A 57,169-nucleotide genomic window follows, 5' to 3' on the forward strand; every position below is an offset into this window, starting at 1 on the left:
CGCGGCCGTGCTCGTGCAGCTTTTCGTACGCCACGAACGTCGGGACGAGGAAGGTGCCGCGCGCGGCCATCAACGCAGCGGTCGGCTCGTCGAGGAAGTTGCCGTGCTCGATCGAACGGACGCCGGCCTCGACGGCGACCCGGATCGCCTCGGCGGAGTAGGCGTGAGCAAGGACGTACGTCCCCGCGTGCGCCGCCTCCTCGACGGCCGCGGCAAGTTCGGCATCCGTGTACTGCAGGCTCTCGAGCTTGTCCGTCGGCGAGGCCACCCCACCGCTCGCCATCACCTTGATCGCGTCGGCACCGCGACGCAGCTGCTCCCGCACGGCCCGGCGGACGCCGTCCACGCCGTCGGCGACGTTGTCGACCATGCCGAGGTGCGCGCCACACAGGCAGCCCACGCTGTCCTGCGCGCGCGACCGGCTGTCCCCGTGCCCGCCGGTCTGCGACAGCGGCCGCCCGCTCACGAACATCCGCGGCCCGGGAATCAGGCCGCGGTCGACGGCCTCCTTCATCCCCCAGTCGGCGCCTCCCGCGTCCCGGACGGTCGTGTAGCCCTGGTCGAGCGTCTGCCCGATCACCCGCCCGATCGCGTACGCCAACAGGCTGGTCGGATAGTCCCGCTGCTCCCGCCCGACCTCGACGTCCAACGAACAGACATGAACGTGCGCGTCGATCAGTCCGGGCATCAACGTGCGGCCACGGCAGTCGACCGTGTCGTCCGCGCGCACCCTGGAGACGCCCGCCACGACGTCCTTGATCACACCGTCCTCGACCACCACGGTCGCGTCGTCGAGCGGATCGGCCCCGGTGCACGGCAGAACCCGCGCGTGGCGGAACGCCAGAATCCCTGTGCGCGTCGCCTTGGTTTCCACCCGCCCCATGGTGCCTCATCCGCCGTCGCGGTTCCTACGATGCCTCGCCTTCGCGAATGAAGTACTGCGCCATGGTGGTCGGGCCGGGCGTCTGCCAGGGCCAGTCGTCGATCATCGGATTCTGAACGTTGTGAAGGCGACTGCTGACCACGCCGTAGTTGCCCTTCGGCAGGCTGATCCCGATGTACCAGAACTGTTCCTGGGCGATCGCGATGATGCGCTTCATCAGGTCGGTTTGTTCTTCGCCGTTGGCCGTGCTCTTGAGCTGTTCGTAGAGCGACATCTGCTCCCGCGCCGCGGGCGGCGGCTCCTCGAATGGGCCGACCGCGTCCTGCGGGATCGCACCGCGAAGCCCGCCGGCGTCGTACCAGTTGGCCCACGGGATGGCCGTGATCGCGAGCGGCACCATGAAGTCGTGCTGGTAGACCGGGTCGAGGCCGCCGCCGGAGCCGAAGACGCAGGCATCGTGGAAGTTCGCGTCCACGCGTTCCCAGAAGAGCGTGCTCGACTCGGACTTGATCCGCATGTCGATGCCGACGGCCTTGAAGTGCTCGCGCATCATCTCCAGGCAGGCGATGTCCCTGGCCCTGATGTCGGACATGGCATCGACGTTGAACCTGAATGGCTGGCCGTCCGGGCCGAGGCGCGCGCCGTCACCGTCCTTGTCCGGGAGGACCCGATCGAGGTAACGGTTGGCCGTCTCGACGGAGTACTCCGTGTACTGCGTGGCGAGCTTCTCGTTGTAGTAGGCGGTATCGGGATGGGGCGCGATCTGATGGAGCTCGCCCTGCCGGAGGAACACCGTGTCGATGATCTCCTGCCGGTTCATCGCATGAGACAGCCCGATCCGGAAGTTGATGTCGCGGAAGACCTTGCGCATCTGCCGATCGCGGTGCGTGAGGTTGACCGCGAAGGCCATCGTGTTGGAGTCCTCGTAGGTCAGGTCGAGGATCTGGTACTTCCCCTCCTGTCGGCCTCGGGCGATCAATGGCTTGTCGCGGATGTCCATGGTGATGGTGGAGTAGACCAGATCGACGTCGCCACCGAGCGTCTTCAGCTTGGCGACCTCGTTGTCGGCCACGAGCTGGGTGGACACCTCGTCGATGTAGGGCAGCTGCCTCCCTGCCGTGTCCACCTTCCAGTAGTACGGATTGCGCCTGGCGACCACCCGGTCGGTGACATCGCCGACCGCCTTCGTCACCTGCCATGCGGTGAGCACCGGCAGCTCAGGGTTCTCCCACGGCGTCGCCTTCTGGAGGAAGAAGTCCGCCCAACTGTCGAAACCGGCGTCCTTGGTCTTCTCCTCGGCATCCGGGGCGTACTTCTTGTGGAAGTCACGCAGATAGTGCGCCGGGTGGCGCGTCGGTCCCAGTCCGTTGGCCGTGGCGAGGTTGCCGAGCAGCAGACCGTTCGGGCCTGCGAAGCGGAACACGACGGTGTGGTCGTCCCGCTTCTCGACCGTGAAGGGTTCGTCGCCGGCAACGAGCCACGTCGGCATGGCCGGTGTGATCTCGGTGTTCAGAGCAACGTCCTCGCACCAGAAGACGATGTCGTCCGCCGTGAACGGTTCACCATCGGACCACTTCATGCCCGAACGCAGCTTGAAGACGTACTCGGTGGCATCGTCGTTGACCGAATAGCTCTCCGCGATGTCGGGAATGACGTCCTCAGCGGTCCACGTGGTCATCTGCGGCTTCCAGCGGACCAGGTGGTCATAGGCCAGGGTGCGATCGAGGTTCCCCCCGACGTTGCTCGGCCCACCGACACTGATCAGTCTCAGCTCTCCACCATAGACACCGGCCTCGTCCACTGGCTTCACCACGAGCGGAGACCGGGGGAGGCGTTCCTTCAACGGTGGAAGATCGCCGCGCTTGACCATGTCGGTCAGCATCGGTGACTCCTTGGCGCCGGTTCCACCGCCTTGCCGCGACTCCTGCTGGCCTGGATCGGTGGAGAGCAGGTCGCATCCGGACATGGCGATGCCGCTGAGGACCGCCATTCCTCCTGTCCCCAGCAGCTGCCGCCTGTTCATACCTCGTGGATCTGGTCTTCTCGCCATCGTCTTTCCTCTTCGAAAGTGGGCGTGGACGCCTGCCGGACAGCTGCTGGACAGCTCGGTCCGTCGGGCAGTGGGCTGGGTCCTCGAGGTGGGTCAGATCCTCAATCGGACGTACTCCATCGAGACGTCCATCGCGTGGACGAGTCCCGTGCTGGTCTCCTCGTCGACGCACAGCCATCCGCGGTAGTCGATGCTTCCCAGAGTCGCGAACAGCCGGTCGAGGTCGATCACTCCTTCGCCGAGGAGCCGCCACTCCCCGTCGGCGAAGTCCTTCAGATGAACGTTGTCGATCACCGAAGCGAAGTCGGAGACGAGCCCCGCGACATCGGTCACACCGGACTTCACCAGGTGAGCGGTGTCGACGGTGAGGTGGACGGCAGAGTGGTCCGCGGCGCCGAAGAAGACATCGAAGTCCCGTCGGTGCATGACGGGCTGGTTGTAGTGATGGTGCAACGAAAGGGCGATGCCCTGGTCGGCCGCCTCCCGGCCCACCTCGGACAGCACCCGCGCGAAGCCGGCGATGTCAGTGTCGCTGAGCCCTTCGCGCGGAACGCCGTGGCAGAAGACGATCCGCTCCGAACCCACCGCGCTGGCGAATTCGATCGTCGAACGCAAGCGCGCCAGACCGTCCGGGTCGAGTGTGCCGCCGGTGATCAGCCCGGTCGTGCATGCCGAGTCGCGACTCCACTCGTTGCGGAACGCTTCGGGATCATCAAGGTAGGAGCCGTACTGCCCACCCTTGAGTTGCAGGCCCGCATATCCGGCCTCCCGGAACCTGTCGAAGAGCAACCGCTGTTCTTCGGGCCCTGCGGTCGGCTTGGAAAAGGCGATCTTCATGTGGGAAGGCCTCCCGTCAAGGTGACTGGATCCCCCGCACGCGCGGACTCGTAGGCCGCGTCGAGCAATGCGATGGTTCGCAGGTTGTCCTTACCGCTGTTAGAGGGCTCACCGCCGTCGTCGAGAGCGTCCAGCAGCCGGTTGAGGCTGAGGTACGTGGACTCCGGCTTTCCCCGCCCGGCGTACGGATTCTCCCACTCCGTGCTGCCGTCCTTGTCGCGCAGGCTCACGGTGTCGTAGCCGAACTCCAGGGTGCCCAGCTGGCCGAGGACCACCGTGTCTGTCCGCCGCAACCGGCTGGAGAAACTCTGCACGTACGACACCGGAATGTGATCGAAGAGCAGTTGGGTGAATGCGTCGGTCTCACCGGCACAGTCGACCTCCGGCGAGGACGATGTGCGGCACCACACCCACGCCGCCTCCCGTCCGAGCATGTGCCGAAAGCCGTCGAACCAGTGCACGCCCATCACCGACATTGCATGCCGTTGGATCTGAGTGCGCCACCCGCGGTCCTGCCGGAACATCAGGTTGGTGTGAACCACTCCGTGGACCTCGCCGACTCTGCCGTCGGAGATGAGTCGTCGGGCGATGTCGAATGCGTAGTGGTCACGGAAGTTCTGGTTAACGGCGAGGTGGACACCGGCGTCCGCGCAGACGTCGACGATCAGACTGGCTTCCGTGAAAGTGTCCGAGAGCGGCTTCTCGACGAGTATGTGTTTGCCCGCGGCGGCCAATGTCCTGACCATGTCCTGACGCACGTTGGTAGGCGTGCAGAGCACCGCGGCGGTCCACTCGCTGCCGTCGATCATCTCCTCCAGGCTGGCGTACACCTGCTCCACCCCGTAGGTCTGCTGGGCCCACTCACGCCGCTCAGGTCGCGGATCGCACGCAGCGGCGATACGGATCCGCTCAGGATGGACCTGATAACCATCGAAATGCATCGCGGACACACCACCGCAACCGACCATCGCAATATCGTGAACAGCCATCAAGCCCCTATCTTTTGCCTGTGGGTTCAACGTCCAGACGTCGACATTCAGATCAACCTCAGGCGTCCAGGTCCGAACGCACGGTCAACGTCGCGGAGCCATCCTGGCATGGCCACATTCGGGGATGCCATAGCCAATTGGGCGTTCAATGGTTTGCATTCTGGCCGAATCTGCCAGCCAGTATGTCGAGCAGGCAGGTCAGCCGAGTCGCGCAGAGACAGTGAGGAACGAATGGTCGGGCACGTCGACGACATCTCGAAGACGTGAAAGGTCGGCGTCTTCAGCAGTCGGTCACCGTCGGTCAGCACCATCGCCTGGAGAACATTGACCGTTTGGGCGATGTTGGCCATCACCAGCCGGTCGGCGTGCCGATGGAAGATATCGAAATGCAGACTCGCCACGAGCGCGTCACGAAGAGCGTTCTGTTGGAACAGGAAACGCGGATTGGTGTGATCAGGGGGCCGGGGACGTCGGCGTTGACGACGGCGGTCACGGCCGGCGATGTCGATGACAAGGTTGGCTCACCCTCAATCCACGGTGACGACCTGGCGGTCCGCTGTGGAGAACGTGATCAGCAGCACTGCCCGGTCGTTCCCGATGTTCTCGGCGTTGTGGACTTCTCCCGTCGGAATCGAGATCGTGTCGCCCTCGGCCATCTCGACGTACTCGTCGCCGAGGCGGTGCCGGATCCTGCCGCGCAGGACGTGCAGCACCTCGTCGCAGTTCGGGTGGTAGTGCGGCGCGTTGGCCTGGCCGGGGTCGATCTGGCAGCGGCCGACGGTGAGCTTCCGCGAGTTGCCGAGCGCCTTGGACACGAACCAGTCGAGGCGTCCCCACGGATAGTCCTCGCTGGCGACGTCTCCTGCCCGGGTGATGCTGGCTTCCGTCATCGGCTCCTCTTTCGTCGTTCCGCTCGTTCGATCCGGTTCCGGCGGCTCAGCCGGTCGAGGGGTCGATGTCGACGAACGCCTTGATCTGCGCGGTGATCGCACGTTCGGTCGGCAACCGCTCCATCGACGAGGCGCCGTAGAAGCCGTCGACACCGGACGCCCGACGCAGGACGTACGCGGCGTCGTCGGGTTCTGCGACCGGTCCACCGTGGCACAGGACCAGCACGTCGTCCCGGACGTCGCGGGCGGCCTTCGCCCAGGCGGTGGCGAGCTCGACACAGTCGTCGAGGCTGCGCGCGGTCTCGGCACCGATAGCGCCGCCGGTGGTCAGGCCGAAGTGGCAGACCACGAGGTCCGCCCCGGCCTCGGCCATCGCGGCCGCGTCCTCGACGGAGAAGACGTACGGCGTGGTCAGCAGGTCGAAGCCACGCGCCCGGCGGATCATGTCGACCTCGAGCGCGTAGCTCATCCCGGTCTCTTCGAGGTTGGCGCGGAACACGCCGTCGATCAGCCCGACCGTCGGGAAGTTCTGGACGCCGGCGAAACCGAGCCGTGCCAGTTCGGGCAGGAACACGTCCGGGTCGTAGAACGGGTCGGTCCCGTTGACCCCCGCCAGCACCGGCGTGTGCCTAACGACCGGCAGTACCTCACGGGCCATCTCGACCACGACGTCGTTGGCATTGCCGTACGCCATCAACCCGGCGAGGGATCCGCGCCCTGCCATCCGGTAGCGGCCCGAGTTGTATATGACGATCAGGTCGATCCCACCGGCCTCCTCGCACTTGGCGGACAGGCCGGTGCCGGCGCCGCCGCCGATGATCGGCTGGCCGGCCGCGACCTTGGCACGCAGGCGGGTGAGGATGGACTCCCTGGTCAGCCGGCTCATGCCATTCCCCTCTTGCTCCCCGTGATGTAGGCGTCGAGCTTCTCGACCATCGCCGCCGCGAACGCCGGGTCGTTGACGTCGAGGTCCAGCTCGATCAGCTCGACCCGCGTACGGTCCAGCGTCGACCGGATCGCGTCGAAGAGTGCAGCATCGGCGTCGGCGTCGTGGAACGGCCCGCCCTCGCCGGCGATGGCCGAGATCCCCTTCAGCGGAAGGAAGACCGCGGCCGGTCCGGTGGTCGCGGACACCCGCGTCGCCAGCCGGGTCCCCAGCTCGGCACACTCCTGCGGCGTCGTACGCATCAACGTCACGCTCGGGTTGTGGACATAGAGGTTCCGGTCGGCGAACTTCTCCGGCACCGTCTCCTTCGGGCCGAAGTTCACCATGTCGAGCGCCCCGACCGACACCACCTGCGGCACCCCCGCGGCGCCGGCGGCGGTGAGCCGACCCAGACCCGCGGAGAACACCCCGCCCACGAGTTCGTCCGCGAGTTCGGTGGACGTGACGTCGAGGACGCCGGCCAGCCAGCCGTCGGCGGCGAGCCCTTCGAGCGTACGACCGCCGACGCCGGTCATGTGGAACACCAGCACCTCGTAGCCGCCCTTCTCGAGCAGCTCACGGGCGGCGGTGACGCACGGCGTCGTCACGCCGAACATGCTCGCCGCCACCAGTGGCCGCTCCGCGGCGACCGCGGGTTCCGGCGCGGTCACCATGCCGGCCAGGGCGGCCGCCGCGTTGGCGAGGATCCGCGCCGACAGTCGGTTGACGCCGGCGACGTCGGTCACGCTGGGGAAGAGCACGAGGTCGCTCTCGGCGACGTACGCCCGGGTGTCGCCGGAGGCGGCCGTCGAGACGATCACCTTCGGTACGCCGAGGGGTAGTCCGCGGAACGCCTGCGCGGCGATCGACGTCCCTCCGGTCCCGCCGAGGGCGAGCGCCCCCGCACAGGATCCCTGCTGGTGCAGGCGCCCCAGCACCTCGGCGGCGCCCCGCGCCATCGCGGTGACGGCCGCGCCGCGGTCCCGGGCTGCGGCGAGAGCGGCAAGATCCGCGCCACCCGCCGCGGCCACCTCGCTCGCCGGCACGTCCGCCGCGATCAGGTCGTCGGCCGAGCCTTCGCCGGCCGCCGGGCTCGCGAGCACTCCCGCGTCGACGACCACCACGTCGACACCGGCCTCGACAAGCCGGTCGCGGACGAAGGCGTACTCCGCACCTTTGGTGTCCAGAGTGCCCAGAAGTACGACGGTTGGCACCGGTCATCCCTCCTGCCTACCCGCTGGGGAGTGCAATTCCGTTCCGACTTGGCGATGATCGGGCGATGGCTACCAGCAGCACCAGATCCAATCCGGCGCCAGTGGTTTACTTCGGCGCGCCGCGGCTGATCCGGCTGCTGGACGGGTGGGCCGACCAGCCAGGCGGGCTGAGCACCAGACTCGCCGAGGCGCTGCGCCAACTGGTCCGCGCCGGCCAGCTGCCGGCCGGCACCCGCCTGCCGTCCGAACGCATCCTCGCGTCGGCCCTCGGACTCGGGCGGACGACGGTGGGTCAGGCGTTCGACACCCTACGCGCCGAGGGCATCCTGGTCAGCCGCACCGGCACGGGCACCTTCGTGTCGACCGCGGCCGGACACGCGAACGCCCGCGGGGACGACCGGCTCCGGTCGTTCGTCACCGACACGCTGGTCGCCGGCCCGCGGGGAACCCGACAGCTGAACGCCCGGATCGACCTCCGCAGCGCAGCACTCCCAGGGATCCCGATGGTCGCCGACGAGCTCGACCGGCTCTCCGCCGCGGACTTCGCCGGGACCCTGCCGTCGCACGGCTACGTCCCCCGTGGCCTTCCGGTCCTGCGTACCGCCGTCGCCAGCTACTACACCGCCCTCGGCCTGCGGACGGACCCCGGTCAGGTCCTCGTCACCTCGGGCGCCCAGCAGGCGATGCGGATCGTCGCCGAGACGCTCGTCGAGCCGGGCGGCACCGTCATCGTGGAGGAGCCGACGTTCCGCGGCGCGATCGAGGTTCTGCGCAGCGTCGGCGCCCACCTCGTCGGCGTACCCAGCGGGCGCGAAGGGGTCGACATCGACGCCCTCGCCGCCGCCGTACGCCGCCATCGGCCGGTGTTCGCCCTCCTGCAGTCGACCGTGCACAACCCCACCGGCTCGGTCCTGCCCGAACGGGCGCGGGCGGCAGTGGCCAGGCTGTCCGCCGAGGCCGGTCTCACGATCGTCGACGACGCGGCACCCACCGACGCCATCATCGACGGTCCACCGCCTCCCCCACTCGCGTCGTACGGCGGAGACGTGCTGACACTCGGCTCGGCGAGTAAGGGCTTCTGGGGCGGCCTGCGGGTCGGTTGGCTGCGTGCCGGCCGCGACCTCGTGGAACGCCTGGCGATCGTCAAGGGTGCCGAGGATCTCGGCACGTCCATCCCCGCGCAGATCGTGACCGCCCGGCTGCTCGACCGCGCCGCCGAGGCCCGCGCCCACCGCCGGGCCACCCTCGGATCCGCGCGGGACTTCGCCCTGCAGATCCTCGCGGAGGAACTGCCGGACTGGCGGTCGTACGTACCTGCCGGCGGCGCGTCGCTGTGGATCGAACTGCCCGCGGGCCACTCCGCGACGACGTTCGCCGAACGCGCGGGTCGGGCTGGTGTCGACGTCCTGGCCGGTCCGACGTTCAGCTGCGAGGACGCGCTCGACGGCTGGCTGCGGGTGGCGTTCGCCGCGCCGGAGGACGTCATCGCCGACGGACTACTCCGTCTCGCGGAGCTGTGGCACACCGGCAAGGACGAGGACCGCATGACATGACACCGCGACCGCGATTCCAGCTACGCCCGCTCGACCTCGGCGACGCGGGAGAACTGTTGACCCTCCAGCGCGCCGCGTTCGTCGGTGAGGCGCAACTCTACGACGACCCTCGGCTGCCTCCGCTGACCCAGACGCTCGCCGAACTGGAGGACGAGATCGTCAGCAGTAGCGGGATCGCAGCGACAGCGGGCACCCGCCTCGTCGGTGCCGTCCGCATGCGGCTACACATGGACGTCCTGTACATCAACCGGCTCGCCGTCGCGCCAGATCTGCAAGGGCAGGGAATCGGGACGGCGCTGCTGCGGGCGGCCGAGACCAGTGCGCCGGCGCACCGGGCGAGTCTGTTCACGGGCCACCTCAGTGCGGCGAACCTGCGCCTCTACCGCCGGCTCGGCTACGTCGAGACCAGGCGGGAGCGTGAGCCTGCGGTACCCGATCTCATTCACCTGACCAAGGACCTCGGTCCGGCCCCGTGACGACGACCCGGTGACGCCCGCCGACTGACGTCGGCCAGCTGACGTCAGTCGGCGGGGAGCTCGGCCCCGCAGCGGACGCAGTGGTCCGGGGGAGGCTGGTCCTCGATCATCGCGCCGCATTCCGGACACAACAGGTGAAGCCAGCACACCGGGTCCCCGCCCTCGCCGACGCCGGCGCGGCTCGTTCCGTCCGCAGGTTCGGAGGTCACAGGTTGATCCTCCCAGGTGGTCCAGCTGAGTCAGGGCAGCCGACGTAGCCAGCGGCGCTGCCACGGCGTCTCGACGGCGCGGCGGTGGTAGTGGGCGCGGACCCAGAAGACGGCCTGTGGTGCCGGGAGTCCGTCGAGGATGGCGAGGGCGGCCAAGGCGGTTCCGGTGCGGCCGACGCCGCCTCGGCAGGCGACCTCGACGCGTTCGCCGGCGTGTGCCCGTCGGAGAGCTTCGCGCAGGGCGTCGAGCGCGTCGGTACGGTCGGTGGGGATCCAGAAGTCGGGCCAGCGGATACGCCGATGTGGCCAGGCCGGCGCCGGTCCCCCGACCAGCAGCAGGGCGAAGTCGGCGGGTGTGATGGTGACGTCTCCCGCCCGCCGCCCGCGGACCTGACTACCGGTGGGGAGGGTCACCAGCCCGGTGTCGTCCAGCCAAGCGGAACTCGCGCGGTTGCCCACGCCCCATTCTGGCACCGGCGAGTGTGCGCAAACTGCAGGTCCGAGGGGTCCGACACCTACAGTTTGCGCACTTTGATCATGAAGCCAGCCTCGACAGCGGCGTGTGCCCGGCCTCCCGCGACTGGTCTGCCAGGATGGCTGGTCGTGATCAGCCTTCCGCCGTCGTTCTTCTCCTACACCCGCGTCTCGCGGGAGGGGGCGGCCGGCCGGGCATGGGCGGAGTCGCTCCCCGCGCTCGTCGACGAACTCTGCGTACGGTGGTCGCTGACGATCGACGGCGCGCCTATGCACGGCGCCAACGGGATCGCCGTGCCGGTGGTCCGACGCGACGGTGGGGCCGCCTGCGTCCTCAAGGTGGCCTGGCTCGACCAGGAGCTGCGGAACCAGGTCGTGGCGCTGGCACTGTGGGACGGCCACGGCATGGTCCGACTGCTCGACGCCTCCGTCGAGGACGGCGCGCTCCTGCTGGAACGACTCGACGCCTCCCGCTCGCTTCGTTCGCTGCCGCTCGAGGACTCGCTCACGGTGGCGGGCGAATTGCTCCGGCGACAAGCGGTTCCCGCCCCGGCCGACGCGGACCTGCCGCCCGTCGTCGGCGTCGCCGAGGCCTTCGTCGCATCGGCGGTCGAGCGTTCGGCAAAGTTGGGTGATCCGGTCCCGTCGGACGACCTCACCATGGCGGTCGGGCTGGCCCGCGAGCTGGCCTCCGCCACCGGGGACCTGCTGGTCAACCACGACCTGCATGACGAGAACATCCTGGCCGCCGAACGCGAACCCTGGTTGGCGATCGACCCGAGAGTCCTGGTCGGCGTGCCGGAGTACGGCATCGCCCAGCTGCTCTGGTGGCGACTCGACGACATGCCCGGCGACAAGGGCGTGCGGGACTGTCTCGACCTGATCGTGTCGGCCGCGGGGCTGGACGGCGAGCTCGCCCGGACGTGGACCCTCGTCCGGTCGGTCGACTACTGGCTGTGGGGGCTGGAAAATGGGCTCACCATCGACCCGGCCCGGTGCGCCCGCGTCGTCGAGACCCTGACGTCACCGTAGTCCTGGCGTCGCGCAAACCCCTGCCGAGGAGGAACGCATGACGAGCTTTGCCGACCAGGTGCACCGCTTCCTCGCCGAAGCCGTGGTGGACCGGGAGGAGGTCGACCGGTTCCTCGATCCGGACGAACCCAAGTGGGCGAGGTTCGACAGCGAACTGGGATATCTGCCGCATCCGTCCGAGGTGCAGGACGGCGTCGACGGTGCGGTGAGCACCTACCGGTACGGCGGGTTCGGCGAACGCCGGGTCATCAACGGCGCGGACCGACCCTGCCGGATCAACACCTACGGCGACAGTTTCACCCAGTGCCACCAGGTCAGTGACGGCGAGACCTGGCAGGAGTATCTCGCCGGGCACTTCGGTGAGCCGATCCGCAACTTCGGGGTCGGCGGGTTCGGCGTCCACCAGGCCTACCGTCGGCTGCGGCGGACAGAGGCCACGGACGCGGGTGCCGAGTACGTCGTGTTCAACATCTTCCTCGACGACCACTACCGCAGCCTGGACGCCTACCGGCGGCTGCGCGTCGGCCACGGCTGGTGGGAGATGCACCGCTCGCAGCGGACCAGCATGTTCCACGCGAACCCCTGGGTGCATGTGCGGTTCGACGGAGCGGGCCAGCTCGTCGAGCGGCCGAACTCCTGCCCTACGCCCGAATCCCTTTACCAGCTGTGCGATCGGGACTTCCTCATCGATTCGTACGACAACGACCTTGTGGTGCAGTTGCTCGTCGGGCAGCGGACCAGGGACTTCGACTTCCTCGCCCAGCACACCGAGACCGCCGCCGCCCTCGGGCTCTCCCTCGATCTCACCAGCGAGGCGGACCGGGAACGGGCGGCAACCGAGTTCTACGACCGCTGCGCGTTCCGTGCCTCGATCATCCTGCTCGACCGGATGCGGAGCGCGTTGGCCGAGCAGGGCAAGAAACTGCTTGTTCTGTTGAGCTATCCCGGTGATGCCGTCGCCGACGCGTGCGCGGGAAAGCCACGTCCCGACGCGGAGTTCGTCACCCTCCTCGACGACCTCGGGATCGCGTACGTCGACTCGCTGACCATGCACGTCGCGGACTATGCGGCGTACACGACAACGCCGGAGGAGTACATCGACCGGCACTACATCGACGGCGGCCACTACAGCCCCGCGGGCAACCACTACTTCGCCTTCGCGGTCAAGCCCGCCTTCGTGCGCTGGCTCCAGCCGCGGCCGCCTTCGTACGCGACCGATGCCTCCGCTCCCCCCGTCCGCGCCGAACACCTCGCGTGAACCCGATGAGCGACGACGTGCAGGCGAGCATCGAGATGGCCGCGGACCCTCGGGCCGTCTACGACATCGTGACCGACGTCGCCCAGCTCCCCCGGTGGGCGGCGGAGACGGTCTCCTGCCGGTGGCTCGACGGAGCTGACGGCCCGGTCGTCGGTGCGAGGTTCCGCGGTGTGAACCGGCATGGACCGCTGCGCTGGTGGACCACCTCGACCGTGACCGAGGCCCGACCGGGACGATGTTTCGCCTGGAAGGTGACTGCCCTGAGGTGGCCGATCGCCGAGTGGCGGTACGAGATCGAGCCGGCCGACGGTGGGTGCCGCGTCACCGAGCGGACGAGGAACCTCACCAATCCGTTCTTCCGGAGGATCGTCGGACCACTGGGCACAGGCGTCGCCAACCGTGCCGAGCACAACCGCCGCAACATGGAGAAGACGCTGCTGGCGTTGAAGGAGTACGTCGCGGCGTCGCCCTAGCCCGGACCTAGCCCGGTGTTCCGCGACCGGCGTCGGGCCGCACCCGGGGCCACGTCAGTCGGCGTAGGAACGAACGTGCCGCGTATGCGCCACCCGACCGGCGGCGCGTGCGCCTATCGGTGGGCGATGCCGAGGAAGTGCGAGCCCGAGCCGATGATGGTCGGCTCCTCCTCCGTCGTACGCAGGAACTCCAGGATCAACGCCCGCTTGCCGGCATCGGCCCAGTCGGCGTCGAAGGACCCCGTCCACATCGCGGGCCCCTCGACGGCGGCAATCTTGGTGTCGGCGAATCCGGCCGCCACCATCTCCGCCCTCAACTCGTCCGGATGGTGGAAGAAGCTGGTCGTGAAGTACCGCTTCTCGGTCGGGTTGCGGTGCTGCCCGTCGCGCAGGTCCTGCCGGATGATCTCCACGAAATCCGGGTCGTCGAGCAGGTCGGGAATCGCCAGGCCGCTCATCATCGACGCGAACCGGGAGATCGCCGCCGCGAAGACGACGCCGCCGGGCCGCAGGACCCGGTAGGCCTCCTCCAGCGCCCGCATCCGGTCTGCGCGTTCGGTCAGGTGGTAGAGCGGGCCGAGGATCAGGACGGCGTCGACGCTCGTGTCGGCGTGCCACAGCTCGCGCGCGTCACCGGTCGTCGCGCTGCCCAACCGATGGCTGGGCTGGGCGTCGGAGGCCGCGCGAGCCTGCTCGACATGGCCGGGCACAGGGTCGATCAGGTGCACGTCGTAGTCCCGCTTGGCCAGCCACAACGCGTGGACGCCGGCCGCACCCCCGACGTCGAGTACCAGCAACGGCGGCGGTGGCAGGTGCCGCAGGATCAGGTCCTGCGTACGAAGCCGTTCGAGCTCGCCGGCACCACCGGAGAGCCGGCCGGCCTCGCCACCCTTGTCGTAATACTGGAACATCTCCTGCGGTAGTCCGCTGTCCACTGCCTCTCCCTGTCTCAGGCCCCGACCCCACGCGAACCCTGGATTGTTCCGCAGCGCCCATGAACCCGCACCTGACTTGTCCGTGGTCGGCGTTCCGGGCGTGTTCCGGGACTGGGCGGGTGGGAAAGCTCTCAGATGTTCGTCCGTACGTACGGAGGTGAATCGCATGCCGGTGCTCGGCCAGAGCCAGGCGGACACGCCCGCCCGGCCCAAGCTGCGTACCCGACTGCGCCGCGCGGCCGGCGCCGTGCTCAGCCGGGAGGACCCCACTGACCAGCCCCCGCGACGTTCGCCGTACGTCGTGCGGATGCCGGACGGAGACTGCGGGCCCGACCTGCGACGGGCCCTCGACTTCCTGCTCCGGCTCGGCGAGCTGCTGCTGCGCAGCGGTGCGGGAGCGGTCGACGTCGAGGCGTCGATCGTCGCCTGCGCGTCCGCACTGGGGCTCCGCGGCGCCGAGGCCTCCGTCACCCACACCGAGGTGCTGGTCTCCGTCGCCTTCGGCGAGTCCGAGCTGCCGGTCACCGACTTGCGCAACGTCCGGGTCCGCGCCGTCGACCACAACCGCCTCGCCGCCCTGCACGAGATGGTGTTGGGACTGACCGAGGGCACGCTGACACCCGCGGAGGCGTACGTACGCCTGGACACCATCGTCCGGTCCGCGAAGCGTTATCCCCGATGGGTCGTCACCTGCGCATGGGGCGTGCTGGCGAGCGCGGTCGCGGTGCAGCTGGGCGGGGGTTGGCTCCTCGCGTTGATCACGTTCTGCGCGACGGTGGTCATCGACCGGATCGGCCGGCGTCTCGCCCGCCGCAACGTCCCCGACTTCTACCTGAACTTCGTCGGCGCCGCCATCGCGACCGCGGTGGCGGCCATCCTGACCGCCACCGGCGTCTCGGTGCAGCCGGCCCTGGTGGTCGCGGCCGGCGTGGTCCTGTTGCTGCCCGGCCTCGCGCTGTTGTCGTGCGTCCAGGACGCGTTGACGGGGTACGTCGTCACCGCCGCCGGCCGGGCGATGGAGGTGCTGATCCTCGCGGCAGGCATCACTGGCGGGGTGGCGATGGCGCTCGTCGTCGCCCGGGAGCTGGGCATCATCATGCCGGTACAGCCGCCTGCGCCGTTCACGGTGAGCGGGCTGCCGTACCGGTTCGCCTCGGCCGGGATCGTCGCGGCGGCCATGGCGGTCGGGGTGTACGCACCGCTCCGGCTGCTCCCCACCGCCTTCGGACTCGGCGGCGCCGGGTACACCGCGTTCCTGGCGCTCAACCAGGTCCTCACGTCGCCGTCGATGGCGCGGGCGCTCGTCGCCGTCGGGATCGGCGCGTGTGGCTACACGTTCGCGACGCGGCGGCGACTGCCGGCCCTCACCGTCGTACTCCCCGCGATCATCCCGATGCTGCCGGGCCTCACGATCTACAGCGCGATGCTGCAACTGACCCACGGTGACAGCATCAGCGGCGTCACGGGTCTCCTGCACGCGGCGACCGATGCGCTGGCGCTGGCGGCGGGCGTGATCCTCGGTGAGTTCCTCGGCCAGCCGCTGCGTCGAGAGCTCTCCCGGAGAGAACGCCGCTACGCCGGCCCCCGCATGGTGGGACCGCTCCGGGTGAGCTCACGCCGGGTGGGCTCACGCCGGATGAGCTCACGCCGGGTGCGCCGCGATCGGCCAGCCGGAGCCCGGTACGGGAGCTAGCTGACCAGTTCCAAGGGGGTAGGAAAGGATGGGAGTCCCCGACCTCGCAGGAGTATGACGATGACGAGCACCACCCGCACCCTCGGACGCAGCGGTCTCGCGGTCAGCCCGATCGGCTTCGGCTGTTGGGCGATCGGCGGTCCGGCGTTCCGCGACGGCAACCCGATCGGCTGGGGCAAGGTCGATGACGACGAGTCGGTCGCGGCGATCCATGCCGCGCTCGACGCGGGGGTGACGTTCTTCGACACCGCCAACATCTACGGCGCCGGGCACAGCGAGCGCGTGGTGGGGCGGGCGCTGGCCGGCAGGCGGGACGAGGTGGTCATCGCGACGAAGTTCGGCAACCTCTTCGACGAGGAGGCCAAGCGGGCCATCGGCCGGGACGCCTCGCCCGCCTCGATCCGCGAGCAGTGCGACGCGAGCCTGGCCCGGCTCGGAGTCGACGTGATCGACCTCTACCAGTTCCACATCGGTGACTACGACCCGGTGCAGGCCGAGACGGTGGTGGCGACGCTGGAGGAGCTGGTCGACGCGGGCAAGATCCGGTCGTTCGGGTGGAGTACGGACGACCCCGAGCGGGCGGGGGTCTTCGCCCGCAGCCAGCACTGTGCCGCGATCCAGCTGCACGCCAACGTGATCGACGACAACCCCGCCATGGTCGACTTGCTCGAGTCCGCCGGGCTCGCCGGCATCAACCGCGGTCCCCTCGCGATGGGCGCGCTCACCGGGAAGTTCTCCCGCGAGACGACGTTCGCCGCCGACGACGTACGCCGGCGCTTCGACTTCTCCGGCAAGGAGGGGCGCACGCTCGACGCCCTCGACCGCATCCGCGACATCCTCACCTCCGGTGGCCGCACCCTCGCGCAGGGCGCGCTCGGCTGGCTCCTCGCCCGCAGTCCGGCGTTCGTGCCCATCCCCGGGATCCGGACGGTGGCGCAGGCCCAGGACAACGCCGGCGCGATCGCACACGGTCCGCTGGGTGCGCAGGAGATAGCCGAGATCGACCAGATCCTGAAGCAGCTCGGCCTGCGGTGACAGCGCCAGTGCTCGGGGAGTCCGCGCGCGACGTCCTCGTCTCGCACGCCAGCTTCGACGGCCACTGGCCCTGGGTGGCCGAGGCGTTCCGCCTCCAGTGGCCGCCCGGCCAGTGCCCGTTGGAGTGCGTACGCCTGGATGTCGACGACGCCCGGCCGGTGCACGAGGCCATCCGCGATCCCGCGTCCGTGCACCGGTTGGTCGTCCTGGGGGCGCCGTTCACGCCGGAGTCGGTCGAGGCGTTCGCGGGCCTACGCGAGGCCGCCCTGCTCGATGCGTACGGCGAGAACGCCGAACCGGCCGAGCTGCTGCGCGCCCGTGGAGTCGAGGTCCACCGCCACGAGAGCGAAGGCTTCTGGGGCCAGTCGGTCGCGGAGTTCGGGCTCGCGCTGACGCTGTGCGGGCTGCGGCGGATACCGCAGCTGCACCACGAGATGCTCACCGACCTGGCGCCGTGGGACTACTCGCCCGCCGACGGCGTGCCGCGGCCGGGTGGGCGCGGTGGCCAGTACGGCGACGACCCGCGGTTCACAGCCGGCACCGTGGCGGGCGCGCGGGTGCGGGTCGTGGGTGCGGGCAACATCGCGAGCCGCTACGCCGGCTTCGTGTCGACGCTGGGTGCCGACGTCGCCGCGTGGGATCCGTACGCCAGCGAGCCCTGTTTCCACCGCTCCGGCGCCCGCCGCGAGCACCACCTCGACCGGCTCGTGCGGGACGCGGAGATCTTCGTGCCGATGGTGCCGTTGCTGCCGTCGACCGAGGGGCTCGTCACCGCCGACCACATCGACGCCCTGCCGGCGGGCTGTCTCGTCGTGCTCGTGACGCGCGCGCTGATCTGTGACATGGCGGCCATCCGCCGGCGGGTCCTCGCGGACGAGATCGCCCTGGCGGCCGACGTGTGGGACGTCGAGCCGCTGCCGCTGTCCGATCCGCTGCTCGGCCGGCACAACGTCGTCCACACGCCCCACAACGCCGGCCGGACGAAGCAGGCAAACGAGGCGTTCGCCCGCGCGATCCTCGCCAAGTTCCGCTGACCCGCCCGCGATCCGGCCATCCAGAAGTACGACGTCGACACCCTGCCGGTGTGACGAAGGCCGCCGCGCCGAAAGCCGATTGCCGGGACGCCTGCCGGACCCTTAGGTTGCCAGGCGTGCGAGATAGCGGCTGATCCGTACCCCCGTGGCTCTGGCCCTGTGCCGCCACGTGGGGGCAGCCGCATGCCCGTCGGCCCCTGTGCGTGACCGCTCCGCGCTCGCCGATCCCCTCGCACATATCTCCACCAGAACAGGTGATCACCCATGGAACCGTACGAACAACTCGTGGCCGAAGCACTCGCCGCGCCCTTCGAGGGCTGGGACTTCAGCTGGCTGCGGGACCGCACGACGGGCGAGGACCTGTCGTGGTCCTACCCGGATCTCGCTCGCGCCGCCGTCGCCGACGCGGCTCGGCTGCTCGACATCGACACCGGCGGCGGGGAGCAGTTGGCCGGGCTGCGCCCCCTGCCGGCGTTCACGGTCGCCCTCGAAGGGTGGGCGCCCAACCTCGCCGTCGCGCGGCGACGGTTGGAACCGCTCGGCGTCGAGGTACGCCAGACCACCGACGACGGCCGGCTTCCCGTCGCCGACGGCGAGTTCGACCTCGTACTCAACCGGCACGGCTGGCTCGACGCCGCCGAGACGTGGCGCGCTCTCGCACCAGGTGGTGTGTTCCTCACCCAGCAGGTCGGCAGCCGCAACGGCGCCGAGATCAACGCCGCGCTCGGCGCGCCGCCCTCGATCGACTTAGACGCGGAAACCTGCGACCTCGCCGTCGCTGCGCTGCGCGCACAGGGCTTCAGGGTGGACGAGGCGCGGGAGGAGATGCCGGCCTACGTCTTCGGCGACATCGGGGCCGTCGTCTACCAGCTGCGGGCGGTGCCGTGGACGATCGACGACTTCGACGTACGCACGTATGACGTGGCACTACGCCGGCTCGACGCACGCATCCGCGAGACGGGTGAATTCGTCACGCACGACCACCGGTACCTCATCCGGGCGACGAAGCCCCGCGCGGGAGACAGCGTCGACTGACGTGCCGCGACCATGATCATGCGCGGAAACCTGGGCGTCTCGATGCCGGCAAACGCCCGGTTTGTCGCGCATGATCATGCACCTCCGGCCGGACCAGGACGGAATTGACACCCCGGAGCCAGGCTGCCACCATCAGCGACGGCGCGAGCGTCCCCCTCAGCGGACACCGCTCGCGCCACGCTGTGACGACGGGGGATGCGGACCGCAAAGGACGCTTGCATGACCCGAGTAACTTCATGATCGGTGCAACCAGGCGGTACGCCGCCGTCCTGCTGGCCTGCGCCCTCCCCCTGACCGCCATGGCCGGCTCGACCAGCGCCGCGGGAGCGGCCGAGGCCCCCACGACGACCAAGGCAGCCACGGCTGCTGAGGGCGCCGAACAGGTCGAGAACGGCGGTTTCGACGACGGCACCGACCCGTGGTGGTGGACCGGAAACGCCTCGGCGGAGATCGTCGACGGCCGCCTGTGCACCACCGTCCCCGGCGGCACCGCCAACCCGTGGGACGTCATCGTCGGGCAGAACGGCATCGCCCTGGAGGACGGCGCGTCGTACGCCCTGTCGTTCACCGCGTCCGCCAGCTCGCCCGTCACCGTGCGGACCAATGTCCAGCTCGCCGACCCGCCCTACACCGCCGAACTCTCCGAACCGGTGGAGCTGACCGGCGAGGCCGGGTCGTACACCTACGAGTTCACGTCCGGGACCGAGACCACGGCCGGTAGCGTCCAACTACAGGTCGGCGGAGCGGCTGAGCCGTGGACGTTCTGCCTGGACGACGTTTCGCTGCGGGGTGGGGGAGAACCGCCGGTGTATGTGCCTGACACGGGCCCGCGGGTGCGGGTGAACCAGGTCGGATATCTGCCGCACGGCCCTAAGAACGCCACGGTGGTGACCGACGCGACGGACGCACTCCCCTGGCAGCTTCGCGACGCCGGCGGCCGCACTGTCGCCGAGGGATCGTCCACCCCGCGCGGTGTCGACGCGGCGTCCGAGCAGAACGTCGCGACGATCGACTTCAGCTCCTACCGCGGCCGCGGCTCCGGCTACACGCTGACCGTGGACGGCGAGACGAGCTATCCGTTCGTCATCACTGATTCGGCGTACGAAAAACTGCGGTCGGACTCCCTGCAGTTCTTCTACATCCAGCGCAGCGGCATCCCGATTGACGGCGCGCTCGTCGGCGAGGAGTACACCCGGCCGGCGGGCCACGTCGGCATCCCACCCAACCAGGGCGACACCGACGTGCCCTGCCAGGACGGGGTCTGCGACTACACGCTCGACGTGCACGGCGGGTGGTACGACGCGGGCGATCACGGCAAGTACGTCGTCAACGGCGGGATCGCCGCCCACCAGCTGCTCAGCACCTGGGAACGCGCCACGCACGCGGCCACCGGCAGGACCGAGCCGCTCGACGACGGCCGGCTGCGGGTGCCGGAACGCGGCAACGGTGTGCCCGACATCCTCGACGAGGCGCGGTGGGAGGTGGAGTTCCTGCTGCGGATGCAGGTCCCGTCCGGGCAGCCGCTGGCCGGCATGGCCCACCACAAGATGCACGACCAGAACTGGACCGGCCTGCCGATGCAGCCCGAAGCCGACCCGCAGCTGCGTGAGCTGCACCCGCCGTCGACGGCCGCCACGCTGAACCTCGCCGCCGCGGCCGCGCAGTGTGCCCGGGTGTTCAAGCCGTACGACCGGGAGTTCGCGGGTCGCTGCCTCGGCGCCGCGAAGGCGGCGTGGGCGGCCGCGAAGGCGCACCCGGACGTCTACGCCGATGACGCCGACACCAACGGCGGCGGTGCGTACGGCGACCCGAACGTGGACGACGAGTTCTACTGGGCGGCGGTGGAGCTGTACCTCACCACCGGTGAGCCGTCCTTCCACAAGGCCGTGCTGTCCTCGCCGATGCACGACGCCGACGTGTTCTCGGCCGGCGGTTTCAGCTGGGGGTCGGTGGGGGCGCTCGGGCGCCTCGAGCTGGCGACGGTGCCCAGCCGGCTGCCCACCGACCAGCGGCGCGAGGTCCACGACTCCGTCGTCGCGGCCGCCGACCGCTACCTCGACACGCTGCACGGGCAGGCGTACGGGCTGCCGTTGCCGGGCCGCGCCGAGTTCTACAACTGGGGCTCGAACAGCGGCATCCTCAACAACGTCGTCGTGTTGGCGACGGCGTACGACCTCACCGGCCGGACGGACTACCGCGACGGTGCGGTGCAGGGCGTCGACTACATCTTCGGCCGGAACGCGCTGAACCACTCCTACGTCACCGACTACGGCACAAAGTCTCCGCAGAACCAGCACTCCCGGATCTTCGGCCATCAGCTCGACCCGAACACACCGAAGCCACCGGCCGGATCGCTCGCGGGCGGGGCGAACGCGGCGTTGCAGGACCCGTTCGCGGCGGAGCTGCTCGCCGGCTGTGCACCACAGTTCTGCTACGTGGACCACATCGAGTCCTACGCCACCAACGAGGTGGCGATCAACTGGAACTCCGCACTCGCGTGGGTGGCGTCGTTCCTCGCCGACCAGAGCGGTACCTAGCCCTAGCCCTAGCCGCTCTGCCGCGGGACGTCGAGTGTCAGCCCTGGGCGCGCGACGTCGATCGGACCGCCGAACCCGTCGCGGGCCGCTCGGAGGGCAGCGTCCGGGTCCGTTTCGGGCACCAGATGAGTCAGGACGAGCCGCCCGACGCCCGCCTCCGCCGCCTGGAGCGCCGCCTGCCGCGCACTGGTGAGGTAGGCGGCGGAGTCCTCCGGCACCTCCTCGGCGTACGACGCGTCGGCGATCAGCACGTCACTGCCCGCGGCGAGTTCGGCGACCAACGGGCTGGGACCGGTGTCGCCGGTGTAGGTGGCGGTCGCTCCGTCGGCGCGTATCCGGAGACCCGCGTTGGGCACATAGTGCGGGAGGAGCATCGTCTCGATCCCGAACGGCCCCACCTCGAACGCCTCACCTGCGGCGAACTCCTGCAGGTCGTACGCCTCATCAAGCATTCCGGGACGGTCGAGCGCGAGGACGGCGTCCAGCGCACCTGGCAACGTGTGGACAGGGAGAGCGGGTGCGGGGTCGTCCCGCAGCGCCCGCGCGCGGAGCAGCGGGTTGAGGTCGGCGCAGTGGTCGGGGTGTTTGTGGGTGACGGCGACCGCGTCGATGCGTTCGGCCGGTACCAGCTCCAGCAGCCTTGGCAGGGTCGCGTAGCCGGGATCGACGAGCAACAGGAACCCGTCATGGTCGAGGAGGTAGCCGCTGCACGCCAGCCCGGCCGCCGGCCAGGCCCCGCATCCGCCGAGCACGGTGATCTTCATCCGTCCAGTCTGCCAAGTGCCACCCCCACGCCCAGCGAGGAGTGGGATGGCTCGATACCGACATCCGATCCCCTCCCGGTTGTCGAGCTCGGCTGAACGAGTTGCGGGACCGCGGCGAGGCGGAGGGTGCCTACGCCTCGCTGGAGGGCCAGCTGACGACGATCGAGGCGGCGGTCGAGGACGGCAAGCCGTCTCGCGAACTCGTCGATGCGTTCCGCAGAACCGTCGCCGGACACCGGGGCGATGGCATCAATGAATCCGCGACCAGGATCCTCGATGACCTCGCCCAGCGCCTCATCGCCCGGCTGTCGTAGCGGCCGAATCTGCTGGCAGTGCGCCGGGTGGTGGTTCGGGTTGGATGGTGTAGGTGTGGCCGAGTGGACTTTGGGCGGTGAGGTGGTCGGGTCGGTTGTGGGTCCACCACCAGCCGGCTTGGTGTTTGGCGCGGTGATGTCGCCGGCATAGCGGTGCGAGGTTGCAGGCGCAGGAGGGTCCGCCCAATCGGTGTTCGATCGTGTGGTCCAGGTCGCACTGGGTGGCTGTTCTGGAGCAGCCGGGTTGGGCGCAGGTGCGGTGCATCGCTTCGATGAACCGGCGTTGGGCGGCGGTGGGTTTGTAGCGGCGGCTGCTGGCCTGGTGGTAGACGACTTCGCCGTCGAGGGTGACGGTGCGGCAGTATTCGAACCCGCCGGCGGCGGCGTCCTTGATGTCGTCGATCACCGCGGGGGTGATAGCACCGAGTCCGGCGAGTTCGCCTGCGCGGGAGCCCAGCCGAAGCCAGGTTTCCAGCTCGGCGACGAGTTCGACCTTCGCCACCAGCCATTCATCACCTGTCCCGGCGCACACACCGGCATCACCCGGATCGTCCAGATCAACATCGGTGTCCCCGCCGCCCCAACCTGCCCCAGCGCCGGGAGAAGCGGCCGCATCAGCACCGGTGCGCCTGCCGGAGGAGCCGGCGGGTGGCGGGTCAGCACTACAACGCGGATCGGCACTACTTGTCGGGTCGGCGGACGTGGTCGGGTCGGCGGACGTGGTCGTATCGGCGTCGGCGGTGGCTGCGGGGTCGAGGTTGGCGGTGGGGTGGCGGCCGCGGAGCAGGTCGAGGAACACATCAGCCTCGATCTGGGCCAACGTCCTGACGTCTCCGGCTCGTTTGATTCGTCTGGCGTGGGTCTTGATGAACACCCTGGCCGCCGCCGTCCCCGCCATCGGAAGATCCAGACCAGCGATACTCCCCGTCCCGTCCGGGTTCGCACCGAACCCGACCCGCCTACCCTGCTGCGCCTCCCGCCGACGCTCCTCCGCACCCGCCGGGTCCAACTCCAGCACCTTCCGCCGCAACCGCCGCACCACCTGCGCCCGAGTCAAGCCCACGCCGGACGCCGCATCCGCGGCAAGAATGAACTCCTCCGCCTGACCCGCCAACTCCGGCGCCAGACAACACGTTTCCTCGACGATCGCCCGCGCCTTACCCAGACTGATCGTCCCTGCCGACAGCGCCGCGCGAGTCGCGGGAAGTCGCTCGGTCAGCTCGAAGGCGAAAGACAGTTCACGATCAGCCGACCCCGGCGACAGACACAACGCCGCACCCACCTCCGCAGACGCGAACTCACCAAACGACGCGTTCAATCCGGGCGGCGAGTCCGGCTCACACGCAGGCGACCGCGCCACATATGCCATCGCCCCATACAACTGCGCACTCGCCCAGGACACCTGCCGCTCCCACGCCCGCATCACCAACACACGCGCATGACCATTCACCGCAGCCAGATCCACCCGCGCCAACAGCACACCAAGCTCAGGACCCGGCACAGCCGAAGCCAACACCGAGAAATCCACACCCCCGAAATCGAACATAGCAGCGATTCTATCAGATGCTCATTCCGTACGCAGGCGTCAAATCCCTTGCCAGCAAGGAAAATCGCTTCCTTCAGGCTGACCATGCCGCGGCACCGTCATATCTTGCACCTGGAATCGCCCAGGCGACGTTCGCCATCCGATCGTCATCCGCACAGTCTGCGGGAGCGCCCGCCCTGTCGTGCCATCATCATGGGGTGAGCTCGGTTCTGATCGACCAGGGAGTTGCGGCCCTCCGTGCAGGCGACACGGTGACCGCCCGTTCTGCGTTCGAACTCGCCCTGGCCGACACCGAGTCCGGTGCGGCCCTCGAGGGTCTGGCCGAGGCGCTGTACTGGCAGCGGGACTACTCTGCCGCCGCGGCGCACTACGAGCGGGCGTACGCCGCCCACCGTCGGGAAGGCAACAGCATGGCCGCCGGGCTCGCTGCCCGCACGGCCGGCTGGATCCGCGGCTATGTCCTGGGTGACTGGGCTGTGGGGAGTGGGTGGTTCGCCCGGGCCCGCACCATCTTCACCGAAGCGCGCGAGGATGGCCCCGAGCACGGATGGGTCCTGCTCATCGACGCCTACTCAGAACCAGACGTCCAGGTACGCGAGGACCTGCTGCGCGAGGCGGTCACCATCGGACGGCGATTCGGCGACCCCGACATCGAGTTCGAGGCGTTGGTATGCCTCGGCTGCGTCCTCGTCATGACCGATCGCGTCACCGAGGGTCTGACCCTCTGCGACGAGGGCCTGGCCGCGGCCTGCGCGGGCGAACTGACCGACCTCGCCACGGTCGAGGCGATCTTCTGCCGGTTCTTCTGGATGTGCGAACTGGTGAACGACGTCCCGCGGGCGGACCAGTGGGTACGCGCGGCCGCGGAACACCTGCGGCGGAGCAATGTCGTCGCGGCGCTCTGTCGCGCTCACTACGGCGGCATTCTCACCGCGGCTGGACGCTGGGAGGAGGCGGAGGCTGAGCTCGTCGAGTCCGCCCGGTGCTTCGCCCGAGGGATGTCGGACCGGCGCGCGTTCTCGCTCATCCGCCTCGCCGAGCTTCGCCTACGGCAGGGGGATCTCGAGCAGGCCGCTCTGCTCCTGGACGGGCTCGACACCCATCCGGACGCGGTTCGCACCCTTGCCGCCCTCCACCTCGCCAAGGGGGAGACGGCGTTGGCCCGGGACCTTCTCGAGCGGTGCACCGCCGGCGCCGACGACGCGGTCCCGACCGCCGGCGAGACGACTCTGATAGGCCCGCTGCTCGCCCTCCTCGTCGAAGTCCACCTCGACCAGGGCGACCTCGACGCCGCCGAGCGCGTGGCCCAACGCCTGGACCGCATCGCCGGGCTGCAACACATGCCGTACCTACGGGCGGTGGCAGCGCTGGCGAAGGGACGGATCTGCGTAGCTCGCGGGGATTCGGACGCCCGCGGCTGCCTGCACTCCGCGTTGCAGGACTTCACGCGGGCTCAGCTGCCGATGGAGCTGGCCGAGACCCGGCTGGAGATGGCCCGGGCACTCGCGACACAGTCCCCCGAGGTCGCGATCGCGGCCGCCAAGGCGGCGCTCGACGACTTCGAGCGCCTCAAGGCCGCCCGGCATGCCGACGCCGCCGGGGCGCTTCTGCGTTCGCTCGGCGCGCCCGTCCGCACGGGGCCGAAGGGTTTCGGCACGCTGACAAGGCGCGAGTCCGAGGTCCTCCACCTGCTCGGCGCAGGGTTGTCCAACGCCGAGATCGGCGATCGGCTCTTCATCACCCGCAAGACCGTCGAACACCACGTGGGCAACCTGCTGGCGAAGCTTGGCCTGCGCAACCGGGCCGAGGCGGCCGCCCACGTCACGAGGGGAAATCCCCGCCGCTAGATGGCCAGTTTCAAGGGGAGTCAGGCGACTCCCCGTGGAATTGGTGCTCTAGATAGGGGAGTTCCCCGATACTCCGGACGTCCGGTGGCCGCACGCTGCTCCTTGTACCCGACGAAGGAGCCGGACGTGACCAAGAACGTGTACGACGCGATTGTGGTGGGGGCGCGCTGCGCGGGCTCGCCCACCGCCATGCTGCTGGCCAGGGAGGGTTACCGGGTCCTTGTCGTCGACCGGGCGACCTTTCCCAGTGACACGATCTCGACCCATCTGGTCCACCCACCGGGCGTGGCGGCACTGCGCAGGTGGGGACTGCTCGAGCAGGTCAAGGGGACGGGATGCCCGCCGATCCACACGTACGCGTTCGACCTCGGGCCGTTCACGATCGCCGGGAGCCCCGGGACCGACGCTGAGCCGGTGTCGTACTGTCCTCGGCGGACGGTGCTGGACAAGCTGCTCGTCGATGCTGCAGCCGCGGCGGGAGCCGAGATTCGGGAGGGCTTCACCGTCTCCGACGTCGTGGTCGAGAACGGTCGGGTGACGGGAATTCAGGGGCACACCCGCAACGGTCCGACCATGACCGAACACGCGCGCGTGGTCGTCGGAGCCGACGGTTGGCAGTCCGTCGTCGCCAAGGCGGTCCAGACCGACCAGTACCACGACCAACCCCGGTTGCAGTCCAGCTACTACACGTACTTCAGCGGCCTGCCGATGGACGGCCGGTTCGAGGTCTACCTTCGCCCGGAGCGGGGCTTTGCCGCGATCCCCACGAACGACGACCTCACCCTGGTCATCGCCGGCTGGCCGTACGCGGAGTTCGAAGCAAACAAGACCGACATCGAGGGCAACTACCACAAGACGTTCGCACTGGTGCCGGCCTTCGTCGAGCGGATCCGTGCCGCCCGTCGCGAGGCGCGTTTCGTCGGCATGGCCCTGCCGAATTTCTTCCGCAGGCCGTTCGGCCCCGGCTGGGCGCTCGTCGGTGATGCCGGCTACAACAAGGACTTCATCACGGCCCAGGGGATCAGCGACGCTTTCCGAGACGCAGAGCTGTGCGTGAGCGCGATAGCCGAGGCGTTCTCCGGCGTGTGCTCCTTCGAGGTCGCGATGGTGCGCTACCAGTCCGCCCGCGACCAGCGCGCCCTGCCGATGTACGAGTTCACCACCCAGCTCGCCAAGCTGGAGCCCCCGCCGCCGGAGATGGCGCAGCTGCTCGGCGCCATCCAGGGCAACCGCGAGGCGATGGACGCGTTCGTTCGGGTGAACGCGGGGGTGACGTCGCCGGTTGAGTTCTTCTCCGAGGAGAATGTCGGGCGAATCCTCTCGGCGTGAGCGTGTCCGCATCTGTACGAACCCTTGACGTCGCGCGACGCGCATACCTACGTTCGTCGCATCGTGGAATTTCCGTTCCACGCAGCGCGCGACATCCGCACCGGTTCTCGCGTCCGGCACGGAAAGACAAGGGTGGCGGCATGCTCGACACAGGCGAGGCGAGCGACACGACACTCCCCCGCCGGCCGGACCGATGGCGCGACGCGGATCTCATCGACTGCGACGTCCATCTCCCCGTCCCGTCGTTCGACCAGCTCGAGCGCCATCTCGACCAGCGCTGGCGCGACTACATGACGGAGAGCGGTGTTCGTGCCGTCAACCCGCCGCTGTATCCGCCGAACGCGCCACTTTCCCACCACCCTGGAATCGTGGCCATACCCCCGTCCTCCACGGCGACCGCTGGCCTCGATGTCCTTCGTACGTACGTCTTCGACCACTGGCAGGCGAGTCACGCGGTCACCCACTGCGGCATCGAGATCTCCGCCATCCACAACGACGACTGGGCTCTCGCGATGGCGCGCGCGGTCAACGACTGGCAGGTCGCGGAGTGGCTCGACCAGGAACCACGCCTGCGCGCTTCACTCGTCGTACCGCCGCAGAATCCGGAGTTCGCGGCACAGGAGATCGACCGGCTCGGCGACCATCCGGGCTTCGTCCAGGTCCTGCTCCCCGTGCGCACGGAGGCGCCGTTGGGCAGACGACGCTACTGGCCGATCTACCAGGCCGCCGAACGTCACGACCTGGCCGTCGGCATCCACGCCGGCGGGGTGAGCGGCAATCCGATCACACCCGTCGGCTGGCCGTCGTACTACCTCGAGGACTACGTAAGCATTGCCCAGGCGTTCCAGGCCCAGGTCGTGAGCCTGGTCAGCGAAGGGGTTTTCACCACCCACCCGCGCCTTCGGGTGGTGCTCATCGAGGGCGGCTTCACCTGGCTGCCCGCCCTGATGTGGCGCTTCGACAAGAACTGGAAGGGCCTGCGGCGGGAGATCCCCTGGGTCGACCAGCCCCCGTCGGAGATCATCCGCAGGCACATCCGGCTCACCACGCAGCCACTCGACGAACCGTCCGACTCGCGCCAGCTCGTCGAGACCATCGAACAGCTCGGCGACGACGCGATGCTGCTGTTCGCGACCGACTACCCGCACTGGCAGTACGACTCCGGCGAAGGACTTCTCCCCACCGGACTCCGCGACGATCTCGAACGCGCGATCCTCGCCGCCAACGCCCGCGCCACCTACCGGTTCTGACAAAGCGACGTCAGACAGTACGGAGTACGCCGCATGGCCGCCACCACGCCGATGGCCCCGACCCGCACCACCGCGAAGCGGACCCGGCCACCGATCGTCGACTGCGACATCCACAACGCCGTCTGGCCGGGCGCGCTCGATGCGTACCTGCCGAAGCGGTGGCGCCGCCACGGCGCTCTCTTCGGCTCGCGTACGCACCAGGGATCGCTGTATCCGAAGGGAAGTCCCGCCGCCGCGCGCCATGACGCCTGGCCACCGTCGGGCCGTCCGGCGGGCGGCGACCTGGACTTCATGCGCCAACAGCTCCTTGACGCCGAGGGCATCTCCTACGGCATCCTCAACTGCCTCAGCGCCGCCGGCACCCAGCTCAACGCCGACTACTCCGCGGCACTGTCCCGCGCCGTCAACGAATGGCAGATCGTCGAGTGGCTCGACAAGGAGCCGCGGCTGCGCGCCGGCGTCGCGATCCCCTACGAGGACGCCGACCTCGCGGTCACCGAGATCGACCGGTTCGCCGACCATCCCGGTTTCGTCCAGGTCCTGCTGGTCGCGCGCAGTGCCGAACCGCTCGGCCGCCGGAAGTACTGGAAGATCTACGAGGCGGCCGAGCGGCACGGCCTTCCGGTCGGCATCCACTTCGGCGGCGGCACCCGCGGAGTTCCGGTCACGGCCTCCGGCTGGCCGTCGTACTACATCGAGGACCACACCGACATGGCGCAGGCGTTCCAGGCACACGTCGTGAGCCTTGTCTGTGAAGGGGTTTTCGAGCGTTTCCCGCGACTGCGGGTCGTCCTGATCGAGGGCGGCTTCGCCTGGTTGCCGCCGCTGATGTGGCGCCTCGACAAGCACTGGCGGCGGCTGAAGGAGGAGGTGCCGCACCTGAAGCGGGCGCCGTCGGAGTACATCCGCGACCACATGTGGGTCACCACGCAGCCGATCGAGGAACCGCACGACCCACGCCACATCCTGCAGGTCTTCGACCACCTCGGCGGCACCGACCGGGTGATGTTCTCGACCGACTACCCGCACTGGGACTACGACGACCCGGACCGCGCGTTCCGGGTGCGGCTGCCTGAAGAGGACCGGCAGAAGATCTTCGCCGGCAACGCCAAGGCGTTGTACGGGCTGGCGTGAGGGACGGTCGACGATGCCGAGCTACGTCGTCGCGACCGTCGACGAGATCCCGCCGGGCGCCCGCAAGATCGTCACCGTGGCGAAGCGTTCGATCGGGGTGTTCAACGTCGACGGTGCCTACTACGCCCTGCGAAACCAGTGCCCCCACGAGGGCGGACCGCTGTGTGAAGGCGTCCTCTCCGGCCTCGTACGGTCGCCGCGACCGGGCACGTACGACTATCTCCGGCGCGGCGAGATCCTGCGGTGTCCGTGGCACGGTTGGGAGTTCGACGTCATGACCGGGCAGTCGTGGTTCGACCCGGCGAAGACGAGAGTCCAGTCCTACGACGCGACCGTGGAGACCCACGAGTCCCTCGCGGGATACGCGAAGGGCCCGTACGAAGCCGAGACCTACCGGGTCGAGGTCGACCGGGAGTACGTCGTCCTCCACCTGTGACCGGCCCGGGCGCCCAACGGACGGGGCCGCTCAGGCGTCGGTGCGCGAGCTGTCGGGTTGGGCCCAGGGAGTGTTGGCCCACGGGTCGTAGTCGACCTCGAGCGGTTCCTGCGGCGGGCGTTCACCCTCGGGTACGTGCTGGAGGTTGACGCGGATCCGGTACCACACCGAGCTCCGGCCGCGCATGCCGTCGACGAGGATGTCGGCGGGTTCGAGGTGGCCTACGACGAAGGGATGCCGAGACTTCCAGCGTTCCAGCCCGGAAAGGGCCTCGTCCTTCGTCTTCGCGCGCGCGATCTCGATCAGCGGCATCGTCGACTGGCGCCGGCCGACGCCTTTCGGAGGTTTCTCCGCCGGGCCCAGCCGGTCTGCGAGGGCGAGCAGCGCGTCGAGCGACCCGGACGAGTCCTCCATGCCCTTCCACGGGTCACCATGCTCGGCGTACCGCGCAAGCACGGTGGGCAGGGTGTAGTTCTCGGGACGGCAGTCCGGTACCTCCGCCCACGCGAGCGGTGTGGAGACCCGTGCGTCGGGTTTCGGTCGTACGGAGTAGGCCGACGCCACGGTCCGGTCCTTGGCGTTCTGGTTGAAGTCGACGAAGACGCCCTGGCGTTCCTCCTTCCACCACCGCGCGGTCGCGAGGTCGGGCGCGCGGTTCTCGACCTCGCGGGCGACGGTCTCGGCGGCCCTGCGTACGTCGCGAAAGGCCCATCGGGGTTCGATCCGCGCGTAGACGTGGAAGCCGCGGGAGCCCGAGGTCTTCGGCCAGGCGGTCAGGCCGTGGTCCTCGAGGACCTCCCTCGCGACGAGCGCGACGTCGATGATCTGGCGCCAGTCGACGCCGGGCACCGGGTCGAGGTCGATCCGCAGTTCGTCGGGATGGTCGAGGTCCTCCGCCCGCACCGGGTGGGGGTTGAGGTCGATGCAGCCGAGGTTCACCGCCCACGCCAGGCCGGCGGCGTCGCGGACGACGGCCTCGGCGGCGGACGTCCCGGAGCGGTAGTGCAACTCGGCGACCTCGATCCAGTCGGGCCGGTTGGCAGGTGCGCGCTTCTGGAAGAACCCCTCCTCGTCGATTCCCTTGACGAACCTTTTGAGGATCATCGGCCGGCCGTTGATGCCGCGCAGGGCACCGTCGGCGACGGCGAGGTAGTAGTTCACCAGGTCGAGCTTGGTGTGGCCGCCGACCGGAAAGACCATCTTGTCCGGGTTGGTGATGGTCACCTCGCGACCGGCGACCTCCAGAACCTGCGACGACTTCGCCATTCGCTCACGATAGAGCGGTTTTACCCGCCCGGGCGGCGCGGGCTGTGAGGTAGCGGCGTTCGGGAAGGCTCGTCGTACGACGGGCGGCAGTCGCGTAGTGCTCACTGGCGGCTTCGTGGTCGCCGGCCATCTCCAGCAGGTGCGCCCGCGCCGCGGAGAGCCGGTGATGCGTCGCGGTCCGCTCGTCGTCGTCCAGAGGTGCCAGGAGGTCGAGCCCGGCGCGCGGTCCGTGGACCATCGCGACCGCGACGGCGTGGCTCATGGTCACCACCGGGTTGGTCCCGCAGATGCGGGCGAGCAGGTCGTACAGCGCGACGATCTGGCGCCAGTCGGTGTCCTCGGCGCGCGCGGCCTCGTCGTGGACTGCGGCGATGGCGGCCTGGAGCTGGTAGGGACCGAGGGCGGTGCGCGACATCGCGTCGGTGACGAGCGCGGTCCCCTCTGCGATGGCCTCGCGGTCCCACTGGCTGCGGTCCTGTTCGGCGAGCGGGACCAGCTCGCCGTCGGAACCGGTGCGAGCGGGGCGCCGCGCGTCGGTGAGCAGCATGAGGGCGAGCAGTCCGGCGACCTCGCCGTCGGCGGGCAGGAGCCGACGCACCATGCGGGTGAGCCGGATCGCCTCGCCGGACAACTCGACGCGACAGGCGTCCGGGCCGGACGTCGCGGAGTAGCCCTCGTTGAAAATCAGATACAGCACGTGCAGCACCGCGCCGAGCCGCGCTGCGCGTTCGTGGGGCGGAGGAAGGCTGAACGGAACGCCGGAGGACCTGATGGTCCGCTTCGCCCGGCTGATCCGCTTGCCCATCGTCTGGTCGGGGACGAGGAACGCCCGCGCGATCTCCTCCGTGGTGAGGCCGCCGACGGCCCTCAGCGTGAGCGCGATCTGCGACGCGGGCGAGAGGGAGGGATGGCAGCACAGGAAGAGCAGGATCAGGGTGTCGTCGGCGTCGGCCGCCAGCCGCATGTGGCGGCCGGGGCGACGTAGGCCTCCAGCGGGACCCGCAGCCCCTCGGCGTCCTCCCGGCGCCGGCGCGCCTGGTCGCTGCGGAGCTGGTCGGTCAGCCGGCGCGCGGCGACCTGGATCAGCCACGCGCGCGGGCTGTCCGGCCGACCCTCGGCTGGCCACTGGACGGCGGCGGCGAGCAGCGCCTCCTGGACCGCGTCCTCGGCGGTGTCGAAGTGCCCGTAGCGCCGGACGACCGCGCCGAGGACCTGCGGCGCGAGGTCGCGCAGCAGGTCCTCGAGGCTGGTGTCGTACGCCATCGGATCGCCCGGCTTCGGTCAGGCCTCGAAGCCGTCGGGTGCCATCAACGGGCGCAGCTCCACGGTGTCCCCGATGGCGTCCACGATCCGGGCGGCGATCTCGAGGGCCCGGTCGTGGCTCTCCACGTCGACGATGCCGAAGCTGACCAGGACCTCCTTCACCTCTGCGTACGGGCCGTCGGTGGCGACCGGTCCGCTGTCCTGCTTCCGGACGGTCACGGTGTGGGACGGGTCGCCCAGGCCCTCGGTGGCGACGAACTCGCCGGACTCGCTGAGCTCCTTGCCCAACTGCGCGTAGAAGTCGCAGGCCTTCTGGACCTCTTCCGGCGTCGCGTTGGCCCAGCCCTCGGGGTTGGTGTAGGCCAGCATGATGTACTTCATGTCCTCGCTCCTCACGTTTGCGAACCCTCTCGGGCCCTTCTCGCCGGAGACGTCGGAGCGGGCGATCCGGCTTGGACATCCGGCCCCAGAAATTCTGCCGTACGACGCTGACGTACGGACCGGGCTCAGGACCCCTCGAGCCAGTAGTTGTCGTGGCGTAGGTAGAACTCGGCGCGTCCCTCGTCTGTGAGCGTCCGGCCCCGGGCGAGCTCCGCGAGGGTCTCGAAGTACTCCTCCCGGGGGGCACCCGGGGTGAAGAGCAGCAGCATCGACGCGGGCTCGCCGGCGACGTTCCGGAAGGCGTGGATGCCACCCGGAGGGACGTAGAGGAAGTCGCCCGCGGTCGCCTCGACCCACTGCTCTCCGTTGTAGAGCCGGACGGCTCCGTCGAGGATGTAGAACGACTCGGAGATCGTCTTGTGGAAGTGCGGTCCGGGTCCGCTTTCGTTCGGGCCGAAGTTCCAGCGGTAGAGCCCGAAGTCCCCGCCGGTCGACGCCCCGGTGGTGAGGTAGTCGACGGAGCCACCCGAGGTGTACGACAGCTCGGGTTCGTGGTCACGTGGCCGGAAGGTCGCGCTGACCTCTCCGGTCTCACCGGTGTAGCGAATCGGTGGGTAGGACATAGCTCAGTGAAGATACGCCACGTCGTCGACCTGGAACCGTGCTCCCCACGGCGCGTCGGTGCCGAGAGCGCGGAAGCCGATCTCGATCGCGGTGATCCGGCCACGGTGCGGCCAGTCGGCCACGTCGACGGTGAGGGCGTTCCACTGGTCCGGCTTGAACGAATCGAGCGTGCTGGTCAGCCGCTCCTCTCCGCTGACGAGGGTGAGCGTGGCTTCGTAGCCGGTCGCGCCGGGTGCACCGCCGTAGGCGTCGACCCAGGCGACGACACCGGTTGCCGCCGACAGATCCAGTGGGGTGGCGGGTGCGACGACGACGGTCTTCGCGGCCGACGCCGGCCCGGGCGTCGTGGTCGCCTCCAGTGCCCAGTCCCCGCCGTGCGGTGAGCCGGGTCCGTTGGCGAAGCTCTCCACCGTCGCCACGGAGTCGACGTTCTGCCCCGGGGCCCACCCGGCGGGGCCGTCCTCGAAGTCGTACACCGCTGTCGGAACGGGCGGGGGGACGGTGATGTGCAGCCGGAGCGTCGCATCCCCGTAGTCGAGGCAGATCGCGGGATGGTCGGCGTCGGCGGGTTCGAATGCTGTCACTTCGGTGTCGTACGTGCGACTCACGCCGGTCGCGAGGCCGGTGACGTCGAGCGCGGCCGGCTCCACCCCCACCCCATCGCACGCTGTCAAGCTCACCTTGCCTTCGAGCGGCTTGGCGTCGTTGCTGGTCACCGTGACCGAGAGGGTCGAGCCCACGCCGCTCCGGTCCGACAGTTCCGCCACCGCGTCGATGTTGCGCAGCGCCGACGCGGGTGCGACCTTGCGCGACACCGTCACGTGGTCGACGTCGAAGGAGCCGCGCCACTCGTCGTTGGTCGTTCCCCGCACCCAGACCTTGATCCGTCCGATGGCCGAGCGAGGGGCCCAGCCGGACAGGTCCAGCGACAGCGGGTTCCAGCCGCGCGCGGGATCGAGCCGGGCGAGACCATAGGCCACCTCACCGGTCGCGGAGTAGACCTGGATCTTGGCGTAGAACACGTTGCCGGGCTGGAAGTCGCCCGGCCCCGGCTCCGGCACCCGGACTCCGAGGTTCAGGTGCGGGGTGGCACGCGCGTCGACTGGCTCGGGGAGGACGACATCGGTTCCCTTCCAGGTCTTCGCCTCCCTCGACCACTCCCGCAGTTGGCTCGTGTTGTCGAACCGGACCCGCAGGGCGCGGTCTCCTTCGAAGCCGCCAGCGACCGACTCCACCGCCGAGGCGTTGTCGGACAGGCGCCAGCCGTCGACGCCGTCCTCGAAGTCGGCGATCACCGTTTCCTGCAACGGCTTCGCGGCGATCCTCGTGCCGACCTGGCGCGGCTCGGTCCGATCGGCCAGCTCGTCCGGATCGAAGCCGGGCACGACCTCGGCCCAGTCGTCGATCCCGATGACGTCCTTCGCGAAGTCGGTCACCTCGAGCGAGCGTGCGGTGTCGATTCCCTCGAAGACGTCGTAGCTCACCTTGTGCCGTCCGGGCATCGCTGGCTCTTCGCGTTCGTCGTCCCACGTCCACAGGCCCAACCGCAGGCCGCCCTCGTGCTGGTGGTCGACGTGGCGATGCAGGATGAACGCGTCGATGCTGTCGAGGAAGCGCACCTTGTAGTAGGCGTAGGCATAGCACGCGGCCTGCAGGCGTTCGGCTTCCAGCGAATCGCCAGGGGTGTGGCAACCCTGTTCGGACAGGATGATCCGCCGACTCGCGCCGGCGTAGCCGAGGTCGTCCCGGGCGAGGTAGTCGGGGAGCACCTCGATGTTCTTGAACGTGATCCGTGGCGTGTCGAAGCCGGGCAGGGCAGTCTCGTCGTCCCACACGGCGGGGTCGCCGAGGTTCTCGGGGTAGGGGTGGTGAGCGATGTCCCAGCCGACGTCGCCGGTGCGCTTGGTCAGGGAGTTCAACTGGTCGATGACGTCCTTGCCGGCGTAGAACCGGGTCGGGTTGGCCGGGTCGGGGTTCTCTCCGCAGACGATCGTCCAGCAGTGGGTGAGGGAGATGTAGGTACGCGCGCCGTTCCAGGACTTTCGCGTGGCCTGCCAGGCGATCCGGACCGCCTTGGCGTAGTAGCCGAGGAAGTCCTCGAGCGTCATGTCGCCGGCGTTCGCCCACACCCACTGGGCGTCCACCTCGTTGCCGACGATGTAGCCGACGGCGCGGCCGTACTTCTCGTCGTCACGGGTGTAGCGGTCGGCGAGGAACTCCATGGCCGCGGTGTAGTACCCCACACCCTCGGCGGTCTTGGTGTTGAACGCGAACACCGTGCCGGAGCTCACGTCGGCGTCCGGATGGCGCAGGACCGGCCAGGCCGACGTCGGATCGCTGTCCTGGTAGAGGATCAGGATCAGATTGACGAGCGAACCGTTGTCCGACAGGGGTTTGACCTGCCCGTCGAGCGTCGCTACGGCGTCGGCGTCGAAGAAGTACGAACGGCCGCCCGAAGAGAACTCGATCACCTTCGACGGGTCGTCGCCGGCGTCGATCCGCATGATCTCGTTGAACGCGACGTTGATGCCGGCGTGCTGCACGCCCAGTTCCTCGGCGTCGTCGGTCATCTCCACCTGCAGGCCCTTCTTGCTGGCGGCCCGCGGGTACGCGAAGTTCCGGGCGGGGGTGAAGTCGAGGGCGTCGACATGGCGCGGCTCCCCCAGGACCTGGGCAGCGTCGCCCTCGCCGGTGACGGCGACAAACTGGTCGTAGAGGCGGTCATGACCCGCACCGTCCACGCGCGGCAGCGAGGCGGTGAACGCGCCGTCAGCGCCGGACGTCACCGCCGCGACAGGATCGGCGCCCGGGTAACTCTCCGGATCGGCCTCCGTTCCCAGGGCGTAGATCCGCGCCTCGACCCCGGCCGCACCCGCGGAGCCCGCCACCTCCACGGTCGTGTCCTTCGCGACCACCAACGCGATGCCCGCCTCCGCCTTGGGTGACACCTCCGCGCCGACCGCGGACCCCGCCCAAGCGGACGTGGCCGCTGGAAGGGCGAGCAGCACACCGACGAGCAGCGCGACCGCCCGCCTGATCACACCCCGATCTGGTCGAGCCCCTCGTGCAGACATGACACGTCCTCCCCTTCGTCCGCCCGCGGCACCACGGGCCACCACGGGCCGCCACGGACACTGCGCCCCGACCGGCCATGTCCACTAGTATTCTGGATCGTTTCAATGAAATGCCGGCAGTGTGGCCCGGACCCGAACGGCTGTCAATATTCTCGGGGATGAGTGGACATGGCCAACAATGGCCGCAGGGACACGGCAGTCGTTGCGGGACACCTATGCAGGCCATCCCGCGGGAATGCGTCGGCTCACTTCATCTCGGACAGGTGTCCGAATACCAGGGCGTGACCTGGGGTTTTCCCCTCACTCCCGTTGACTTTTGGCCCTCACCTCGGCGAGCGTGGAAGCGATCAGCGTCGGGGGTACCCGTCCCCCCGCGAACGTCAGGCGAGGGCTGGTGAGCATGTTCGGGGAGCTCGAACACCCCACATACGAAGGATTCGACGAGTCGGCGACCGCCGAAGACGCCCAGGACTCCGACCAATTCCTTGACCGGGTTGCCCATCACTGCACCGACCTGTTCAGTGTGTCGGCGGCGGGCGTGATGCTGGTCGGCCCGGGCGGCGACCTCCACGCCGCGGCGACGGCTGCCCCTGCCGTGCCGGAGTTGGGCGATCTCTTCGCCGCGCATCCCGAGGAGAGCCCCTGCGCGGACAGTTGTCACCTGCTGGAGCCCGTCATCGAGACGGACCTGGCAAGGGCTGACCGGCGATGGCCGGAGTTCGCGACAGATGCCCGGAAAGCTGGGGTCCGTGGCGTTCTGGCATTTCCGCTTCATGACCGCGAGACAAGCATCGGCGCACTCGGCCTGCTCGCGACCAAAGACGACCGTCTCGATGTGCATCATGTCCGCCTGGTGGGTGCGATCGCCGACATCGCCGTCGTCGGGCTCCTGCAGCGCTACACGGCTGCGCACGGCCTGCACGGTGGCGTGACCCAGCTGCAGTCCGCCCTGGACGTACGCGTCGTCATCGAACAGGCAAAGGGAATGCTGGCACAACGGGGCGGCATCGACGTCGCGCAGGCGTTCCAGGCATTGTTCCGTTTTGCCCGCAAGCACCGGACTGGTCTGGTCGAGGTCGCCGAGTCGGTGGTCGACGGAACCGTCGACTCGTCGAGGATTCTCGACGCCCTGTCGACCGCCGGCGTGCGCCAACGGCGCGCCCCCACTCCGCGGGCGGAGTGGCGAGGAATGGACCACTCGTGAACGCTGAACCTCGAGCGGGATCCGCCGTTGCTGCTACCCGCTACGCACGGCTCTACCGGTTGCTTGCCGACTGTGCCGACCGGACGGACGGACCGGAGTCCGGCGACCACGTGTGTGACGCCTGCGCCGAGGTGGCGGGTGCCGACGGCGCCGCCCTGTCGTTGATCAGCGCCCATCGCTGGTCAGCGCTGTTGGGAACATCCGGCGAGCTTGCCAAGACGCTCGCCGACCTGCAGTTCACGTTGGGCCAGGGCCCCAAGATCCATGCCCTGCAGACCGGCCACGCGGTCATCGTCGAGGACGTGGCGAGCGAGGCGTCGGCGCACGACTGGCCGGTCTTCGCTCCGGCGGCCGCCGACCTGGGGATCCGCGCCCTCGCCGCACTCCCGCTGTCGTCGGACGGGAACCGGGTCGGTGTCCTCCAGCTGTACCGCACCACCCCACGGTTGGTGGACCCGGACGAGTTGCACGACGCCGCGATGTGCGCGGAACTCGCACTGGTGTCGATCCTCGGTCACGCCGGCGGACCGGAGGACGTGGGGAGCAGTCTCGCGGCGGTACGACTGGGCGAGCGCGCCGAGGTCTACCAGGCCACCGGTATGGTCGCCGAGTTCCTCGGCATCAGCCTCGACGACGCGCTCGCACGGGTGAAGTTCCACGCCTTCAGCCACGAGCAGTCGATCGGCTACGTGGCCCATGAGATCGTCGCGGGTCAGTTCATGCTCGAGGCCGACTCCCCCGGCTGAGTGGCGGCGTCGCCGGCCGTGACCGGCTCGCCCGCGTGCTGGCGACGGTAGGCACCGGGCGCGGTGCGGAAAGCCCGCTTGAACGCGTTGGCGAACGCGAACTCCGAGGTGTAGCCCACCCGCTGTGCGGCCGAATGCAACGAGATGTCGGTGTCGCGAAGGAGTTTCGCCGCCGTCGTCATCCGCCACCAGGTGAGGTAGGCCAGCGGCGGCTGTCCGATCAGCGTGGTGAACCGGCGGGCGAACGCCGCCCTGGAGAGGCCGGCTTCGGCGCCGAGGCTCTCGACCGTCCACTGGCGTTCGGGGCTGCGGTGGATGCCGCACAGGGCCGCGCTGACCGCCGGATCCCTGAGCGCGGCGGCCCACCCGCCATCCGCCTCGTCGCAGGGCTGGTCCTCCGTCCACGCCCGCAGGATGTAGAGCAACAGCATGTCGAGCAGGGCGGGGACCACGGCGTCCGTTCCGTAGCGGGGGTTCTGCAGCTCACCGCCCAGCAGGTCGACGGCCGCGCGCAGCGACGGATGGTGCCCGAGCCGAGCCGGGAGATGGACGACGTCGGGCAACTCCCGCAGCAGCGGATGGATCCGCGACCGGTCGAGGCGGTACATCCCGCAGAGCATCACCGTCAGTGGCGCCGAGCCGTTCGGTCGGTCCGGGCCGACCGGGACCACGTGCCGCTCGGTCCGGCAGTGCTCGTCCGGGTGCGTCGGCACCGTCGGCGTGGTGGGACTGTCGGCCATCGCATGAGTGATCCCCTGCGGCATGAACACCACGTCGCCGACCCCGAGCGCGACCGGATCGCCATCTTCGGGGAGCAGCCAGGCCGAGCCCTGGAGGATCACGTGGAAACCCGCGCCGGGGACGGCTTGGTACGACCTACCCCACGGCGCCCGGCACTCGACGAGGAACGATCGCGGCTGCCCAGTCCGCATGGCGGTGATCACGTGACTGAGGACGTCCATGACCGCCAGCCTATCCGGCGTCCTTCCGCTGCCGCCGACCGGAGACGCTGACGTATGGTCGGAAGACTTCTACGCATGGGGCGTCTTCTGCTCTGCTCGTACGGTCAGGACTCATGACCAGAGTGGGAATCATCATCGGAAGCACGCGCCCCGGCCGCAACGGTGACACGGTGGCCCGTTGGGTCCACGACCTCGCGACCAAGCACGGCGGCGCGGAGTACGAGATCGTCGACCTGGCCGACTACGGGCTGTCGCACCTGGACGAGTCGGTCCCGGCGGCGGTGGGAGAGTACGCCCATCCGCACACCAAGCGCTGGGCGGCCGCGGTCGGTGCGTGCGATGCGTACATCTTCGTCACGCCGGAGTACAACCACTCGATGCCGGGGGCACTGAAGACCGCCTTCGACTTCGTCTACGCCGAGTGGCATCACAAGGCGGCGGGGTTCGTCGGCTACGGCGCCGATGGCGGAATCCGTGCCATCGAACAGATCCGGCAGGTGATGGCACACCTCAAGGTGGCCGACGTGGGACCTCAGGTCTCGCTGTCGCTCTTCACCGACTTCGTGAATTTCACCGAGTTCCAGCCCGATCCGCGCCACGAGGCCTCGATGAAGACCATGCTGGACGAGGTGCTCAGCTGGGCTGGCGCGCTGCGCTCGGTACGTACGGGAAGTGCCGCACAGCCAGTCGCCTGACCTCAGTAGGCGCGGGTGAACGACGCCAGCGCGTCGTCGACCTGGCGCGCGCTGGGCTTGGTGAAGATCTTCGGCTCGTCGTCGGAGTCGTAGCTGAGCAGCATCGGGCAACTGGCGGTGGCGGCCGCGGGGATCACGGCGGTCCCGACCTTGGCGCCGGTGCGGGCCTCGTAGACGGTGATGTCGTAGGTCGCTTCGTACACCGGGACCGTCGCGGACGGCTCGGCGAAGCGGCAGGTACGCACCTGCCGGCCCTGCCCGGTCTGGTCGAGGCACGCGAGCAGTTGGACCTCCGCCGTCTCGCGCGGGTTGAGATAGCCGGGCAGCCGCTCCGCCGCATTCGGCGCAAGGAGCACCATCCCGGTGTAGTAGTCACCGCTCGCCGCGTGTTCCTCGATCAGGATCTGCACCGGATGAGGCGCCTCGCCGGTGTAGGCGGCGGCGCGGGGGAAGTACTCCCGCGGCCACGCACACCCGTCCTCGAACGCCCGCGACTCCAACGGACCTTCGTTCGCTCGGGGCCCCGCCGCCCAGCTCCACGTGCCGTAGCCGAGGGCGGCGACGACGAGGAGGACCAGGACGACGACGACCGCGCCGAGTGTCGTACCCGCCTTGCCCGCACCCCGGCCGGGCGGTCGTCCTCCCAGGGTCACCTGGTCCATGGCCATCCCCTCGTAGGAAGTGTCGTGGATGATCCGGCTTTGCCGGATTCGTCACGCATAGGCAACGGGTGGAGCCGCGCATGGTTACGGCACGATGGAGTGGCCATGACTTCGACCATCGCGCTTCCCGACGCCTTTTCCGGCCTCGCCGAACCCGACGCCGACTCCCTCTTCGACGCGTTCGCCGGGTGGGCGGCGGGTCAGGGGCTCAGCCTCTATCCGCACCAGGAGGAGGCGCTGATCGAGATCGTCTCGGGCGCCAACGTGATCCTGAGCACGCCCACCGGGTCGGGCAAGAGCCTGGTCGCGGCAGGCGCACACTTCGCGGCGTTGGCCACCGGGCGGCGGACGTTCTACACGGCACCGATCAAGGCGCTCGTCTCGGAGAAGTTCTTCGCGTTGTGCGCGATGTTCGGGCCTGAGCGCGTCGGCATGATGACCGGCGACGCCGCCGTCAACGCCGAAGCGCCGATCATCTGCTGTACGGCCGAGATCCTCGCCAACCTGGCCCTGCGCGAAGGGCACCACGGCGACGTCGGTCAGGTGGTGATGGACGAGTTCCACTTCTACGCCGAACCCGATCGCGGCTGGGCCTGGCAGGTGCCGCTGCTCGAGTTGCCGCAGGCGCAGTTCGTCCTCATGTCGGCGACGCTCGGCGACGTCAGCCGCTTCGAGGCCGACCTCACCCGGCGAACCGGGCGGCCGACCGCCGTCGTGGCCGGGACCGAGCGGCCGGTGCCGTTGGTCTATTCGTACGTCACGACCCCGCTGCACGAGACGCTCCAGGAGCTGCTCACCACCCACCAGGCCCCGGTCTACGTCGTGCACTTCACCCAGGCGGCGGCCATGGACAGGGCGCAGGCGTTGACGAGCCTCAACGTCTGCACGCGGCAGGAGAAGGACCGGATCGCCGAGCTGATCGGCAACTTCCGCTTCGCCGCCGGCTTCGGGCGTACCCTCTCGCGGCTCGTCCGTCACGGCATCGGCGTCCACCACGCGGGGATGCTGCCGAAGTACCGCCGACTGGTCGAAACCCTTGCCCAGGCAGGGCTTCTGAAGGTCATCTGCGGAACGGACACGTTGGGCGTGGGCATCAACGTGCCCATTCGTACGGTCGTGTTCACGGGTCTGTCGAAGTACGACGGGACCAAGGTGCGGTTGCTCAAGGCGCGCGAGTTCCACCAGATCGCGGGGCGCGCCGGTCGGGCTGGTTACGACACGCTCGGGACCGTCGTCGTCCAGGCGCCCGAGCACGTCGTGGAGAACGAGAAGGCGCTCGCCAAGGCCGGCGACGATCCGAAGAAGCGGCGACGCGTGGTACGCAAGAAGCCGCCGGAGGGCACGATCGGCTGGGGGAAGCCGACCTACGAACGGCTGGTCGCGGCCGCACCGGAGCCGCTCACGTCCAGCTTCGTGGTGAGCCACTCCATGCTGCTCAACGTGATCGCGCGGCCCGGGGACGCGTTCGACGCGATGCGGCACCTGCTCACCGACAACCACGAGGAGCCGTCGGCGCGACGCCGGCACATCAGCCGGGCCATCGCGATCTACCGCGCGCTGCTGGCCGGAGGCGTGGTCGAACGCCTGGATCAGCGCGACGCCGAGGGGCGGGCGGTGCGGCTGACGGTCGACCTGCCGCTGGACTTCGCGCTCAACCAGCCGTTGTCGCCGTTCGCGCTCGCGGCGATCGAGCTGCTCGACACGGAGTCTCCTTCGTACGCCCTCGACGTGCTGTCGGTGCTCGAGTCGACGCTCGACGATCCGCGGCAGGTCCTTTCCGCGCAACGGTCCAAGGCGCGCGGCGAGGCGGTGGCGCAGATGAAGGCCGACGGTCTCGACTACGACGAACGGATGGAGCTGCTCGAGGACGTCACCTACCCGCAGCCGCTTGCCGACGTGCTCGAAGCGGCGTACGAGATGTACCGGAGCGGCCATCCCTGGGTGGCCGACCACGAGCTGTCGCCGAAGTCCGTGGCGCGCGACATGTACGAGCAGGCGATGACGTTCACGGAGTACATCAGCCACTACAGCCTCGCGCGGTCCGAGGGCCTGGTGCTGCGCTACCTCGCCGATGCGTACAAGGCGCTGCGGCAGACCGTGCCGGAGGACGCGCGGACCGAGGAGCTTCTCGACCTCACCGAGTGGTTGGGCGAGCTGGTACGCCAGATCGACTCCAGCCTGCTCGACGAATGGGAACGGTTGCAGAACCCCACCGACGACCCGGCGGCCGAGGTCGCCGCGCGGCCGGAGACGCTGACCGGCAACACGCGGGCGTTCCGGGTCCTGGTGCGCAACGCGTTGTTCCGCCGGGTCGAGCTGGCGGCTCTGCGCCGTTACGACGCCCTCGGCGAACTCGATGCCGACGCCGGGTGGAACGCCGACGCGTGGGCGTCGGCGATGGAGGCGTACTTCGACGAGTACGACCGGCTCGGCACCGGACCTGACGCGCGCGGGCCGGCTCTGCTGATGATCGACATGGGTTCCGACCGGTGGTTCTGCCGGCAGATCTTCGACGACCCGGACTCAGACCACGACTGGGGCATCAGCGCCGAGGTCGACCTCGCGGCGTCCGACGAGGCCGGCGAGGCGGTGGTGCGCGTCACCGCCGTCGGCCCGCTCTAGCCGGCCCCGGGGGAGCGATGAGTTTTGCTCGCGGCGCGGGTCCATAGGGACAGGCAACCCTGTGAGAGGAACTCCCGATGAGCGAGGCGACAGCCACCAAGGGCACCCATAACGGCGTGGCGACGACCGAACATCCCACGAGCGACATCCGCGGCGCGTCCCGGAAGGAGTGGATCGGGCTGGCCGTTCTCGCCCTACCCACACTCCTGCTGTCGATCGACGTCAGCGTCCTCTATCTCGCCCTGCCGCGGCTGAGCGCCGACCTGGGCGCATCGACTACCCAGCAGCTGTGGATCCTCGACATCTACTCGTTCCTGCTGGCCGGGTTCCTGGTGACGATGGGCAACCTGGGCGACCGGGTGGGGCGGCGGAAGCTGCTGCTGATCGGCGCGGCGGCGTTCGGCGTGGCCTCGGTGGTCGCTGCGTACGCCACGACTCCTGAGATGCTGATCGCCGCCCGCGCACTTCTCGGGATCGCCGGGGCGACGCTCACGCCCTCGACCTTGGCGCTGATCCGGAACATGTTCCACGATCCGAAGCAGATGGGCGTGGCGATCGGCGTGTGGTTCAGCTGCTTCATGGGCGGCATGCTCGTCGGCCCGCTGGTCGGCGGCGCACTGCTGGCGCACTTCTGGTGGGGATCGGCGTTCCTGATCGGGGTCCCGTGCATGCTGGTGCTGCTGGTCGCCGGCCCGATCCTGCTCCCGGAGTACCGCGACCGCGCGGCCGGTCGCCTCGACCTCAGCAGCGTCGCGCTGTCCCTCGCCGCGATCCTGCCGGCGATTCACGGCCTGAAGACGCTGGCCCGGGACGGCTGGAACCCCGTTGCCGGCGCCGCGCTCATCGTGGGTCTCGCGTTCGGCGTTGCGTTCGTACGCCGGCAGCGCCGCCTCGCCGAGCCGCTGCTCGACCTGCGACTGTTCGGCAGCCGGTCGTTCAGCACCGCGATGGCGATCATGGTGTTCAGCGGCATCGTCATGGCGGGTGTCTCGCTGCAGACGGCGTTGTACCTGCAGGTGGTCGAGGAGTTCACGCCGCTGACGGCCGGCCTGTGGCAGATCCCGGGGAGCATCGCGATGGTCGCGGGCTTCATGGTGGCGCCGAAGCTCGCGGACAGGTTCAGGCCGACTTACGTCGTCGCGGCCGGACTGGCGGTCAGCGGCTTCGGGCTCCTGGTACTCACCCAGATCACAGGGGCCGGTGGGCTTGTTCTGGTGGTGACCGGACTCGTCCTCGCCTCTGCGGGAATCGCCCTGCCCATGGCCCTGACGATGAACCTCGTTCTGGCCTCGACCTCTCCGGAGAAGGCCGGCGCCGTGTCGTCTGTGTCGGAGACCAGCGGGGAGTTCGGGATCGCGCTGGGCGTGGCGTCGCTCGGTTCCCTCGGTGCCGTCGTCTTCCGCGGTGCGCTGGCCGACACCATGCCCGCCTCGGCGCCTGCCGAGGTGGCAACCACCGCACTGGAGGGCATCACCGCTGCGACGGCCGCTGCCCACCAGCTGGCGGGCGCCCCGGGGCAGGAACTGTTGGTCGCCGCCCAGACGGCGTTCACCGCCGGTCTCAACGTAGTCGGACTCGTCGGAGGCCTGGCCTTCCTCGGGCTCGCCGTCCTCACCATCGCCGTCCTGCGTACGGACCGGGCGAGCGACGGCACGGACCTTGCGAACGACGGCACGGACCGGGCGAGCGACGGAGCGGGCGACGAAGCGACCGCCGACGCGACCACGTGCGAGCCGTTGCCGGCAACGGCTCCATGAGGCCGGTGACGTGCAGTCCGCCGACCGCACAGTCGTGGCGCCGCAACAAAGCGGGTGTCCGTGCGTCCGCCGTCAAGGTCGCATTGCCTGCCAGCGGCGCCGGAGCGCGAAGGCTGCCGACTTCGGTCGACGGTCGCGGGTGAAGACGCCCTTCTTGTTGCCGTCGACCCGGATGATCCCCGACTTGGTGGCGAAGTCGGCGAAGTTCCATACCTGCTCGCCGACGACGGCCGGGATCCGGTCGAAGACCCGATGGTTCATCTCGAGGTACTCGACCTGGTACTCCTCGCTCCACGGTTGCGGCACCACCGCGTGCAGGCCGCTCAGCGTGTCGGCGCCGTACTCGGTGATGATGATCGGTTTGCCGTCACCCGCCCATGCTTCGAGCTCGGCCTGCCACGCCCGTTCGGCCGCTGCCAGGTCACCGGAGTGTACGTACCAGCCGTAGTAGCGGTTGAGCATGAGCACGTCGGCGTACTGGCTGACCAGACACTTCCCGTGCGGTGCCATCCCGACATTGGCGAAACTGACCGGCCTGCTGGGATCGATCGCACGGGTGAGCGCGAACAGCGGCTCGAAGTAGGCCCGGGCCACCTCGGTGTGCGACTCCGGTTCGTTCGCGATGCTCCACATGACCACGCACGGGTGGTTCCGGTCCCGGGCGATCAACTCGCGGATCGCCTGCGCGTGCACCTCGCGGGTCGCGTCGTTGATGGTGTCGGCGGAGAACGTCTCGTAGCGCCGGCCTCCGAAGACTCCCCCACCGATCCCGGTGTTCAGGCCCACCGCCGCGGTCTCGTCGATGACCACGATTCCGCGCCGGTCGGCGAGGTCGAGAACCTCTTCGGCGTACGGATAATGCGACGTACGGAAGGAGTTGGCGCCGATCCAGTCCAGCAGCTCGACGTCATGGGCGAGGAGAACGTCGTCGTGCCCCTTGCCGCGAATGGCCGCGTCCTCGTGTTTGCCGAAGCCGGTGAAGTAGAACGGCTCGCCATTGATGAGGAACTCCGTGCCACGTACCTCCACCGTACGAATCCCGACGGGGAGCGTGTACGAGTCCACCACCTCGTCGCCGCGCTCGCTGTCGACGATCTCGGCAACCAGGTCGTAGAGATACCCGTCGCCCGGCGCCCACGGGCGGACGTCGGGCACGGTGAGTTGGCCGGCCGTTCCGAGGGCACGGGCGACCTCCGTGCCGGCGGCGTCGCGCAGGACCACGCGTACCCCATGCCGGTCGGCGCGGGCCGATTCTCCCCCGGAGTGGTCGATGGCGACGTCGAGGTCGTAGTCGACAGTGCCGGTCGTGCCGTCGATTCCGGTCATGACCAGGAGATCGCTGAGGTGCGTGCGTGGGGTGGAGTACAGCCAGACCGAGCGGTGGAGTCCCGCGTAGTTGAAGAAGTCGTGGTAGTAGATCTGCCGCGGACCGTCCGGCGTGTCCTCGACGACGCCCGGCGGGATGGACTGCCATGTCAACTCGTTGTTGACAACGACCGTGATACGGATCTCCGCGCCCGCGGTGATCAGCTGGGTGATGTCCGCCTCGAACGGTGTGTAGCCACCCTCGTGCGCGGCGACCTGGGTGTCACCGACCCAGACAACCGCGCGATGAGTGGCCGAGTCGAAGCGGAGCGCGACGCGCTGGCCGGCCCACCCACGCGGCACCCGCGCCGTGGTCTGGTACCACACGTCACCCACGTGGTCGCGGAGTGCGCGGTCGGTGGTGATGTCGTTGTAGCTCGCCGGCACCGGCATGTCGCGCGGTCCCTGGAGGGGTTGTCGCCACCAACCCTGGTCGCGGCCGACACCGTCCACATCGCGGACGAAATGCCACAGGCCATCGAGGCGCCTGCGGTCACGGGTGGGACCGTCCTGGGGACGCAGCATGCTCGGGTCTCCCATCGTCGGGGGCAGCGGTCCGTCCCGCGGCGGTGGAGAGGGCCGGACCTGTGCGAAGGATAGGACCCTTCCGCCCCCAGCATCGTCGGACAGGTCCGGTGACGCTGCAGGACTCAGGCCCTGACGAGCGTGCGGTGGGTGGCGCCGTTGTCCCCGGTCGGTCGTACGGTTCTTGTCCTTACGACCGAACCAAGCGAAGTGGAGCGCCTCCGATGCTCGAACGCACCGGCTTTCCGCCCGGGGTCCCCTGCTGGATCGACACGTCCCAGCCCGACCCGGAGGCGGCGGTGGCGTTCTATTCCGGCGTGTTCGGATGGGAGCTCGAGGACCAGGTGCCGGCGGACGCGCCCGGACGCTACTTCGCGGCCCGGCTGGGTGGCCGGGATGTCGCCGCGGTCGGATCCCAACCCGATGGGGCCGCCACGACACCGATGTGGAACACCTACGTCTGGGTCGACAGTGCCGACGACACCGCCGGCAGGGTGACCGCGGCCGGTGGGCAGGTCATCGGCGAGCCGTTCGACGTGAGTGACGCGGGGCGGGTGGCGATGTGCCTCGATCCGGGCGGAGCGTCGTTCTGCCTGTGGCAGGCCGGCAGACACCAGGGAGCGCAGGTGGTCAATGCGCCCAACACGTGGAACTGGAGCGACCTCCATACCCACGACCTCGACGAGGCGGCGGCGTTCTACGGCCAGGTGTTCGGCTGGGAGGCCACCCCGGTCGACTTCGGCTTCGGCGAGACAGTCATGTGGCGCCGGCCCGGATATGCGGAGTTCCTCGAGACCTTCGACCCCGGCCTGCGACGACGCCACTCCGAGGGCGGAGCACCGGAGGGATTCTCCGACGCGATCGGCTGGCTGCTGCCGCTGTCGGGCGACGACGCCAGTGCGGCGCCACACTGGGCGGTCACCTTCGCCTCCGCCGACACCGACGCCACCGTCGAGGCGGCGGCCAAGCTGGGCGGCGAGATCGTGGTGCCGCCCTCGGACGCCGGAGTCACTCGGATCGCCACGCTCCGGGACCCGCAGGGCGCGGTGTTCACCGTGAGTACGTACACCCCGGCGACGTAGGTCCCGGCCGCTACGACACACTCGCCCGCTGGGTCGCGGAGGCGACCGAGCCACGGGTGGTGACCCACGGCGGCGCCAGCTTGTCGAGCGTCCCGTCACGGCGTATAGCTGCGCAGCGCTGTCGCGGGTGTTGTGGTCCGTGACCGTTGGGGATTTCAGGCGGCGGCCGCGGTGGCGATCGTCGCGGCGAGCTCACGAGCACGGTCGTGGGCGTCGGCCATGGATGCCTCGTGCATCGGGAGAAGCTCCGCCAGGGACGGTATGTGGGGGGCCATGGTCAGCTCTGGGACCACGGTGGCGACATCGAGTCCCAGCAGTTCCTCTCGTCCGAGCACCGCCTCAGTGGTGGGCACGACGTAGTCGAAGCCGTGGTTGGGCGCGCCGGGACCGTAGCTGCCACCTCGGGCGGAGATCAGCACCGCCGGACGTCCGGCAGCCGGGGACGGCCTGAATGTGCGACCGAAGACGATGATCTGGTCGAGCCAGGCCTTGAACACCGACGGCATCGACAAGTTGTACATCGGTACCGTGAACAGGTAGGCCCTGGCGCCGAGGAACTCCTCGATGAGCTCGTCCTGCAATGCGGCTGCGGCAGCCTGCTCGTCGGTGTGATGGACGGGATCGGTGACGCGGGCGGTGATGCCGGCAGCACTGAGATGGGGCACGGGTGCTGCGGCGAGGTCGCGGTGGACAACCGTGCCGTCCCAGCCTTCGAGGAAGGACTGGGCGACCTGGCGCGAGACCGAGGCCTCGCCGAGCGCGGAGGAGTCAATGTGAAGCAGGTACGACATGGCTGGGTGTTCCCTTCAGTAGTGGCGTGAGAGCGCGCTCAAGTGCTCGACCAGAGCGAGTCGTTGTCGTGGAGTGGTGTGTGGAGTGGTGTGTGGTCGCCGACTGGGTGTTACATACTGGTAGTGCGGTTGCACACCAGATGAGAGGCGAGAGGGATGGCGTCAGCGCGACAGATCAGTGGTCCGTGCCAGGCGTGGCCAGAGGACAGCGCCTTCATCCGTGAGGTGCTCGATCGCATCGGTGACAAGTGGACAATGTTGGTCATCTGCACCCTGAGCACCGGCCCGCTGCGCTACTCCGACTTGCAGGTGAGCATCCCGGGCATCTCCCAGCGGATGCTGACCCAGACCCTCAAGCACCTCGAGCGAGATGGACTGATCACGCGGACCGCATACGCCGAGGTCCCGCCGCGAGTGGAGTACGAGCTGACGGATCTGGGGCGGTCCCTGTTGGATGCGGTGACGGCGATGGCTGGTTGGGCCGCCGCCCACCACAGTGAGATCGCCAGCAACCGGGCCGCCAGCGAACTGACCGGAGTCGGGCGAGGCAAGGCATCGGTCAGCGCGTCGGCGGGCTGAGCAGCAGCGGCGCTCCTGGCGTGCGAGGGTCTGCATCTGGTGCTCGGCCCGGAGGACGTCGACGGCGGTTCCGCCGTGGCACGGAGGAAGCTCTTTTCGTTCTCCTCCGGCTCGTGCGGCGCGCCCGGGTCCAACTCGAACGACCGCATGACGATCTCGAACCGATCCGCGTCCGGACGCTGCGCGATCGCAGCCTGGAGTCGGTGCTTTCCGACATAGCACCACGGGCAGCCCAGGTCAGACCACACCTCGATGACGACCTGCGATCCCTCGGATTGAGTTGGCTGCTCAACCATCTTCCTTCTCACCTCACTAGTAGTGCGTAACACCATCATGAGTGAGTAAGGGAGAGCTTACAAAAGGCACTTTGAGGTGCGTCAGCATCGCCCCTCAGGCACTACACCCCCATCTGCGCAGAGCCGGTTTAGCGATGGACGGGCACGGGCACGTGACCTCAGTCCAGCACAGGCGAGGGGTCATGAATGGTGGAGTCCGCGGACGTACGGTCGACCACTCGCGATCTCTCGACGCGCCCGCGGATCGTCATCGTCGGTGCCGGGTTCGCGGGCTTCCATGCGGCCCGTCGGCTCCACCGGCTCGCCAAAGGCCGCGCCGAGATCGTGGTCATCAACCCGACCGACTACTTCAGCTATCTTCCGCTGCTTCCCGAGGTGGCCGCCGGCATCCTCGATCCGCGGGCCGTGACGGTGCCGCTGGCTACGAGCCTTCGCGGCGTACGACTGCTCCCCGGGGAGGTTAGCGCCATCGACCTCGACCGCCGGTCGGTGAGCTATGTCGACCCCGATCAACGCGACCACACGACCGGCTACGACCGGCTCATCCTCACTCCCGGCAGCGTGAACAAGCTGCTCCCCGTTCCGGGGGTGTGCGAGTATGCGCACGGGTTCCGCACTGTCGCCGAGGCGTTGTTCCTGCGCGACCACCTGATCGCCCAGATCGAGTTGGCCGACGCGAGCGACGACCCGGCCGAGCGGTCCGCACGTTGCACGTTTGTGGTCGTCGGCGCCGGCTACACCGGTACCGAGGTCGCGGCCGCCTGCCAGCTGTTCACCCGCAGGGCCGCCGACCAACGGACCGGCCTGGCCGCCGAGCCGCTGCGGTGGTTGCTCATCGACATCGCCGACCGGGTGCTGCCCGAACTCGACCAGCGGCTCTCAGCGACCGCGGAACGCGTGCTCCGCGGCCGTGGCGTCGAGATCCACGCCGGCACGTCGGTGTCGAGTGCCACCGCGGAGGGGGTCGAGCTGTCGACCGGCGAGTTCGTTCCCACCCGGTCGTTGGTGTGGTGTGTGGGCGTACGCCCGGATCCGTTGATCGCAGGCCTCGGCCTGCCGACGGAGAAGGGGCGGCTCTGCGTCGACGAGTACCTCTCGCTCCCTGACCGGCCCGAGGTCTTCGCCTGCGGTGACGCCGCGGCCGTACCGGATCTCACCCGGCCCGGTCAGGTCACCCCGATGACCGCGCAGCACGCCCAACGACAGGGTAAACAGGTCGCGGAGAACGTCGCCGCGTCGTTCGGTACGGGGCGGATGCGGCCGTACCGGCATCATGACCTCGGATTCGCGGTGGATCTCGGCGGTTTCGCCGCCGCCGCCAACCCCTTCCACGTGCCGCTGTCGGGCCCGACGGCCAAGACGGTGACCCGCGGCTATCACCTGGCGGCCATTCCAGCGAACCGCGCCCGGATCGCCGCCGACTGGCTGCTCGACGCGGTTCTGCCACCCCAGGTGGTCAGGCTCGGGCTCGTCCAGCCGGGCGAGGTCCCGCTCGACGCCGACCACGCCTGAGCGGTCGCGCCGCCCAACCGCGCCATCCTTACGCTGTTCCGCGGCCGGTCGGGGCCGGGTGGACCTCGGTGGCGAGCTCACACTCACCGTCGAGGGTGCAGCGCACACGTGCCTGCATGTCGGGCATCAACTGCCCCCCTCTGCGGTCAGGTAGGACGTGGATCGGGGCTCGTCACCGGCCAAGTCGTTCGCGCAGCGTGGCGATCGCGCGACTGGTCTGGCTCTTCACGGTGCCGACCGAACAGCCCAGTGCCTGCGCCGTCTCCGCCTCGCTGAGGTCCTCGTAGTAGCGCAGGACGACGGCCGCTCGCTGCCGTGGCGGCAGGCTGCACACCAACGTCCAGACCTCGGCCCGTTCGCCCATGTCGGGCGGACTCCACACTTCCCGCTCGGGCACGTTGTCAGTACTTCGCTCGCGGCGGCGCCATGCGCGTCGCCACCAGGTGGTGTGCTCGTTGACCATGACGCGCCGGACGTACGCATCCAGCGAGCCCTTGTCGCGAATTCGCTCCCAGGCGAGGTACGTCCGGGCCAGCGCGGTCTGCGCCAGGTCCTCGGCAGTGTGATGGTCCCCCGTCAGCAGAAACGCCGTACGCACGAGCGCATGGTGCCGTGCTGCGACATACGCGCTGAACTCCGCGGTTCGATCCGCCACCGTCCACTCCTCCCGTACTTGTGGCCACAGCGATGCCACATCCGGAAAGGTTGTAAAACGGGCCTGTAGCCGAGCTGAACCGCACCCCGCCGAGCGGCGTCGACAGGCCAGCGGTCGCGCTGAACATGCGCCGGGTTACTGCCAGCGAGCGACGACCGCGGTCAGGGTGTCCGTGGTACCGGTCTCCAGCGCGTCACACACGGTCTCGACGCGGGAGGCGAGGGTGGCAGCTCGGAGGTCGATGCGGTGGCCGGACAGAGTTTCGTACTCCGCGGCCAGGCGGCGCAGCAGGTCCGCGGGGCCGTCCTCGAAATAGCGCAGGTCGAAACTCGGGACCCCGATCTGGACGCAGGAGAAGTCCCAGACGCCGGTGACCTCGCCGACCGGTCCGTCCAGGACCAGGTTGCCGACGTGGAAGTCGTTGTGGAGCACGACATCCGGCCCCGGAACCGCGCCGTTCCCCCAGGCCGCCGTGTGGTCCGCGAGCAGTCTCTCGACGGCTGGCCGTGCCTCGGCGGGAATCTCCGCCAGTCCGTTCACGATGAGCATGTACGGATCGGGGTCCGAGGTCTCGGCTGGACGAGGAATACCCAGCTCCGCGACGGTGGCCGAACTGAAGAAGGAGTGCATCGCCGCCAGGAACCGCGCCAGGGAGCCGGCGAGTGCGTCCCGCTGGTGTGCGGACGCGGCGAGGTAGGCCTCGGCGTCGAAGGTCGCGCCGGTGAGTGTGCGATACGCGGCGAACCGGGTGTGTCTACCGGTCCACTCCACCTTCGGGGTCTTGGCTGGCAGCCGACCACAGACGCGATCGAGGATGGCGAGCTCCCGCTCGAACGGCAGCTCGCCGTCGCGCGGGAACCGCAGGATCCACCCGTCGACGGTCTCCAGGACGACGTTCTCCCACCCGGACTTCAGTACGACACCGGCCAGGTCGACCTGCCGGTCCTCCGCCGCGACCGCGGCGACGAGCGAGTCCAGGTCGAAGGCGCTGGCGACCGGCGCGGACTCGTGCCACTGAGGCTGGTCCTTCGACTCGGGCTGGCTCTGGTTCCGGGTCTGCTCCATGGGACCGCACGCTAACCCTGGCCGTCGCCGACCTCCACCGGTTTGCCAGCCGGATCGGCGGCCGGTGCGTACGCCCGGAGGAACTCGCCGACCACCGCGGCGACGGCTGCGGGTTCCTCGAACACCATGCCGTGGCTGGCGTCGAACTCCTGGACGCGGAGCTGCGGGTTCCGGGCAGCCAGCGCGCCGAGGTCGCGTCGGAGGCCGGCCCGCAACGCGTCGAGCAACGGCGCGAGCTGCGGCGGCACTCCGGGAAGGATCCTCGTGGCCAGTACCACCAGGAACGGACTCGTCACCTCGGCGAACACGGGCAGACAGTCCTTGAACTCCGGCAGGTCCCTCAAGGTCGCGCTGGTCGCCGCCGAGGGTCGCCACCAGGTGTTGCCGTCGTCGTCGACGCGGAGTCCGCGTTTCATTGTTGCGGCCGCCCGGTCAGGGTCGGCACCGATGGCGAGAGCGGCGGCGCGTTGCTGCTCGAGGAGCTTGTCGACCATCGCCTCGGTCAGGGGCTGCGCCATCTGCCTGGCCTGCGTGTCGAAGAGTTTCTTCAGCGCGGCGAGATCCTGGATGACCTGCTCTGGCGGCATTCCCGCGTAGTTCCGGGCGTACGTCTCGGCCGACCGGTGACCGTCGAGGCTGACCACCGCCGGGCAGTCGGGGTGTCGGCGGGCCCACATGGCGGCGAGCATTCCGCCCATGGAGTGCCCGACGACGGCGGGGGCGTCCAGGGCGAGGCGTTCGATCACCACCTCGAGGTCGTCGAGGACCTCGGCCCAGCTCCACGGTCCGTCGCCGGACCGGCCATGGCCGCGCAGGTCGAGCGCCACGACCCGATGCGTCTCGGTGAGTTGCGGCGCGAATCCCTCCCACGCAAGGAGGTTTCCACCGGCGCCATGGATCAGGAGTACGGGTGGACCGTCGCCACCGTGGTCACGGACGGCCAGGGGAACGGGTCCCGAGTCCACGATCGCTTCGCTCACCTCGGGTGGGGCGGCCATGCGTACCTCCTGGGTCCTGAGTCGGGGCGGTCCGGCGGAGTTCGACGAGGCGGGTGCGGACCGAAGCTGTCGTCACTCCGCCGTCCGGGTGGCGCCGCAACTTGCTCCGCTTCACCAGGTCATGAACCCCCTGCCGGGTGATGCCGAGCATCGCTCCGGCGACGGCGTACGACACCTGGGCGGCACCCGGATGGCCGACCCGCCGCGCGACGGCGCGCCCGAGCGGGGTCTGCCACCACTCCTCCGGCGGATCGAAAGGCGTGTCGCCGGGATAGAGCGCCGCGACGAGGCGGACAGCGAGCTGCCGTGCGCATGTGTCGTCGGGACCAAGCAGCTGGGCCGCCCACATCTCGGCGTCCCCGCGCATCTGCCGACGTATCGGCTCGACTGCGGAGTCGGACTGCAGCAGCACGCTCAACGGATCGAGCAGCCGGCTCGTGACCACCCGGATCAGGTCGTCGCGCAGCTGCACGTGCTCCGCAGTCGACGCTCTCACCACCACACCCCTGATGTCCGCTCGCGCCGTGGTACAGACGCTACCAGACTACTTGACACTTTACGTCAAGTAGCGCCTGCTCTGCTGTTAGAAACTCAGCCAGACGCGTGGTAGCAAGGAAGGGCTGCGCAACGGCAGCAGCCAGAACAATGGGGGAGCCATGCTTCGGAAGATTCACGATCTAGGCATCAAGTCCGATCACATGTACTTGGCCGGACTCGCAAGCATCGCGTTGGCCGTCGCCACCTGGGCGGTTTCGATGCAAAAAGAGAAGGCTGGAATGGACCGCGCCGACCGCTGGGGGATCTTCGTCGGCGAATGGGCACCGACGTTCATCGCGCTCGGGAATGGGCTCCGCAGTTACGAGGCCCAGGACGTCCTTTCCGAACAGCATGAGCAGTTCGCACAAGCCGCGCATCCCGACACATCCGTCCCGGCTCAGGCATCGAAGGTCTAGACAGGCGCTCAGCGCAGCGCGTAGGCGTGCTCGACGGTCTGGACGACGGAATTGCCGCTGGCATCCTCGGCCCGGACCCGCAACGTCACAAAGCCGTTCGTCTCGCCCAGTCGCGGGTGCCGCACGACCGCGCGGAACTGCCCATGACCGGTGTCGTACACCGGCCGGACCTCGGACCAGCTCGCGCCGTCGTCGTACGAAACCCACGCGGCCAGCCCGTGCACGGGTGCGCCCGTCCAGCCGTCCTGGTGTCGCACAGTGAGGTCGAGCGACACCGCCCGGTCGGCCAGAGCACGGTTGCGCAGGTCAGTGTCGACGCGGTAGTCGACCTGCAGCAGTCCGAGCAGCTCCCGCTCACCCGCAGCCGGTGGGCGTGACGCGAACGTCCAGGACGTCTCGGTCGTCGGCGAGAACACCCATTCCGGCGACGGACGGCCGACGCTCAGATCGAGCCGGTACGTCCCGGGGCCCTCGGCGCCGCCGGCCGGGAAGTCGCCCCACGCCCAGTCCTGCTCGGCGATGAGCGCACCGTCGCGGAAGAGCCGCGCCTCCCCGACGTCGGACGGCACACCGAAGCCACCCTCCGCGAAGCCGTAGTGTCCGCGCTGCGCGTCGGCGAACTCCGGCACGCGGATCCGCAGCGTGTCACCTTCGCGGTACGACGTGAGACCGGGGACGTCGCGCGGGATCGCCGGGCGGATCACCGGGGCGTACCACTCCTCGTGCGCCTCCTGCCCGGCCTCGTACCGCCGCGGCGGCTGTGTCATCCCGCCCTGCAACGGGTTGATGGACTCGCCGGACGCGTGGTACTTCACCCGCTGCTGCCACCACGTGTCCCCGGAGCTGACGATCTCGCGCCGGACCATGGGGGTACGCACGAGGCGTTGGTACTGGTTGAGCGCCGAGTCCTGCCACGGCCGCCAGCCGAACCGCTGCTCCTTCGACCACGGGGCTCCACCGGGTTCGCGGTAGGAGGTGACGACGGTCGCGGTGTTCTCGTCGTTCACCCGGTGGATGATGTGTTCCGGGACGCGACCGAGTGAGACCTGCTGGATGTCGTAGAGGTACGGGCTGGCCGGCGTACCGCGCAGCTCCAGCGTCAGCTTTCCCTTGTCTGTCGTCGTTCCTGCCTCCGCCAGGCCACGGAGTTGGGCGCCGGCCGCATGGGAGACCAGGACCGCCATGGTGGGCAGCCGGTCGCTGGTGGTGGGGTTCCACCGGCTCCACGGCTTGGCACCGTCGCGGACGCTGATCACCGCCATCGCAGCGCCTGCGGCCGCCGCATCGCGGGCGAGCTGGGTGTAGTTCGTCCCGGTCGCTGCGATGAGCGCGATCCGGTCCCTGACGTCGCGGCCGGCGTAGTCCTCCGGGGCTCCCGCGCCGACGTCGACCACGGGGAGGGTGCGTACGCCCTCCAACGCCGGAGACGTGCTGAGGTAGAACATTTCGACCGGCACCTCGGGTACGTGGCCGACCACCCGGGCATCGAGGAGCGGTGCCACCAGCTGCCAGCGCGATCCGAACTCGAACGTCCCCTCGGCGACCGGCGCGGTGGGTGTGACGTTGAGATGCCGGATGCCCGGGAACTTCATCACCGCGTTGGTGATCCGCCTTCCCGCGAACTCGCGATGCGAGTGGAAGCTCAGGATCCCTTCCTGCACAGCGGGTTTCGGCGTCCTGATCGTCATCGGGTTCGCGTCCCGGGCGTCCAGCGTCACGTCCGTGTCACCGGTGACCTCGAACGCCGGGTCGATGATCTCCGAGACCTCCGTGTCCGGCGCCGATCCCTCGGTGACCATCCCGTGCAGGTGGTACGACCCCTCCGCGAGCTCGACGGTACGGCTGCTCCCTGCCGGGATGTAGCTCACGACGTCGAAGCGGGAGTCCGCACCGAACAACGAGATCGGGTTGACGGTGACGGGCTCGCCGTCACGCCCGAC

The 57,169-nt window shown here is 69.2% G+C and carries 51 protein-coding genes and 2 pseudogenes (2 of these 53 running past the window's edge); 25 read left to right on the plus strand and 28 right to left on the minus strand.

Annotated elements, in window-relative coordinates; translation table 11 throughout:
• From ABNF93_RS16565 to ABNF93_RS16600, 8 genes are all read right to left on the minus strand, one after another.
• Nucleotides 1-874: the 5' portion of a metal-dependent hydrolase family protein gene (locus tag ABNF93_RS16565; RefSeq protein WP_349328969.1), read on the minus strand. 380 nt of this gene lie to the left of the window's left edge; 874 of the gene's 1,254 nt are visible here — the first part of the coding sequence; its start codon is at nt 872-874; the stop codon falls past the left edge of the window.
• A gap of 34 nt (nt 875-908) precedes the next feature.
• Nucleotides 909-2,906, minus strand: coding sequence for an ABC transporter substrate-binding protein (locus tag ABNF93_RS16570; RefSeq protein ID WP_349328970.1), 1,998 nt, complete (start codon nt 2,904-2,906; stop codon nt 909-911).
• Nucleotides 2,907-3,026: 120 nt separating this feature from the next.
• On the minus strand, nt 3,027-3,770 hold the full coding sequence (locus tag ABNF93_RS16575; protein WP_349328971.1) for a sugar phosphate isomerase/epimerase family protein: 744 nt from the start codon (nt 3,768-3,770) through the stop codon (nt 3,027-3,029).
• Complete coding sequence (locus tag ABNF93_RS16580; protein WP_349328972.1) at nt 3,767-4,738, minus strand: Gfo/Idh/MocA family protein; 972 nt, start codon at nt 4,736-4,738, stop codon at nt 3,767-3,769. The genes ABNF93_RS16575 and ABNF93_RS16580 overlap by 4 nt, the downstream gene beginning before the upstream one ends.
• Before the next feature lie 68 nt (nt 4,739-4,806).
• Nucleotides 4,807-5,268, minus strand: a complete 462-nt coding sequence (locus ABNF93_RS16585) for an alpha-L-arabinofuranosidase C-terminal domain-containing protein (RefSeq protein ID WP_349329023.1) — start codon at nt 5,266-5,268, stop codon at nt 4,807-4,809.
• A gap of 18 nt (nt 5,269-5,286) precedes the next feature.
• Nucleotides 5,287-5,649, minus strand: coding sequence for a cupin domain-containing protein (locus ABNF93_RS16590; RefSeq protein WP_349328973.1), 363 nt, complete (start codon nt 5,647-5,649; stop codon nt 5,287-5,289).
• 46 nt (nt 5,650-5,695) lie between these two features.
• A complete protein-coding gene (locus ABNF93_RS16595) occupies nt 5,696-6,535 on the minus strand; it encodes a phosphoenolpyruvate hydrolase family protein (RefSeq protein WP_349328974.1) in 840 nt (279 codons plus the stop codon).
• Nucleotides 6,532-7,788 carry a Tm-1-like ATP-binding domain-containing protein gene (locus tag ABNF93_RS16600; protein WP_349328975.1) on the minus strand — a complete coding sequence of 419 codons (1,257 nt, stop codon included), beginning with the start codon at nt 7,786-7,788 and terminating at the stop codon, nt 6,532-6,534. The genes ABNF93_RS16595 and ABNF93_RS16600 overlap by 4 nt, the downstream gene beginning before the upstream one ends.
• Nucleotides 7,789-7,853: 65 nt before the next feature.
• Between ABNF93_RS16600 and ABNF93_RS16605 the strand changes: the two genes are divergently transcribed.
• On the plus strand, nt 7,854-9,341 hold the full coding sequence (locus ABNF93_RS16605; RefSeq protein WP_349328976.1) for an aminotransferase-like domain-containing protein: 1,488 nt from the start codon (nt 7,854-7,856) through the stop codon (nt 9,339-9,341).
• A complete protein-coding gene (locus ABNF93_RS16610; RefSeq protein WP_349328977.1) occupies nt 9,338-9,817 on the plus strand; it encodes a GNAT family N-acetyltransferase in 480 nt (159 codons plus the stop codon). The genes ABNF93_RS16605 and ABNF93_RS16610 overlap by 4 nt, the downstream gene beginning before the upstream one ends.
• 44 nt (nt 9,818-9,861) lie before the next feature.
• Here the strand turns inward: ABNF93_RS16610 and ABNF93_RS16615 are convergent, their stop codons facing one another.
• Together ABNF93_RS16615 and ABNF93_RS16620 are read right to left on the minus strand one after the other, a co-directional pair.
• Complete coding sequence (locus ABNF93_RS16615; RefSeq protein WP_349328978.1) at nt 9,862-10,026, minus strand: hypothetical protein; 165 nt, start codon at nt 10,024-10,026, stop codon at nt 9,862-9,864.
• Between the two features lie 30 nt (nt 10,027-10,056).
• Nucleotides 10,057-10,485, minus strand: a complete 429-nt coding sequence (locus tag ABNF93_RS16620; protein ID WP_349328979.1) for a protein-tyrosine phosphatase family protein — start codon at nt 10,483-10,485, stop codon at nt 10,057-10,059.
• Nucleotides 10,486-10,629: 144 nt separating this feature from the next.
• Here ABNF93_RS16620 and ABNF93_RS16625 point away from each other — a divergent pair, with 144 nt between their 5' ends.
• The 3 genes from ABNF93_RS16625 to ABNF93_RS16635 are packed head-to-tail and all read left to right on the plus strand — an operon-like array spanning nt 10,630 to nt 13,263.
• Nucleotides 10,630-11,532, plus strand: a complete 903-nt coding sequence (locus ABNF93_RS16625) for an aminoglycoside phosphotransferase family protein (protein ID WP_349328980.1) — start codon at nt 10,630-10,632, stop codon at nt 11,530-11,532.
• Between the two features lie 37 nt (nt 11,533-11,569).
• Nucleotides 11,570-12,790 (plus strand): SGNH/GDSL hydrolase family protein, encoded by a 1,221-nt coding sequence (locus ABNF93_RS16630; RefSeq protein ID WP_349328981.1) that lies wholly within the window; start codon nt 11,570-11,572, stop codon nt 12,788-12,790.
• Nucleotides 12,791-12,795: 5 nt separating this feature from the next.
• On the plus strand, nt 12,796-13,263 hold the full coding sequence (locus ABNF93_RS16635; protein WP_349328982.1) for an SRPBCC family protein: 468 nt from the start codon (nt 12,796-12,798) through the stop codon (nt 13,261-13,263).
• Nucleotides 13,264-13,376: 113 nt separating this feature from the next.
• Here the strand turns inward: ABNF93_RS16635 and ABNF93_RS16640 are convergent, their stop codons facing one another.
• Nucleotides 13,377-14,198, minus strand: a complete 822-nt coding sequence (locus ABNF93_RS16640) for a class I SAM-dependent methyltransferase (protein WP_349328983.1) — start codon at nt 14,196-14,198, stop codon at nt 13,377-13,379.
• A gap of 166 nt (nt 14,199-14,364) precedes the next feature.
• Between ABNF93_RS16640 and ABNF93_RS16645 the strand changes: the two genes are divergently transcribed.
• The 5 genes from ABNF93_RS16645 to ABNF93_RS16665 all read left to right on the plus strand — a co-directional run bounded on the left by ABNF93_RS16645 (nt 14,365) and on the right by ABNF93_RS16665 (nt 21,532).
• On the plus strand, nt 14,365-15,891 hold the full coding sequence (locus tag ABNF93_RS16645; RefSeq protein WP_349328984.1) for a threonine/serine exporter family protein: 1,527 nt from the start codon (nt 14,365-14,367) through the stop codon (nt 15,889-15,891).
• Between the two features lie 60 nt (nt 15,892-15,951).
• Nucleotides 15,952-16,926, plus strand: a complete 975-nt coding sequence (locus ABNF93_RS16650; protein WP_349328985.1) for an aldo/keto reductase — start codon at nt 15,952-15,954, stop codon at nt 16,924-16,926.
• Nucleotides 16,923-17,960: an NAD(P)-dependent oxidoreductase gene (locus ABNF93_RS16655; protein ID WP_349328986.1), complete on the plus strand. Its 1,038-nt coding sequence runs from the start codon at nt 16,923-16,925 to the stop codon at nt 17,958-17,960. Before ABNF93_RS16650 ends, ABNF93_RS16655 begins: the two co-directional genes overlap by 4 nt.
• A gap of 264 nt (nt 17,961-18,224) precedes the next feature.
• On the plus strand, nt 18,225-18,995 hold the full coding sequence (locus ABNF93_RS16660; RefSeq protein ID WP_349328987.1) for a class I SAM-dependent methyltransferase: 771 nt from the start codon (nt 18,225-18,227) through the stop codon (nt 18,993-18,995).
• A gap of 236 nt (nt 18,996-19,231) precedes the next feature.
• Nucleotides 19,232-21,532: a glycoside hydrolase family 9 protein gene (locus ABNF93_RS16665; RefSeq protein ID WP_349328988.1), complete on the plus strand. Its 2,301-nt coding sequence runs from the start codon at nt 19,232-19,234 to the stop codon at nt 21,530-21,532.
• An 8-nt stretch (nt 21,533-21,540) separates the two neighbouring features.
• On the opposite strand, the gene ABNF93_RS16670 is transcribed toward ABNF93_RS16665, so the two are convergent.
• Nucleotides 21,541-22,296: an MBL fold metallo-hydrolase gene (locus ABNF93_RS16670; RefSeq protein WP_349328989.1), complete on the minus strand. Its 756-nt coding sequence runs from the start codon at nt 22,294-22,296 to the stop codon at nt 21,541-21,543.
• Nucleotides 22,297-22,397: 101 nt separating this feature from the next.
• Between ABNF93_RS16670 and ABNF93_RS16675 the strand changes: the two genes are divergently transcribed.
• Nucleotides 22,398-22,610, plus strand: coding sequence for a hypothetical protein (locus tag ABNF93_RS16675; RefSeq protein ID WP_349328990.1), 213 nt, complete (start codon nt 22,398-22,400; stop codon nt 22,608-22,610).
• On the opposite strand, the gene ABNF93_RS16680 is transcribed toward ABNF93_RS16675, so the two are convergent.
• Nucleotides 22,591-24,156, minus strand: a complete 1,566-nt coding sequence (locus ABNF93_RS16680) for an HNH endonuclease signature motif containing protein (protein ID WP_349328991.1) — start codon at nt 24,154-24,156, stop codon at nt 22,591-22,593. The two genes, ABNF93_RS16675 and ABNF93_RS16680, sit on opposite strands and share 20 nt — an antisense overlap.
• Nucleotides 24,157-24,353: 197 nt before the next feature.
• On the opposite strand from ABNF93_RS16680, the gene ABNF93_RS16685 reads away from it, so the two are divergent.
• From ABNF93_RS16685 to ABNF93_RS16705, 5 genes are all read left to right on the plus strand, one after another.
• Nucleotides 24,354-26,003 carry a LuxR C-terminal-related transcriptional regulator gene (locus ABNF93_RS16685; protein ID WP_349328992.1) on the plus strand — a complete coding sequence of 550 codons (1,650 nt, stop codon included), beginning with the start codon at nt 24,354-24,356 and terminating at the stop codon, nt 26,001-26,003.
• Between the two features lie 126 nt (nt 26,004-26,129).
• Nucleotides 26,130-27,332 carry an NAD(P)/FAD-dependent oxidoreductase gene (locus ABNF93_RS16690; protein WP_349328993.1) on the plus strand — a complete coding sequence of 401 codons (1,203 nt, stop codon included), beginning with the start codon at nt 26,130-26,132 and terminating at the stop codon, nt 27,330-27,332.
• A gap of 140 nt (nt 27,333-27,472) precedes the next feature.
• A complete protein-coding gene (locus ABNF93_RS16695) occupies nt 27,473-28,582 on the plus strand; it encodes an amidohydrolase family protein (protein WP_349328994.1) in 1,110 nt (369 codons plus the stop codon).
• A 33-nt stretch (nt 28,583-28,615) separates the two neighbouring features.
• The gene (locus tag ABNF93_RS16700) at nt 28,616-29,716 is read left to right on the plus strand and encodes an amidohydrolase family protein (protein ID WP_349328995.1); all 1,101 of its coding nucleotides are present in this window, start codon (nt 28,616-28,618) and stop codon (nt 29,714-29,716) included.
• Between the two features lie 13 nt (nt 29,717-29,729).
• Nucleotides 29,730-30,152, plus strand: a complete 423-nt coding sequence (locus ABNF93_RS16705) for a Rieske (2Fe-2S) protein (RefSeq protein WP_349328996.1) — start codon at nt 29,730-29,732, stop codon at nt 30,150-30,152.
• Nucleotides 30,153-30,182: 30 nt separating this feature from the next.
• Here ABNF93_RS16705 and ligD read toward each other — a convergent pair whose 3' ends face one another.
• The 5 genes and pseudogenes from ligD to ABNF93_RS16730 all read right to left on the minus strand — a co-directional run bounded on the left by ligD (nt 30,183) and on the right by ABNF93_RS16730 (nt 36,760).
• Nucleotides 30,183-31,418, minus strand: a complete 1,236-nt coding sequence (gene ligD, locus ABNF93_RS16710; protein ID WP_349328997.1) for a non-homologous end-joining DNA ligase — start codon at nt 31,416-31,418, stop codon at nt 30,183-30,185.
• A 4-nt stretch (nt 31,419-31,422) separates the two neighbouring features.
• Nucleotides 31,423-32,681, minus strand: a pseudogene (locus ABNF93_RS16715) (RNA polymerase sigma factor).
• 18 nt (nt 32,682-32,699) lie between these two features.
• On the minus strand, nt 32,700-33,062 hold the full coding sequence (locus tag ABNF93_RS16720; protein WP_349328998.1) for a YciI family protein: 363 nt from the start codon (nt 33,060-33,062) through the stop codon (nt 32,700-32,702).
• Between the two features lie 125 nt (nt 33,063-33,187).
• Entirely contained in the window at nt 33,188-33,685 is a 498-nt protein-coding gene (locus ABNF93_RS16725; RefSeq protein ID WP_349328999.1) for a cupin domain-containing protein, read from the minus strand.
• 3 nt (nt 33,686-33,688) lie between these two features.
• Entirely contained in the window at nt 33,689-36,760 is a 3,072-nt protein-coding gene (locus tag ABNF93_RS16730) for a DUF5722 domain-containing protein (protein WP_349329000.1), read from the minus strand.
• Nucleotides 36,761-37,160: 400 nt separating this feature from the next.
• On the opposite strand from ABNF93_RS16730, the gene ABNF93_RS16735 reads away from it, so the two are divergent.
• Together ABNF93_RS16735 and ABNF93_RS16740 are read left to right on the plus strand one after the other, a co-directional pair.
• Nucleotides 37,161-37,964 (plus strand): GAF and ANTAR domain-containing protein, encoded by an 804-nt coding sequence (locus tag ABNF93_RS16735; RefSeq protein ID WP_349329024.1) that lies wholly within the window; start codon nt 37,161-37,163, stop codon nt 37,962-37,964.
• Nucleotides 37,961-38,710 (plus strand): GAF and ANTAR domain-containing protein, encoded by a 750-nt coding sequence (locus tag ABNF93_RS16740; protein WP_349329001.1) that lies wholly within the window; start codon nt 37,961-37,963, stop codon nt 38,708-38,710. Before ABNF93_RS16735 ends, ABNF93_RS16740 begins: the two co-directional genes overlap by 4 nt.
• Here ABNF93_RS16740 and ABNF93_RS16745 read toward each other — a convergent pair.
• Entirely contained in the window at nt 38,677-39,672 is a 996-nt protein-coding gene (locus tag ABNF93_RS16745) for an AraC family transcriptional regulator (protein WP_349329002.1), read from the minus strand. The genes ABNF93_RS16740 and ABNF93_RS16745 overlap by 34 nt on opposite strands.
• A 113-nt stretch (nt 39,673-39,785) precedes the next feature.
• Between ABNF93_RS16745 and ABNF93_RS16750 the strand changes: the two genes are divergently transcribed.
• Nucleotides 39,786-40,367, plus strand: a complete 582-nt coding sequence (locus tag ABNF93_RS16750; protein ID WP_349329003.1) for an NADPH-dependent FMN reductase — start codon at nt 39,786-39,788, stop codon at nt 40,365-40,367.
• Between the two features lie 2 nt (nt 40,368-40,369).
• Here the strand turns inward: ABNF93_RS16750 and ABNF93_RS16755 are convergent, their stop codons facing one another.
• Nucleotides 40,370-41,029, minus strand: coding sequence for a hypothetical protein (locus tag ABNF93_RS16755; protein ID WP_349329004.1), 660 nt, complete (start codon nt 41,027-41,029; stop codon nt 40,370-40,372).
• Between the two features lie 105 nt (nt 41,030-41,134).
• Here ABNF93_RS16755 and ABNF93_RS16760 point away from each other — a divergent pair, with 105 nt between their 5' ends.
• Entirely contained in the window at nt 41,135-43,651 is a 2,517-nt protein-coding gene (locus ABNF93_RS16760) for a DEAD/DEAH box helicase (protein WP_349329005.1), read from the plus strand.
• Between the two features lie 77 nt (nt 43,652-43,728).
• Complete coding sequence (locus tag ABNF93_RS16765) at nt 43,729-45,408, plus strand: MFS transporter (protein WP_349329006.1); 1,680 nt, start codon at nt 43,729-43,731, stop codon at nt 45,406-45,408.
• Between the two features lie 72 nt (nt 45,409-45,480).
• Here ABNF93_RS16765 and uidA read toward each other — a convergent pair whose 3' ends face one another.
• The gene (uidA, locus tag ABNF93_RS16770; protein ID WP_349329007.1) at nt 45,481-47,298 is read right to left on the minus strand and encodes a beta-glucuronidase; all 1,818 of its coding nucleotides are present in this window, start codon (nt 47,296-47,298) and stop codon (nt 45,481-45,483) included.
• A 224-nt stretch (nt 47,299-47,522) separates the two neighbouring features.
• On the opposite strand from uidA, the gene ABNF93_RS16775 reads away from it, so the two are divergent.
• Nucleotides 47,523-48,380 (plus strand): VOC family protein, encoded by an 858-nt coding sequence (locus ABNF93_RS16775; RefSeq protein ID WP_349329008.1) that lies wholly within the window; start codon nt 47,523-47,525, stop codon nt 48,378-48,380.
• A gap of 155 nt (nt 48,381-48,535) precedes the next feature.
• Here the strand turns inward: ABNF93_RS16775 and ABNF93_RS16780 are convergent, their stop codons facing one another.
• On the minus strand, nt 48,536-49,171 hold the full coding sequence (locus ABNF93_RS16780) for an FMN-dependent NADH-azoreductase (protein ID WP_349329009.1): 636 nt from the start codon (nt 49,169-49,171) through the stop codon (nt 48,536-48,538).
• Nucleotides 49,172-49,396: 225 nt separating this feature from the next.
• Here ABNF93_RS16780 and ABNF93_RS16785 point away from each other — a divergent pair, with 225 nt between their 5' ends.
• Nucleotides 49,397-49,750 (plus strand): winged helix-turn-helix transcriptional regulator, encoded by a 354-nt coding sequence (locus ABNF93_RS16785; protein WP_349329010.1) that lies wholly within the window; start codon nt 49,397-49,399, stop codon nt 49,748-49,750.
• Nucleotides 49,751-49,872: 122 nt separating this feature from the next.
• Here the strand turns inward: ABNF93_RS16785 and ABNF93_RS16790 are convergent.
• A pseudogene (locus ABNF93_RS16790) lies at nt 49,873-50,085 on the minus strand (DsbA family protein); the annotation flags it as partial.
• 147 nt (nt 50,086-50,232) lie between these two features.
• On the opposite strand from ABNF93_RS16790, the gene ABNF93_RS16795 reads away from it, so the two are divergent.
• Entirely contained in the window at nt 50,233-51,558 is a 1,326-nt protein-coding gene (locus ABNF93_RS16795; RefSeq protein ID WP_349329011.1) for an NAD(P)/FAD-dependent oxidoreductase, read from the plus strand.
• A gap of 172 nt (nt 51,559-51,730) precedes the next feature.
• Here ABNF93_RS16795 and ABNF93_RS16800 read toward each other — a convergent pair whose 3' ends face one another.
• The 4 genes from ABNF93_RS16800 to ABNF93_RS16815 form a co-directional block, all read right to left on the minus strand.
• A complete protein-coding gene (locus ABNF93_RS16800; RefSeq protein WP_349329012.1) occupies nt 51,731-52,213 on the minus strand; it encodes a SigE family RNA polymerase sigma factor in 483 nt (160 codons plus the stop codon).
• Between the two features lie 135 nt (nt 52,214-52,348).
• On the minus strand, nt 52,349-53,278 hold the full coding sequence (locus ABNF93_RS16805) for a phosphotransferase family protein (protein WP_349329013.1): 930 nt from the start codon (nt 53,276-53,278) through the stop codon (nt 52,349-52,351).
• Between the two features lie 11 nt (nt 53,279-53,289).
• Entirely contained in the window at nt 53,290-54,276 is a 987-nt protein-coding gene (locus tag ABNF93_RS16810) for an alpha/beta fold hydrolase (protein ID WP_349329014.1), read from the minus strand.
• A complete protein-coding gene (locus tag ABNF93_RS16815) occupies nt 54,209-54,772 on the minus strand; it encodes a hypothetical protein (protein ID WP_349329015.1) in 564 nt (187 codons plus the stop codon). Before ABNF93_RS16815 ends, ABNF93_RS16810 begins: the two co-directional genes overlap by 68 nt.
• A 160-nt stretch (nt 54,773-54,932) precedes the next feature.
• Between ABNF93_RS16815 and ABNF93_RS16820 the strand changes: the two genes are divergently transcribed.
• Nucleotides 54,933-55,229, plus strand: a complete 297-nt coding sequence (locus ABNF93_RS16820; RefSeq protein WP_349329016.1) for a hypothetical protein — start codon at nt 54,933-54,935, stop codon at nt 55,227-55,229.
• 8 nt (nt 55,230-55,237) lie between these two features.
• On the opposite strand, the gene ABNF93_RS16825 is transcribed toward ABNF93_RS16820, so the two are convergent.
• On the minus strand, nt 55,238-57,169 hold the 3' end of the coding sequence (locus ABNF93_RS16825) for a S8 family serine peptidase (RefSeq protein ID WP_349329017.1). It continues 1,974 nt past the right edge of the window; the window shows 1,932 of its 3,906 coding nt (coding positions 1,975-3,906); its start codon lies off the right edge, out of view — the gene reads right to left on this strand; its stop codon occupies nt 55,238-55,240.

This window comes from Actinopolymorpha sp. B9G3 (assembly GCF_040120725.1).
GTDB lineage: Bacteria > Actinomycetota > Actinomycetes > Propionibacteriales > Actinopolymorphaceae > Thermasporomyces.

Coding starts and splice junctions, on each gene's coding strand:
- ABNF93_RS16605 (WP_349328976.1), top strand. CDS start 7,854: ATGGCTACCAGCAGCACCAGATCCAATCCGGCGCCAGTGGTTTACTTC.
- ABNF93_RS16720 (WP_349328998.1), bottom strand. CDS start 33,062: ATGAAGTACATCATGCTGGCCTACACCAACCCCGAGGGCTGGGCCAAC.
- ABNF93_RS16735 (WP_349329024.1), top strand. CDS start 37,161: ATGTTCGGGGAGCTCGAACACCCCACATACGAAGGATTCGACGAGTCG.
- ABNF93_RS16730 (WP_349329000.1), bottom strand. CDS start 36,760: ATGTCTGCACGAGGGGCTCGACCAGATCGGGGTGTGATCAGGCGGGCG.
- ABNF93_RS16570 (WP_349328970.1), bottom strand. CDS start 2,906: ATGAACAGGCGGCAGCTGCTGGGGACAGGAGGAATGGCGGTCCTCAGC.
- ABNF93_RS16670 (WP_349328989.1), bottom strand. CDS start 22,296: ATGAAGATCACCGTGCTCGGCGGATGCGGGGCCTGGCCGGCGGCCGGG.
- uidA (WP_349329007.1), bottom strand. CDS start 47,298: ATGCTGCGTCCCCAGGACGGTCCCACCCGTGACCGCAGGCGCCTCGAT.
- ABNF93_RS16760 (WP_349329005.1), top strand. CDS start 41,135: ATGACTTCGACCATCGCGCTTCCCGACGCCTTTTCCGGCCTCGCCGAA.
- ABNF93_RS16580 (WP_349328972.1), bottom strand. CDS start 4,738: ATGGTCGGTTGCGGTGGTGTGTCCGCGATGCATTTCGATGGTTATCAG.
- ABNF93_RS16575 (WP_349328971.1), bottom strand. CDS start 3,770: ATGAAGATCGCCTTTTCCAAGCCGACCGCAGGGCCCGAAGAACAGCGG.
- ligD (WP_349328997.1), bottom strand. CDS start 31,418: ATGGCGAAGTCGTCGCAGGTTCTGGAGGTCGCCGGTCGCGAGGTGACC.
- ABNF93_RS16795 (WP_349329011.1), top strand. CDS start 50,233: ATGGTGGAGTCCGCGGACGTACGGTCGACCACTCGCGATCTCTCGACG.
- ABNF93_RS16595 (WP_349328974.1), bottom strand. CDS start 6,535: ATGAGCCGGCTGACCAGGGAGTCCATCCTCACCCGCCTGCGTGCCAAG.
- ABNF93_RS16635 (WP_349328982.1), top strand. CDS start 12,796: ATGAGCGACGACGTGCAGGCGAGCATCGAGATGGCCGCGGACCCTCGG.
- ABNF93_RS16765 (WP_349329006.1), top strand. CDS start 43,729: ATGAGCGAGGCGACAGCCACCAAGGGCACCCATAACGGCGTGGCGACG.
- ABNF93_RS16805 (WP_349329013.1), bottom strand. CDS start 53,278: ATGGAGCAGACCCGGAACCAGAGCCAGCCCGAGTCGAAGGACCAGCCT.
- ABNF93_RS16745 (WP_349329002.1), bottom strand. CDS start 39,672: ATGGACGTCCTCAGTCACGTGATCACCGCCATGCGGACTGGGCAGCCG.
- ABNF93_RS16810 (WP_349329014.1), bottom strand. CDS start 54,276: ATGGCCGCCCCACCCGAGGTGAGCGAAGCGATCGTGGACTCGGGACCC.
- ABNF93_RS16665 (WP_349328988.1), top strand. CDS start 19,232: ATGATCGGTGCAACCAGGCGGTACGCCGCCGTCCTGCTGGCCTGCGCC.
- ABNF93_RS16725 (WP_349328999.1), bottom strand. CDS start 33,685: ATGTCCTACCCACCGATTCGCTACACCGGTGAGACCGGAGAGGTCAGC.
- ABNF93_RS16780 (WP_349329009.1), bottom strand. CDS start 49,171: ATGTCGTACCTGCTTCACATTGACTCCTCCGCGCTCGGCGAGGCCTCG.
- ABNF93_RS16590 (WP_349328973.1), bottom strand. CDS start 5,649: ATGACGGAAGCCAGCATCACCCGGGCAGGAGACGTCGCCAGCGAGGAC.
- ABNF93_RS16820 (WP_349329016.1), top strand. CDS start 54,933: ATGCTTCGGAAGATTCACGATCTAGGCATCAAGTCCGATCACATGTAC.
- ABNF93_RS16750 (WP_349329003.1), top strand. CDS start 39,786: ATGACCAGAGTGGGAATCATCATCGGAAGCACGCGCCCCGGCCGCAAC.
- ABNF93_RS16755 (WP_349329004.1), bottom strand. CDS start 41,029: ATGGACCAGGTGACCCTGGGAGGACGACCGCCCGGCCGGGGTGCGGGC.
- ABNF93_RS16705 (WP_349328996.1), top strand. CDS start 29,730: ATGCCGAGCTACGTCGTCGCGACCGTCGACGAGATCCCGCCGGGCGCC.
- ABNF93_RS16775 (WP_349329008.1), top strand. CDS start 47,523: ATGCTCGAACGCACCGGCTTTCCGCCCGGGGTCCCCTGCTGGATCGAC.
- ABNF93_RS16645 (WP_349328984.1), top strand. CDS start 14,365: ATGCCGGTGCTCGGCCAGAGCCAGGCGGACACGCCCGCCCGGCCCAAG.
- ABNF93_RS16630 (WP_349328981.1), top strand. CDS start 11,570: ATGACGAGCTTTGCCGACCAGGTGCACCGCTTCCTCGCCGAAGCCGTG.
- ABNF93_RS16660 (WP_349328987.1), top strand. CDS start 18,225: ATGGAACCGTACGAACAACTCGTGGCCGAAGCACTCGCCGCGCCCTTC.
- ABNF93_RS16695 (WP_349328994.1), top strand. CDS start 27,473: ATGCTCGACACAGGCGAGGCGAGCGACACGACACTCCCCCGCCGGCCG.
- ABNF93_RS16610 (WP_349328977.1), top strand. CDS start 9,338: ATGACACCGCGACCGCGATTCCAGCTACGCCCGCTCGACCTCGGCGAC.
- ABNF93_RS16700 (WP_349328995.1), top strand. CDS start 28,616: ATGGCCGCCACCACGCCGATGGCCCCGACCCGCACCACCGCGAAGCGG.
- ABNF93_RS16680 (WP_349328991.1), bottom strand. CDS start 24,156: ATGTTCGATTTCGGGGGTGTGGATTTCTCGGTGTTGGCTTCGGCTGTG.
- ABNF93_RS16650 (WP_349328985.1), top strand. CDS start 15,952: ATGACGAGCACCACCCGCACCCTCGGACGCAGCGGTCTCGCGGTCAGC.